This is a genomic window from Exiguobacterium artemiae 255-15 (assembly GCF_000019905.1).
Lineage (GTDB): Bacteria > Bacillota > Bacilli > Exiguobacteriales > Exiguobacteriaceae > Exiguobacterium_A > Exiguobacterium_A artemiae.
In genome coordinates this window covers 669044-726714 of record NC_010556.1, presented here as the reverse complement: position 1 = coordinate 726714, position 57671 = coordinate 669044, and the positions used below count along the sequence as shown (strand labels likewise).

The following is a 57671-nucleotide window of genomic DNA, read 5'->3' as shown; positions in this document are numbered from 1 at the left end:
ACGGTTTTAACACGGTCGCGGACATTCAACAATCACCAATCGCCGAACTGCGGGGACTGCTCGGCCGGGACCGGGGAACCGAGCTGTATACGATGGCACACGGTGAGGATGAACGAATGGTCCGCCCGCACCGGGAACGAAAATCCATCGGCTCCGAAAGTACATTCGAAGAAGACACAGAAGATATCGATACCATTTTCGAAACGCTGAAACGGGAAGCGCTGTCCGTCGTCAAGACACTGAACCAAAAAGAACTGGTTTGCCGAACCGTTACGATTAAATGGAAGACGGAAGATTTCCAGTCCCGTTCTAAACGGTATACCTTTTTAGAAGAAACCGCTGATGAGGACACGTTGCTCCGGGTTACAACTAAGCTGTTTAATGAAATTGAATTCTCAGGGCCGATCCGGTTAATCGGTATGAGCGTCAGCCACCTTGAGGCCCCTCCCCTTTCCAAACAATTGACGTGGCAGGACATCGATTCTTACTTGTAAAATGAATGACTATTCATTACACTTAAGTTAGTCATTTCGGACAAGGAGGAATCAGCCATGCTTTATACGATTACTGCATTTTCAGATCGGGGAGAAACATTACTTGATGATACATTTGACGCTTCATCTGATGCGGAGGCACGCCAGGAAGGCATTCGCCGTTTGAAAGAAGCTGATTTGGAACACCGCGGGGCACGTGTGACCCGTTCCGGACAGTTGATCCATTTTGAACGGGCTTACCTTCCCCGTCTTGTTCCAACAGAAAAAACATCATGAAAAAAAGCCTCGGTCCAATGAACTGGCGCCGAGGCTTTATACATGATTTTACTGAACGTCGTCTTGATTTTGTTCCATCATCGGTGCGTACAGCTCTTCAAGCGGTTTCATGATGATTTGTGTCACTTCCGTCAACATCGTGTGCATACGTTGTTCTTCCTGCATCAGTTGACCAATCAACGGATTGTTTTGGACTTCCAGCATCTTCGCTTGTGCCGATGCCATATCTTCAGGTGTGATTTCTTCACCTTGCATTTGTTTTTGTTGTAATTCGAGCTGTACGTTGCGGAATGAAGCGAATAATTCGTTTGACATTGGATCCGCATTGACTTGCGCATATAAATCCTTCAGTGTCGTGTACTCTGACGTTTCGCGAAGCGCACGCTCGAGTGTGTAGGCATGATCGTATAAGTTAGTTTCAGACATGTGTAAACCCTCCAATTTAGTTAAACGATAAGAAGTATCGCTTGTATCATCCCAATTAAACCACCTAATAACCCTCCAAGCCAAGTAATAGCCCGGAATTCCCGTCTTGAAATCGATAAAACGATTTCTTCCAGATAAGCGGTATCGAGTAAATCGACTTCTTCCCGGACAATCGTTTCGAGATCGAGTGTCGCCATTATTTGCTCGACCTGCTCGATCAGACGATTCACCATTTGTTTAGAAAGCATCGGGACCATTTCTTGACTGATCCGGACTTCAAGCGGTTCTAGAAATTCATGTAATGGCGTATCCAGTAATGCTGCCAGTGGAATACGCGTTACGATCTCCGATTTCATCCGTTCGATGATTTGCCGTTCCGCCTCCGGCTCAAGCAGCGACCCCACCGTCCGTTCCAGTAAGGTATGGACTTCCTGTTCGACCATTTCACTGATGAACTGATGTGTCGACTTTCCTTGTATTACCCGTTTGAGTTCCGGTTGAATCATTTCGACGATATTGACATTGGCAAGTAGCATTCCGAACATGCCTCCGCCTAATTTACTTTGAATGAACTGGGCGACCGTTTCTTCGAGTTTCATTTTACCGGCAGGACTGTCAAAATACTGTTCGGTTTGATGAAGTAATACTTCGACCATTCCGGGAATCGCCGTCTTAATTTTTGTTGTTCCGCCCTCACCGAGGACTTCTGTTAACCGTGCCGTTTTGATCGCAACTGCCATCGATTCCAGTTCCTGATCGATTCGTTGTTCGATTTGTTGTTGTAATTTCCCTTCCGGATTCGCAACAAACCGTTCGGCAATTTCACGAATCGTTTTCGTCGATCGCGTCCATTTCTGTACCTCCTGCTGAATCATCCGCGTAATGGCTTGATAAACAATCGGTTGCTGAAGCCGTTTGCTGATCCCTTCCGGAGTCAATAAATGTTTAACAACCGTTCGTCCGAGATTTGCCGCTAATTCGTCACGCCGTTTGGGAATTAATCCCGGTGTAAACGGAATTCGGTACTTGCCGATATACTTCGCTTCGAGCGGACGAAACAGCATCCGGATTGCGAGATGATTGGTGACTGCCCCAATCAAGGCTCCAATGACAATCATCCCGATCATCTTTATGACTAAATCAACTTCCACTTGCATAGATCCTCGTTCCTTCCGATTTTGGTATTGTGGTAAAGTCTTAGTAGGACTTTTTAGGGAGGCGCCTTGTATGTTACATCAATTAACCGTCTTATTTAAGGATCATCTCTCCACCGATCCTACCGTGTACTGTACCGATAAGTATACCGTATATCAGTTAGCCGATGGACTTCGTTTCGGGATTGAAAATACGATTCTCACCCCCCGCGAACTGGACTTGCTCAACCTGCTTGTCGAACGGGTCGTCACCTCGGAGTCGGATCAGATCGTCACGTGGCGCCGCCGGCTGGAACAACCGTCCAGCGAGGAAGCCCATCCGTTTCGGATGATTCATTTTTTATTTGAACAACTCGATGTACGGACCGGTGAAGATTTACAACAACTGCTGACATCTTTTTTTCATCCGTCGAGTTGGATTATTCCGTTGACGTCCAATCGTCTTGTCGTCATTGAACGGGAAGACTCTGTCTCAGAAAATGATTTACACGATTTTTTCACAGCTCTCCAGTCTGATTTTCTGATGGACGGCAAAGTACTGATCGGACAACAGCGCCAATCCGGAGATTTGGCAGCACAGTTTCGATTGGAACAAGCTGCCTTGCGTGAACTTCCCTTATTACACATCGAACGGTTTCTGCCTGCCTTGATGCGTTTGACGTTACTGTCAAACGAAGTTCGTGACGATTTGATTGAACGGTTCATCACACCGCTCGAACGCGAATCACGCGAGACGATTGATGCTTTTTGCCGCGCCAACTTAAATGTTTCCTTGACGGCTAAACATCTCTTTTTACATCGAAACAGTCTGCAGTACCGACTCGATCGACTGACGGAACAGACGGAAATCGATATCAGGTCATTTGAAGGAGCCATGTTCCTTTATACGTTGCTTCTCGTAGCATAGTGACCAAATGATAACGGTTACATTCAGTCATGTTGTCCATATGATTTTCATCCTGTATCTCCTATACTGAATCTTGTAAGCGTTATATTAACCGATTACTTAATTTACAGGAGGATGTACACATGGCAGATATTCGTCTTGAGCATATTGATAAAGTTTATTCAGGAACAGCAAAAGCAGTGGATGATTTTAACCTTCATATTAAAGATAAAGAATTCATCGTCTTCGTCGGCCCATCAGGTTGCGGTAAATCGACGACATTACGAATGATCGCCGGTCTTGAAGAAATTTCGGGCGGAGATTTTGTCATCGACGGAAAACGCATGAACGACGTAGCGCCTAAAGATCGTGATATCGCGATGGTCTTCCAAAACTACGCCCTCTATCCACATATGAACGTCTTTGATAACATGGCATTTGGTCTGAAACTTCGGAAGTTCCCGAAAGATGAAATCAAACAACGTGTCGACAATGCAGCACGTATTCTCGGACTCGAAGAATATTTGGAGCGTAAACCGAAAGCCCTCTCTGGTGGACAACGCCAGCGTGTCGCGATCGGCCGTGCCATCGTTCGTGATGCAAAAGTCTTCTTGATGGATGAGCCGCTCTCAAACTTGGATGCAAAACTCCGTGTTCAAATGCGTAAGGAAATCATTCAGTTGCACAAACGTCTTGAAACGACGACGATCTATGTGACCCACGACCAAACGGAAGCGATGACACTTGCGACTCGAATCGTCATCATGAAAGCCGGTCTGATTCAGCAAGTCGGAACTCCAAAAGAAGTATACGATCACCCGGATAACATGTTCGTTGCCGGTTTCATCGGTTCTCCGTCAATGAACTTCCTGACAGGTAAACTCGCGGAAGACGGTCTCTTCCACGTCACGGGCACAGAAGAGAAATTCGAAGTTCCTGAAGGTAAAATGAAAGTTCTCCGCGAACGCGGTTACACAAGTAAAGATCTTGTTCTCGGAATCCGTCCGGAAGATATTCATGCTGAATTGATCTATCAAGATACAAAAACAGCACACCGTTTCCCGGCCCATATCGAAGTATCCGAGCTCATGGGAGCCGAGTCTTACCTCTACTCGAAAGTCGGCAATCAAGCGTTCACAGCACGTGTCGATTCGCGTTCACACGTCGAGATGGGTTCAGATTTAGACCTCTTCTTCGATATGACAAAAGCACATTTCTTCGATGCGGCAACAGAAGCAACAATCCGTTAATTTTTAAACGTTCAGTAACTGCAGTCAGGCTGTCCATTTATGGGCAGTCTTTTTTATTGACAGACGTTCCTGTAACTTTGTATGATACTGCTTGTAGTCTTAAATTAATCCTATTCGAAAACTAGGAATTGAAATCATTTTATTTATTTAAAGGAGAGAGCGCTATGAAACACGGACTAAAGCTAGCAGTAGCAGCACTATCAACAGCGGGGGTGTTAGCGGCGTGCGGCGCTTCTAACGAAGAAGCAAACAAAGATGAAAAAGTCGTAACGGTCGGAACAGAAGCAACTTACCCACCATTTACGTATAAAGAAAAAGGTAAATTAACAGGTTATGATATCGATGTCATGAACGAAGTCGCAAAACGTGCCGGCTATAAAGTCGAGTACAAAGCGATGGACTTCAAAGGTTTGATTCCAGCACTCGATTCAAAACGAATTGACGTCATCGCAAACCAGATGGGTATCACAGATGAGCGGAAAGAAAAATATGCGTTCTCTGATGCCTACACAGTTTCCGGTTCAACAATCATCGTCAATAACAAAACAAATGACATCAAGACGCTTGAAGACTTAAAAGGAAAAACTGTCGGTTCGACACAAGGTTCGCTCTACGCGAAAACAGCAGAAGAAGCCGGTGCGAAAGTCAAGTACTACAAAGGCGCAAACCAAGTCTTGAAAGATCTTGAAGCAGGTCGTGTCGACGCTGCCATGAACGATCGTCTGTTTGTCCTGACAGAACTTAAAAAAGCAGGATACAAAGTAAAAGCTGTCGGTGAGACGTTTGATAAAAACGAATCAGGTCTGATGATGGCAAAAAACAGCAAGTATGCTGAAGACTTCAACAAAGCACTCGCAGAGATGCAAAAAGACGGTACACTCGCAGATCTCGGAAAAAAATACTTTAACGAGGACATCAGCAAGTGATGGATTTGTTTACAATCGTCCGCGATAATGCGGACGTTTACGGAAAGGCGATTGGCACTACACTTCTTGCAAGTGGATTTGCCATCGTCTTTGCGCTTTTTCTCGGTCTGATTCTTGCCGTCATGCGGGATAGCCGTTTTGCCGTCTTAAGCGGTTTCGCACGATTGTATGTTTCTTTTTTCCGGGGAACTCCACTGTTGCTGCAAATTCTGATTTTATATAATGGTTTGGTCGTCCTGCAATTGACGGGCTTCCAGGCGTTGGCATTCGGTCTGTCGCTTCACTTCTCCGCCTATATCTCGGAATCCTTCCGGGCAGCGATTTCGTCTGTCGATCGCGGACAATGGGAAGCAGCAGACTCACTCGGCATCCCGCGTCGGAAGACGTTTAAGGATGTCATCCTTCCACAAGCTCTTTCACGTGCCATTCCTCCCCTGTCGAACTCGGTCATCGATATCATCAAATCGACTTCGCTCGGGACAATCGTTGCCGTTGAAGAACTGACGTATGTGTCCGATCAAATTTCGGCGACGACGTATCTCGTCATGCCGTTACTGCTGTTCTCAGCTGCGATCTATTGGATTATGTCGACCTTGATTCAAGGGGTTCAGCATCGTCTCGAAGCACGATTCAGTATTCCGGAATAAAATTAAGAACACTTGGAATGATGACACATTCCAAGTGTTTTTTTAATCTTTTTCAGGTTTAATACTAGCCAGCACGGGAATAATCAAGTATACTAATAAAAATCAGAATTATCTGATAACTTCAAAAGGAGCGTGGCCGAGATGAAACAAGTAATTGAAGCTTTCCGTAGACAAGATGCAGAGCAGCGGATTCCAGTGCTACGCCTCGAAATCGATTATGAGCTCAGTACGCTCTTCGATGCTATCCAAGTCCATGATCAAGCAGCTGTCACTGCCAGTAAAGAACGCTTAGATAAATATCGTCAGGAAATGCTTCGTCTCGAAGCATGACCCCATAGATACTCCCATCTCAACTCCCCCTTGAGATGGGAATTTTTTTGTAAAAAAAATAGACCGAAGGCTATTTTTCAATCGACGTCCCGTCCACGGGAAGCTTTTAAAATTTCAAACCATTGCTCACGTGACAGTTCAAGACGCGTCGACCGGACAGCTGATTCGATGCGATCAATTTTTCCGGAACCCACGATCGGCATGATACGCGCCGGATGTTTCAATAACCAGGCATAGGCTACTTCATCGATAGCTTCTGCACCGATATCACGTCCGATTTCCTCGAGCTTTTCACGAAGCGGTGCAAACTCCTCGTCTTTGAACAATCGCCCTCCGGCAAGCGGACTCCACGCCATGAGCGGCATTTCATTTTCGTGGCACAGATCAACAGAACCATCTTCGAAGTGCTTCAGTTCGGCGACAGACAGTTCGAGCTGGTTGGTGACGAGCATGAACGGCAGTCGTGATTGGATGAGGCTTTGCTGAGCCGGTGTATGGTTTGACAGACCAAACGTCCGGACTTTACCAGACTCCTTCAGTTCAACGAATGCTTCTGCAATTTCGTTAGGGTCCATCAATGGATCCGGACGATGAATCAATAACGTATCAATGTAGTCGACACCCAGTTCCTTTAATGAACGTGTCGCATGTTCGATGATATGTTCTTTTGTCGTATCGTAAAATGACAGTTTTTGATCAGAGAAATGGTTTCCCTTCATCTTGATGCCTGTCTTCGTAACGATTTCCATCCGTTCGCGCAGCTCCGGTTTTAATGCCAGTGCTTCGCCGAACAATCCTTCATTCGTGTAGTCGCCGTAAATATCAGCATGATCAAACGTCGTAATGCCTAGTGCTAAACATTGCTCAATTAACTCCAGTCGCTCTTCAACCGTCATGTTCCATTCGTTTAGCCGCCACAGACCGTGTATGACTCTTGAAAATGAAAGATCTTCCGTTAAGTGTATGCGTTCCATCATTACTCATCTCCCTATCTCTGTATGGTGCTTCAACGTTCACTTTACATGAATTTGGTAACGGTTGCACGATTTACGTCTTTCTTCCTGACGGGTACTAAAAAAACGGCAGAGCATCAATCATGCTCTACCGTTTTCCCACTTTCAGTTTTAATGCTTATTGAATTTGTTCGACTTCTTGCATTACTTCATCTTCAATCATCTGACGTTTACGTGTTGTTTCTGCAGCGTCAGGTGATGTCACGCTGAAATAGAATTTGATTTTCGGTTCAGTCCCTGATGGGCGGAGGCAGAACCACGAACCGTCTTCTAACGTGAATTTCAAGACATTAGATTTCGGCAGATTGATCGGTGACGGCTGATGCTTCACCAAATCATGCGAAATGCTTGCATCGTAGTCTTCAAATAAGATGACTTTTTCACCCGCTACTTGTTTTGGCGGATGCTCGCGGAACGTATCCATGATCCGGCCGATCTGCGCGACACCGTCTTTCCCTTTGAGCGTCAACGAACGGAGTGATTCTTCAAAGTAACCGAACTGCTCATAGATGGCTTGTAATGCCTCGTACAGCGTCCGTCCTTCTTTCTTGTGATACGCTGTCATCTCGGCAGCAAGCAGGCAGGCTTGGACGGCATCCTTGTCACGGCAGAAGTCGCCGATCAAGTAACCGTAACTTTCTTCATAACCAAACAGATATTCATATTCACCAGATTCATTATATTGCTTGATTTTTTCACCGATGAATTTAAATCCTGTTAATGTATTTTCAACGTGTAAGTCATAATGTCTTGCAATCAAGGCTCCGAGTTCCGATGTAACAATCGTTTTTGCTACAAAACCGTTTTTCGGCAATGTGCCTTGAGCCGCTTTTTGTGACAAGATGTAGTCGAGCAGTAACGCGCCGGTCTGGTTCCCTGTAAGAACGACCCACTCTCCGTCCGCATCACGTGTCGCAACACCGACACGGTCGGCATCCGGATCCGTCGCGAGTAACACATCTGCATCGACACGGTCTCCGTATTCGATGGCTAACTTAAATGCTGCATGTTCTTCCGGATTCGGAGAAGAAACCGTTGGGAACGCGCCATCCGGCTTCGCTTGTTCTTCGACGACCGTCACGTGTTCAAACCCGTAACTCTTCAATCCGACTGTGACCGGTACAAGCCCTGTCCCGTGAAGCGGAGTAAAGACGATTTTTAAAGGATCCGCCAACTCGTCTTGAATCGTCGGTAAGACACGAATCGTTTTCAATTGTTCCTGATAGGCGTCATCCAGCTGTTCGCCGACACGAACGATCAATCCGTTTGCACGCAAGACTTCTTCTGCTTCCAGTTCAATTGAAAGTTCATCTGCCACTTGATCGACATAAGAGACGAGGTCGTCCGCTTCTTTCGGCGGTAATTGGCCGCCGTCATTCCCATAGACTTTATAGCCGTTATATTCCGGTGGATTATGGCTCGCCGTAATGACGATTCCCCCTGCTGCCCGAAGTTCACGCACGGCAAATGACAGTTCTGGTGTTGGACGAAGTCCGTCGAACAAATAAGCTTTGATTCCATTACTGGCAAGCGTCTTCGCTGCTTCTAATGCAAACTCCGGAGAGTAGTGACGGGAGTCATGGGCGATGACAATCCCTTGCGCGACCGCTTCATCGCCTTCCGCCTTGATGAAGTCAGCAAACCCTTGTGAGGCTTTACGTACCGTGTAGACATTCATCCGGTTCGTTCCGACACCGATTTCCCCACGCATACCGCCTGTCCCGAATTCCAACTCTTTGTAAAAGGCTTCCTCGGCTGCTTTATCGTCGTTCGCGAGTGCCGTCAACTCTTCTTTTAGTTCCGTTTCCAGGCCTGCAAACTGATTCCATTTTTGATAGGTCTCTTTCCATGACATATAGTGTCCACTCCTTTAAGTTTGTCTGCATGAGATATTTGTTACGACTTGCGATAAAACGGTACCTTTCATATGATTACCTTAGAAAGGGTCAAGGTGATGTTCATGTTTCCAACCATTCAAATGACTGACTTGCAGCAACTTGTCCATACGGATCAGATTCGCTGGTTTGATTGTCGCTATGATTTGCAACATCCCGATTATGGTCGTGACGCGTTTAAGGAAAGCCATGTCGCGGGCGCACAGTATTTAGATTTATCAACTGATTTATCCGGACCGCGTTCTAAAACAGGCGGACGTCATCCACTCCCGTCCAAGGAGCAGTGGATCGGCACATTAGAGTCGCTCGGGGTCGAACGTGATGATTTTATCGTCCTGTATGATGACGGCTTCCCTTACGCCGCTCGTGCCTGGTGGCTCTTTAAATGGGCCGGACACGAACGTGTCGTTGTTCTCGAGGGCGGACTGTCGTCTTATCTCGCGTTCGACTTCCCCATGAGTACGGAATCAACGGTGTTTGAAAAGTCCACTTATCAAGCCGACTTTAAAGATGACATGCTCGTTCAGTATGAAGAAGTTAAAAATCGATCGGCAGAAACGTATCTCGTCGATTCCCGCTCACCCGACCGGTTCCAAGGTCAAAACGAAACGATTGATCCGGTTGCCGGTCATATCCCGGGTGCCGTGAACTGTTTCTTTGAAAATGCGATTTCACCAGACCGCCGCTTAAAAGATGCGGAAGATTTGAAAGAACTGTACGCTGATCTGCTCGAAGCGGATTCACCGATTCTTTATTGCGGCAGCGGTGTGACGGCTTGCGTCAATGTCTTAGCCCTGCACGCTTTAGGTAAAACCGATGTCCGGCTCTATGCGGGTTCTTACAGCGACTGGATCAGTCAAACCGATGAGGTCGCACGATAACGTACACGAAAGTCCGATTCTCATCGGGCTTTTTTTTAGATTTGGACCGGTTTAATGTTCCAAATCGCATTCGCGTACTCTTTAATGGTCCGGTCGCTCGAGAAGACACCGGATTTCCCGATATTCATGATGACCATCTTGTACCATTTTTCAGGATCCTGGTAAGCCCGTCCGATTCTTTCCTGTGCTTGTTGGTAAGACAAGAAGTCTTTTAAAATCAGATATTCATCATTGTACGTCAACAGAGAATCATAGATGGCCTGGAACTCGCCTGTCGGGAAGAGCGAACCGTCCACCAGTCCGTCAATGACGCGACGCAGTTCAGGCTGTGCGCTGTATTGATCGTACGCACTGTATCCGCCGTATTTTTTATAGTTCATGACTTCTTGCGGTGTCAGACCGAAAATGAAGATGTTCGGGTCTTCGACTTCATCCCGAATCTCGATGTTCGCACCGTCCAGCGTGCCGACCGTCAATGCCCCGTTCATCATGAATTTCATGTTACCGGTTCCTGACGCTTCATAACTTGCTGTCGAAATCTGTTCACTGACATCACTGGCAGGGAAGATTTTTTCTGCAAGCGACACACGGTAGTTCTCAAGGAAAACGACTTTCATGTAAGGACTGACATCCGGATCCGAATTAATCAGATTCGCGAGAGCATTGATATAACGGATGACCTCTTTTGCATAATGATAACCAGGAGCCGCTTTCGCACCGAAAATAAACGTCCGCGGTGTCATCTGGAACGATTGATCTTCTTTTAGACGGTAGTACAAAGAATGAATATGAAGCGCGTTAAGTAATTGTCGTTTATATGCATGAAGCCGTTTGACTTGGACATCGAAAATCGAATGCGGATCCACAACGATTCCCGTCTCGTTCTCAATCAACTCTGCCAATTCCTTTTTACTCGCCAGCTTAATCGCCTGGATGTCCTGCTGAAGCGTACGATCCTCTGCGAATTTCGTCAGCTTTTGTAAATCGGACGGATGATTGATCCAGCTGTCTCCGATTGCTTCCGTCACACGGTTGGCAAGTGCCGGATTCGATAACAGGAACCAGCGGCGGTGTGTAATCCCGTTCGTTTTATTGTTAAAGCGAAGCGGGAACATCTCGTAAAACAACCGCATTTCGCGTTGCTTGAGAATTTCCGTATGGATTTGAGCTACACCGTTCGTTGAATGGGTACCGACGACAGCCAAATTCGCCATGTTGATCATCCCGTCTGCGATGATGGCGATTTCGCGCATGTTCGCTTCCAGATGCGGATAGTTATCAAGGACATCCTTACAGAACCGACGGTTGATTTCTTCGACGATCAGGTAAATACGCGGCAATAGATTGCGGAACAGATCAACCGGCCAGCGTTCCAATGCTTCCGAAAGCAACGTATGGTTCGTAAAGGACATGACACTTTTCGTGATCCGCCATGATTCTTCCCATGAATATTCTTCTTCATCAATCAATATCCGCATCAATTCAGGAATCGCAACGACAGGATGTGTATCGTTGATATGAATCGCGATTTGATTTCCCAGATGTTTCAGCGACGTATTTCGTTTTTTATGTGACAACAGGATACTCCGGAGTCCTGCCGAGACGAAAAAGTATTGTTGTTTCAGACGTAAGACTTTCCCCTCATATGTCGTATCATCCGGATATAAGAATTCGGAAATCGTCTGGATTGCCTGTTTATGGCTCAGCAGGTCTTTATAGTTACCTCGGTGTTGGCTTAACAGTTCATCATCGTCATACGGTGATTCAGCACTCCACAGACGCAAGTTATTGACGATCCCGTTCTGATAACCGACGATCGGCATATCATACGGGACAGCACGAACGATTTCTGCCGGTTCATGATGGACACGATACTTACCGCTTTCGACTTCCTCAAGCCAGACGTTTCCGCCAAACGGAATGTCGACCGCTTTGTCCGAACGGCGGATTTCCCACATGTTGCCGTTCTTCAGCCAGTTATCCGGAAGTTCGACTTGGTAACCGTCGATGATTTTTTGTTTAAACAGACCATACTGATAACGGATACCGTTTCCGTGCCCCGGCAAGCCGAGTGCAGCGAGTGAATCGAGGAAACAGGCTGCTAAACGGCCCAGCCCTCCATTCCCAAGACCCGGTTCCGGCTCTTCCTCCGTCAAATCAGCCAAATCATAGCCGAGTTCCGTAAGACCGCTTCGCACTTCTTCCAACACATCGAGACTCAACAGGTTATTGTAGAGGAATCGACCGAGTAAAAATTCAAGTGAAAAATAATAGACTTGTTTACTTTTTTTGTGGATGTAGGTTTCTTTCGTCCGCATCCAGTCCGTCGTGACGTATTCCCGCACCATATAGGCCAATGTTTGGTACACATCATTTTCCGTCGCATCTTCAAGTGCCTTGCCATGCATGGAAATAAACCGTTCATTAAACCTCTTCTTGAACTTCTCTTTGTCTTTAAACATCCCAAAACCCCATTTCCCGTAATCTCCTTCAGTCAGCAGACGGTGCGATTAAACGATAGAGCGCCAAATATTCATCAGCGGATCGAATCCAGCTAAAGTCTTCTTGCATTGCTGTCTCAATCAGATGCTTGAATACAGGTTTATCATGATACGTCTCAATCGTCCGTTTAATGGCATCAAGGAACTCTTGCGCATTATAATTCGAGAACGAGAAGCCGTTTCCCTCTAAAGTGAACTGATTAAATGGTTGAACCGTATCACGCAAGCCGCCGGTTTCGCGGACGATCGGCAATGAACCGTACTTCATCGAGATCAATTGACTGAGACCACACGGTTCGAAACGTGACGGCATCAAGAAGGCGTCACTTCCGGCGTAAATCCGTTGAGCGAGTCCGACATCAAAACCGATGTAGGAAGCTACCTTATCCGGACGAATTGTTGAAGCATGCTGGAACAACCCTTCGTACTCCGCCTCTCCCGAACCCAAAATGATGAACTGGGCATCGAGTTCAAACAGATCCGGCAAGATATGGGCGAGTAAATCGATCCCTTTTTGGTCGACAAGGCGCGAGACAAAGCCGAATAACGGAACATCCGGATTGACCGGTAAGCCAAGTTCCTGTTGTAAGGCTGCCTTATTGGCTGCTTTTCCTTCTTCAACCGTCTTCACATCATAGTTCTCTACCAGATGTTCATCCGTCTCCGGACTGAACTGCCGGTAATCGATGCCGTTCAAAATCCCCCGGACATCGACGGCACGGTGTTGCAAGACGGGTTCGAGTGTTTCGCCGTAGTATGGATCCATGATTTCATCGCGGTAAGACGGACTGACGGTCGTAATTTGGTTGGCATGGACAAGTCCTGCCTTCATGTAGTTAACGAGTCCGTTATGGGCGATACCTTCTGCCGTAAAGTGTTCATGGCTGAGCCCGAGCAGGTCGCCAAGTACTTCTTCCGGGAACACCCCCTGATATTGCAGGTTATGGATCGTAAAGACCGTTTTGATTTCCTGATACCGGTTGAGGTGCTGGTAATGAATCCGCAGGAAGGCCGGCAGGACACCTGTCTGCCAATCGTGACAGTGAATGACATCCGGGACTTCTTCTGCGTCGACACGCTGAATCATTTCAAGGACGGCTCTTGAGAAATAGGCAAAACGCTCCGCATCGTCATAATGTCCGTAAATGACCCCATCACGCTTGAAGTAATATTCATTGTCGATGAAATAAAACGTGACGCCATCTTGTTTTAGACGCAAGACTGCTCCAAACTGCTGACGCCATCCGACCGGAACGATGAAATCAAATAAAAATTCCATTTCCAGTTTGTATTGTTCTTTAATTTGACCGTAGTTTGGTAAAATGACCGAAACTTCCGCACCCTCTTCAGCAAGCGCTAAAGGGAGCGAGCCGACGACGTCAGCTAGCCCCCCTGTCTTGATGAATGGTGTCGCTTCTGTGGCAGCAAACCATACCTTCATGATGACATCCCCTTTAAACGATTGTTTGTTTTTTAATGACAATCGGTTCTTCCGCAGTTCCGCGGATGACTTGTCCGCGCTTCACTGTTACCTCTTTGTCAAGGATCGCGTATTCAACGACTGCGCCTTCTTCGATGACTGATTTTTGCATAATGATCGAGTTTTTGATCCGCGCATGTTTCCCGACTTTGACGCCACGGAAAAGAATACTGTCCGTTGCTGTTCCTTCTAGCTTACATCCGTTTGCGACAAGCGAATTCTTGATGGTCGATCCCGGTAAATAACGTGTCGGCGGTTCGTGTTTGATTTTCGTATAGACGTGTTGGAAGTCATTGATGGCTCCCCACTGCTCAAGCAACAGCATGCTTTCACGGTAATACGAGCGAAGGGAATGAATCACCTGTGATGTCCCTGTGTATTCATAACCGTGAACATGAAGTCGGTTTAACTGGGAACGGATGATGCTTTGCAGCAAATCATATTCCCCGCGGCCGATTGCTTCGTCAACGAGACGGACAAACAAGTTTTTCGACAGGACAACCGTTTCCATGTAAAATGTCTCGTCCGATGGTTCGTATCCGCGTGAACCGATTGCCGTCACGCGATTTTGATCACTGAACCGAATCGGACGGCAGTAGTTACACGGCAAGTCACGTTTCGTATAAACAACCGTAATATCAGCGTTTGAGGCTTTATGTTCACGCAAGACATCGCGGTAATCGACCGCAGATAAAATGTTTGATCCCGAAATCACGACGTAGTTCTCTTTACTGCGCAAGAAGAAGTCGCGGTGCAAATGGAAGTTTGATAAATCACCACGGAATTCATGGGCATCTTGTGATAAAGCCGGCGGGAAAATATAAAGTCCGCCGTTTGACCGGTCCAAGTCCCACTCTTTGCCGGATCCTAAGTGATCCATCATGGCGCGGTATTTTTCAAGTGTAAAGACACCGATATTCGCAATCTCATTTTGAACCATGTTCGTTAATGTGAAATCGATGAGCCGATATCGACCCGCGAATGGTACGGCAGCTAAGTTGCGGTGTTCCGTCAATTCTTTAAAGAACCCTTCTTCACCGCTCAGATTGATGACTCCTAGTAAATCTGCTTTCATCGGTACTTCCCCCTTATTGGATCGCTTCTTTGACGACTTCATTTTTTGGAATGACACTGTTTGCTTCGATGACGAAGACTTCACCATTCGGTGTTCCGATTGTTGCTCCGTCTTCTACAACGACACCGTCTGCAAGGATTGCCCGGTGAATCGTGACATCTTTACCAATCTTAACGTTCGGGAAGATGACCGAATCTTTTACAAGCGAACCTTCTGCAACATCAACGCCGTAAAAGAGAACCGAATGATTGATTTCGCCTTCAATATGGCATCCTTCGTTGATAATCGAAGTCTCAATGGAAGCATTGTTCCCGATGTATTGCGGTTGTTGGTTCGGGTTGACGGAATGTACTTTCCAAGACGGTTCGTAGAGATCAAACTCCGGATCCGCTTCAAGTAAGTCCATGTTGGCTTCCCAAAGTGATTGGATTGTTCCGACGTCTTTCCAGTATCCTTTAAATTTATAGGCGCGAATATTTAAGTTTTCGTATAACATGTTCGGAATAATGTTTTTCCCGAAGTCAAAGCTTGACTCGGCATCCCCGGCATCTTGAATCAGGTGACGTTTTAAGACATCCCAGTTAAAGACGTAAATCCCCATTGAAGCCAGGTTCGATTTTGGATTTTCCGGTTTTTCTTCAAACTCATTGATTCGAAGATCTTCGTCCGTATTCAAAATTCCGAAGCGCGGTGCTTCTTCCCAAGGAACTTCACGAACAGAAATCGTAACGTCTGCTCCCCCTTGACGATGTTCCTCAATCATTTTTTCGTAATCCATCTTGTAAATGTGATCCCCTGACAAGACAAGCACATAATCTGGATCGTATTGGTTGATGTAACTCATGTTACGGTAGATGGCATTCGCCGTTCCTTCATACCAATTTTTCCCGTTTTGGGCTTGGTAAGGAGGCAGGATCGTTAAGCCACCGTTCCGGCGGTCAAGATCCCAGGCACTTCCGATTCCGAGATAGCGGTTCAGTTCAAGTGGTTCGTATTGCGTTAAGACTCCTACTGTGTCGATTCCTGAGTTCGTACAGTTGGATAACGGGAAATCGATGATTCGATATTTCCCTCCAAACGCGACCGCTGGTTTTGCTGTGTGTTTCGTAAGTGCTCCTAGACGTTTTCCTTCTCCGCCAGCAAGCAACATCGCGACGACATTCTTTTTAGCCATTTCGTCCCCTCCAGTTTGTGCTCTTTTTTTACATCAATCATGTGCTCTAATTTATACAGATACTCTTATATACCCACCTTTTCTCTTTTTAATATAACATTCCTGCAAAATAGGTTTATTAAAATACAAATTTCTTAAATTTTTCTACTGTTTTCTCCAAAAAAGACCGATAATAGGAATGAAATGCCGTTTGAAAGGAGTTTTCATGAGAATCACGACAGGATATGCCCTAGTGTTGGCTTTAGCTTTTAGTTTAGTACTAACACTTTTTTCAGTGCGTAATCAGTTGGATCTTGCACAGGATTTGTTCAGTTGGGCTGATCAAAAAACGACTGAACGCCCTCTTGCTTCCTATCAACCGATTACTGTCACGTATCAAAAAGAGCGCCTCGAACTCTATGACGGACTTCGCCGGAACGATTTAAAGGCAAGTGCTCTGCCGCCAAAGGTAGCACAGGCTTTCATCGCGATTGAAGACCAGCGATTTTATCAGCATGACGGTTATGATATCACCGGTATTTTGCGAGCGTTTACAGAAAATCAGTCCGGTGATAACAAAGGTCAAGGCGGAAGTACGATCACCCAACAATTGGCACGGATGACTTATCTTTCCACCGAGAAAACCTATACTAGAAAAATAAAAGAAATCTTAATTGCAATGGAACTTGAGCAAAAATATTCTAAAAAAGAGCTTTTAACCGCATACGTCAATCAAGCGTATTTCGCGAATAATATTTACGGTATCGAGCTCGCAGCCACATCGTATCTCGGAAAACATGCGGAAGATTTGAGTTGGGCTGAAGTCAGTTATTTGGCTGCGATTCCAAATAATCCGTCTCTTTACAATCCATTGCGGTTTCCAAAAAACACGGGCAAACGTCAACAGCGTATCTTAAAAGCGTTGCAACAGACACAGGACATTCCAAATAAAGTCCGAAAACAGTCCATCAACGTTTCGTTCAATAAGCCGATCATCCGTTATCCTGATTACATCGATGCCAGTGTATCGGAAGCAATCCGCCAGACAGCTGACTTAAAAAATTTGAACATGTCACAGGCTGAGCAGTATTTACATCAACACGGTGCCGTCATCCAGACATATCTTGATCCTACAGAGCAGACGCGGGCCAAACAAGCGATTCAACGACTCCCTCATCCGATTGAAGGTGCTTACGTCGGAATCGACGGGGATACACGCGGTGTGACGGCACTGGTCGGTAATAAATCCAATGTACCGGGTCAGCTCAATCGGGCGGTTCAATCTTATCGTCAGCCCGGCTCCACCTTAAAGCCGTTGCTTGTTTATGGTCCTTACCTCGAAAAGACCAAAAAAACGTTAACGAGTCGACTAGATGGAAGTCCTGTTTGTTTTGACGGATACTGTCCGCAAAACAGCAGCAACCGGATTCTTGGCAGCGTGACGATTGCCGATGCGATTGCATACTCCTACAATACACCGGCCTTACGTGCTTTTTCTGTTTCGTTCAACGAGGGATTAAAGACCATCCGACCGTTTCGATTCAGTCAGTGGACCGAAGAAGATAATTCATACAACAGTGCGCTCGGCGGGCTAAAATACGGTGTCAGTCCACTTGAACTCACCAATGCCTACACCACCCTTGTCAATGATGGACTGTACAGTCCCTCCTCGATGATCCGCACCATCACGACGGATCAGGGAACCCTTTACCGTCATGTGATGTCAACGGACCGGATTTGGTCGAGTCGAACAAACCAGTTACTGCGTAAAGGGCTCCATAACGTCATGACATACGGTACAGGGCGGTTGGGTTACGATCACGCCCCGGCTTATATCGGAGGCAAGACAGGTACGACGAACGACAATAAGGACATGTGGTTTGTCGGTATGAAAAATCAACATGTCGGCGGAATCTGGATTGGGGCGGACATCCCCCGTGCCTTCCCGAGTGAAGCCAACAGTACGTTACAAGTCAGGACATGGGCTTCGATCGTCCAGTGACTTATTTCGGGAAAAGAACAGCCTGTCCAAGCGAATTAAACAGGCTTAGTCCGACCCATGCCAGTCCGGCAAGTAACATGCCCCATGCCAGGAAAAGAAAGACGACTAATCCGATGGCCCCTGCAGAGGAAGTCATTTTACTGATTTGAAACACGTAAAAGAAAAAATAGATTAAAAAAGAACCGGCCAGTACGAGACAGACTAACGGAAAAGATGTCATGAACGCAAAACTAATGCATCCTCCAACCAACAGGAGAATACTGCCGGGACGTAACATACTCAACGTCGTTCCGACCTGTTCTTTAATGAAAAACGCAAACCCAAGCTGATTAATCGTGTCTGAAATCAGTTTCAAGGAACTGAAAATCATAAAATAAATGATTAAAAAGCCGAGCCATACGAGTAACTTCGTGTTACGTGCACTGAGTATTTGCAGTAACTCGTCGTAGACCCCGACGTTGTTCAGCCATGTCAGTGCAAGCTCTGACGTAGCAATCGCAAGAGACGTACTAAACAGCAGGATGCTGATCAGCGGGGCATAACTCAATAAGTAGACGTTCGTCCGCATTTCGAATCTCCATTCATAGAAATTTCATATGTAGCACACAATTACACTAGCAAGTATACTATAATAGATTATATCGGTTATTGAGACTAAAGGGGGAAGCAAAAATGGCATTTATTTTAATGGTAGGCGTTAGTCTCGCTTTCTTGACAGCGATTTTCACTGCAGGCTACAATAAAAAACCTGAAGGTAACGAATAAAACAAATCCCCCTGCCCGGTCATTCGGGTCAGGGGGATTTGTTGTTTTACAATAGATTGGCATATCCTTGTTGTCGGAGCGCTTCATACACGATGATTGCGGCCGTGTTCGAGACATTAAGCGAACGTACAAGATTCGATTGCGGAAGACGGATGCATCGTTCCAGATTCTCATCGATGACGTTTAACGGCAATCCTTTTGTTTCCCGTCCGAAAACGAAAAAGTAGTCTTCTTCAACGTTCGACAAATCGACTTGGCTTGGATATTTCTCTCCATACTTCGTAATATAGTAGAACGTCCCATCCGGATGTTTATCCCATAATTCTTCCAACGAATCATGATACCTGACATCAACAAACTCCCAATAATCAAGACCTGCCCGTTTCAACTGTTTATCATCCGTTGAAAATCCAAGCGGTCGGATTAAATGCAAGACGGAATGCGTTGCTGCGCATGTCCGTGAAATGTTACCTGTATTTTGCGGAATTTCTGGTTGATACATAACGACGTGAATAGCCATATTAATTCTTCTCTCCTAACTCATGCGCAAGCAGCGCTTCTTTATGGGCAATACCGCTGGCAAACCCCGTCATTTTACCGGATGCCCCAATAATCCGGTGACACGGATAAATCAAAGCAATCGGATTCCGGTTCAAGGCCCCACCGACGGCACGGGCCACCTTGTCGGAACCAATCATTCGTGCAAGTTGTCCGTAACTGGCTGTCTGTCCGAACGGAATCGATCGTAAAGCCTCCAAAACACGGTGCTGAAAAGCAGTCACTTCCAGGCGACAAGAGATGGTATTCAATGCTTCCGGCTGTCCCTGTTCATAGGCATCCAGTGCGTCGGCCAGAAAATCAGGCAACGATGCCTCATAGTAAGCAGCCGGATCAAGATACTTCTTCAGACGAGCCATATCATGTCCAAAATCAAGATAGACGACTTCCTCTTCTTCCCAACCGATGACCAACTCACCAAACGTATATGACATCTTTTTATATGGCATGTCCGTTCCCCCATTCCTCAAGCAAACGGTTCCCTTCCACTTGAACATCTTCAGCAGAATCCGTCAACAGTCGTTTTTGAATGTAGTCTTCCGCTTCTTGACCGGCAATCCGACCGACAGCCCAAATCGCAAGCGCCCGCATATCTTCGCGCTGATCGGTTTCGGCCATCAACCGTAAAGCATCAAGTGCCGTCCGGTCCTGGTAATGAACGAGCGCACAGACGGCATTCCGTTGAATCGGTTTTTTTCCGCGCCATGCGCCCGACAATGAACCGAACCGTGATTTAAATTCGCGATTACTGAGTGAAAGCAACGGAATCAATAACGGTTTGACCTGTTCCGGATCGGGTTGCAGTTCGCTGTGCTGTGTCGCATTTTTCTTGCGGTTATAGGGACAGACTTGCTGACACGTGTCGCATCCGTATAGACGATTCCCTAAAGCATATCGGAAATGCTCGGGAATGAGTGTCTTCGTTTGTGTAATAAAGGAGATACACCGTTTTGCATCGATGACACCCGGTTCAATCAGTGCATCCGTCGGACAGGCATCAAGACATTTATTACACGAACCGCACAGTTCTTCCACAGATTCATCCGGCGGCAGATATTGATCTGTAATCAGTTCCCCGAGATACAGATAAGAACCATGCTCCTCACTGATGATGGAACAGTTTTTCCCGCTGAAGCCGATACCGGCCCGTTCTGCGACTGCCCGGTCCACCAGTTCCCCCGTATCGACCATCGAACGGGACCGGGCTCCGGGTGACAGCTCCTGAATTTTTTCTTCGAGCAGCGTCAAACGCTGTTTTAAAGCTTGATGATAGTCAAGCCCCCAGGAAGAGCGTCCGAAGATCCCACGCCGTTCTCCTTCTTTTCCGCGTGGTGCGTCTTTTAGTTTACTGGGATAAGCAACAGCAATCGCAATGATGGAGACAGCATCTTCAAGCAATAATGCAGGTGTCGTCCGACGTTCGAGATCCGGTTCTTCAAACCCGGAAGCATATCCTTTTTCTTGCTGTTCCATGAGCCGTTGCTTCATAACTAAAAATGGATCGGCTGTCGTCACTCGAAACTCATCAATTCCGATTTCTTTTGCATACGCTTGTAACTCTCTTTTTAACATGTCTCCACGCATCTGATCTCTCCTTTCCCTTATTGCTTTGAATAATATAATGGCTAAACAAAAAGAGCAAAGTGTCAATTAAAACGACACTTTGCTCTTTTCAGGTAAGCGGGTGAAGAGAATCGAACTCTCATCATCAGCTTGGAAGGCTGAGGTTTTACCACTAAACTACACCCGCATAATCAGATAATTCTTGAATGAGATTGTAAAAAGGTAAAAGCGGGTGAAGGGAATCGAACCCTCATCATCAGCTTGGAAGGCTGAGGTTTTACCACTAAACTACACCCGCAAGATACCGGTGGTCGGAATCGAACCGACACTCCAAAGGAACACGATTTTGAGTCGTGCGCGTCTACCAGTTCCGCCACACCGGCACAATCTCTTGCAAAACTATTTAATTAAAAATGATTGGAGGCGCCAGTCAGAATCGAACTGACGATAGAGGAGTTGCAGTCCTCTGCCTTACCACTTGGCTATGGCGCCATTTATTGGAGCGGAAGACGGGATTCGAACCCGCGACCCCGACCTTGGCAAGGTCGTATTCTACCACTGAACTACTTCCGCACAAAAAGCTGGGCTGGAAGGGATCGAACCTTCGCATGCTGGAATCAAAATCCAGTGCCTTACCACTTGGCCACAGCCCAATAATAAAAGGGCGACTGATGGGAATTGAACCCACGAATGCCGGAATCACAATCCGGTGCGTTAACCACTTCGCCACAATCGCCATAATAAAACAGGGGCAGCAGGAATCGAACCCGCGCTGACGGTTTTGGAGACCGTAGTTCTACCGCTAAACTATGCCCCTAAAGTGGTGGGGGGGGGCGGATTCGAACCGCCGAACCCGAGGGAGCGGATTTACAGTCCGCCGCGTTTAGCCACTTCGCTACCCCCCCACAAATGGGAAAACATTTAAAAATCATATGGTGGCTTTGGACGGAATCGAACCGCCGACACGAGGATTTTCAGTCCTCTGCTCTACCGACTGAGCTACAAAGCCTTAACAATGGCGGTCCTGACGGGATTCGAACCCGCGATCTCCTGCGTGACAGGCAGGCATGTTAACCGCTACACCACAGGACCGTATGTAATAATTGCGGGGGCCGGATTTGAACCGACGACCTTTGGGTTATGAGCCCAACGAGCTACCAGACTGCTCCACCCCGCGATGATAAAAAATGGTGACCCGTACGGGAATCGAACCCGTGTTACCGCCGTGAAAGGGCGGTGTCTTAACCGCTTGACCAACGGGCCATCTCAATAATTAAAAATGATATGGCGGAGAGCAAGGGATTCGAACCCTTGAGACGCTTATGACGCCTACACGATTTCCAATCGTGCTCCTTCGGCCACTCGGACAGCTCTCCATTGCATGTGGTGAAGAAGTAATTAATGGCTCCGCAAGTAGGATTTGAACCTACGACCTACCGGTTAACAGCCGGTTGCTCTACCACTGAGCTATTGCGGAACGATCGCCTGGCAGCGTCCTATCCTCACAGGGGGAAGCCCCCAACTACTTTCGGCGTTCAAGTGCTTAACTTCCGTGTTCGGCATGGGAACGGGTGTGACCACTTGGCTATCGCCACCAGACATCTATTATCTTAACATTATGTTTCCATAACGTCAAGCATTTTTTTGAAAGGCTCGCGCCCTCAAAACTGAAGTCATCAACAATGCATCTGCTAGAACAAGGCCTCGACCGATTAGTATCACTCAGCTCCGCATGTCGCCATGCTTCCACCCGTGACCTATCTACCTCATCGTCTCTGAGGGGTCTTTCTTGATTACTCAAAGGGAAATCTCATCTTGGAGGGGGCTTCATGCTTAGATGCTTTCAGCATTTATCCCGTCCGCACGTAGCTACCCAGCGATGCTCCTGGCGGAACAACTGGTACACCAGCGGTGCGTCCATCCCGGTCCTCTCGTACTAAGGACAGCTCTCCTCAAATTTCCTGCGCCCACGACGGATAGGGACCGAACTGTCTCACGACGTTCTGAACCCAGCTCGCGTACCGCTTTAATGGGCGAACAGCCCAACCCTTGGGACCTACTCCAGCCCCAGGATGCGATGAGCCGACATCGAGGTGCCAAACCTCCCCGTCGATGTGGACTCTTGGGGGAGATCAGCCTGTTATCCCCAGGGTAGCTTTTATCCGTTGAGCGATGGCCCTTCCATGCGGAACCACCGGATCACTAAGCCCGACTTTCGTCCCTGCTCGACTTGTAGGTCTCGCAGTCAAGCTCCCTTCTGCCTTTGCGCTCTACGAATGATTTCCAACCATTCTGAGGGAACCTTTGGGCGCCTCCGTTACTGTTTAGGAGGCGACCGCCCCAGTCAAACTACCCGCCTGACACGGTCCTCCAGCCGGATGACGGCTGCGAGTTAGAGACTCTATGCATGAAGGGCGGTATCCCAAGGGTGACTCCTCCGAAGCTGGCGCTCCGGTCTCGACGTCTCCCGCCTATCCTGTACATCATGCACAAAGCCTCAATATCAGGCTGTAGTAAAGCTCCATGGGGTCTTTCCGTCCTGTCGCGGGTAACCTGCATCTTCACAGGTACTATGATTTCACCGGGTCTCTCGTTGAGACAGTGCCCAAATCGTTACGCCTTTCGTGCGGGTCGGAACTTACCCGACAAGGAATTTCGCTACCTTAGGACCGTTATAGTTACGGCCGCCGTTTACTGGGGCTTCGGTTCAAAGCTTCGCTTGCGCTAACCCATCCCCTTAACCTTCCAGCACCGGGCAGGCGTCAGCCCCTATACGTCATCTTGCGATTTAGCAGAGACCTGTGTTTTTGCTAAACAGTCGTTTGGGCCTATTCACTGCGGCTCTACTCATGTAGAGCGTCCCTTCTCCCGAAGTTACGGGACCATTTTGCCGAGTTCCTTAACGAGAGTTATCCCGCGCGTCTTAGAATTCTCATCCCGCCTACCTGTGTCGGTTTACGGTACTGGCACCTTCCACCTCACTAGAGGCTTTTCTTGGCAGTGTGAAATCGTGACCTTCGTCCCTACGGGACTCCGCATCGTTCCTCGACTTTGATGCCTGACGGATTTGCCAATCAGACGGTCTCGAAACTTACACATGCACTTCCATCCGCATGCGTCACTATCCTCCTGCGTCCCCCCATTGTTCAAACGGTGGATCGGTGGTACAGGAATATCAACCTGTTATCCATCGCCTACGCCTTTCGGCCTCGGCTTAGGTCCAGACTAACCCTGAGCGGACGAGCCTTCCTCAGGAAACCTTGGGCTTTCGACGGAGGGGATTCTCACCCCTCTTTTCGCTACTCACACCGGCATTCTCACTTCCAAACGCTCCACTGCTCCTTCCGGTACAGCTTCACAGCGGTTTGGAACGCTCCCCTACCATTCCTTACGGAATCCGCAGCTTCGGTGGTATGTTTAGCCCCGTTACATTTTCGGCGCGGCGCCACTCGACTAGTGAGCTATTACGCACTCTTTGAATGGTGGCTGCTTCTAAGCCAACATCCTAGCTGTCTAGGCAGCGCCACATCCTTTTCCACTTAACATACACTTTGGGACCTTAGCTGGCGGTCTGGGCTGTTTCCCTCTTGACTACGGATCTTATCACTCGCAGTCTGACTCCCGAGTATAAGTTGCCGGCATTCGGAGTTTAACTGAATTCGGTAACCCTGTGGGGGCCCCTAGTCCAATCAGTGCTCTACCTCCGGAACTCTCAACCTCGAGGCTAGCCCTAAAGCTATTTCGGGGAGAACCAGCTATCTCCAGGTTCGATTGGCATTTCACCGCTACCCACACCTCATCCCCGCACTTTTCAACGTGCGTGGGTTCGGACCTCCAGTCAGTGTTACCTGACCTTCATCCTGGACATGGGTAGATCACCTGGTTTCGGGTCTACGACAACGCACTATGGCGCCCTATTCAGACTCGCTTTCGCTACGGCTCCGCCTCATCAGCTTAACCTCGCGCGCTATCGTAACTCGCCGGTTCATTCTACAAAAGGCACGCCATCACCCGTTAACGGGCTCTGACTACTTGTAGGCATACGGTTTCAGGATCTATTTCACTCCCCTTCCGGGGTGCTTTTCACCTTTCCCTCACGGTACTGGTTCACTATCGGTCACTAGGGAGTATTTAGCCTTGGGAGATGGTCCTCCCGGATTCCGACGGGGTTTCACGTGTCCCGCCGTACTCAGGATCCACTCTGGAGGGAAAACAGTTTCAGCTACAGGGCTGTCACCTTCTTCGGCCGACCTTTCCAGATCGTTCACCTACTGTCTTCCTTTTTGACTCCGTATAGAGTGTCCTACAACCCCGGAGAGCATGCTCTCCGGTTTGGGCTGTTCCCGTTTCGCTCGCCGCTACTCAGGGAATCGCATTTGCTTTCTCTTCCTCCGGGTACTTAGATGTTTCAGTTCCCCGGGTCTGCCTCACGCTACACTATGTATTCATGTAACATGTCCCATCCCATTACGGATGGTGGGTTCCCCCATTCGGAAATCCTCGGATCAAAGCATACTTACTGCTCCCCGAAGCATATCGCTGTTCGTCGCGTCCTTCATCGGCTCCTAGTGCCAAGGCATCCACCGTACGCCCTTCATACCTTGATCTAGCATTTTGGTATTCTAAGAACACACGTCTAATGACATGGTTATAAAAAGTTTGATGTCTTGTTGATGTCTTCAGTTTTCAAGGTGCGAGTGTCTCTATCGAGACGTTGAGAGACGAGCTCTCAAAACTGAACGATGGGCATGTCCCGTACGGGACGTTTTCCTTAGAAAGGAGGTGATCCAGCCGCACCTTCCGATACGGCTACCTTGTTACGACTTCACCCCAATCATCTACCCCACCTTCGACGGCTGGCTCCTTGCGGTTACCTCACCGGCTTCGGGTGTTGCAAACTCTCGTGGTGTGACGGGCGGTGTGTACAAGACCCGGGAACGTATTCACCGCAGTATGCTGACCTGCGATTACTAGCGATTCCGACTTCATGCAGGCGAGTTGCAGCCTGCAATCCGAACTGGGAACGGCTTTCTGGGATTGGCTCCACCTCGCGGTCTCGCTGCCCTTTGTACCGTCCATTGTAGCACGTGTGTAGCCCAACTCATAAGGGGCATGATGATTTGACGTCATCCCCACCTTCCTCCGGTTTGTCACCGGCAGTCTCCCTAGAGTGCCCAACTAAATGCTGGCAACTAAGGATAGGGGTTGCGCTCGTTGCGGGACTTAACCCAACATCTCACGACACGAGCTGACGACAACCATGCACCACCTGTCACCCTTGTCCCCGAAGGGAAAACTTGATCTCTCAAGCGGTCAAGGGGATGTCAAGAGTTGGTAAGGTTCTTCGCGTTGCTTCGAATTAAACCACATGCTCCACCGCTTGTGCGGGTCCCCGTCAATTCCTTTGAGTTTCAGCCTTGCGGCCGTACTCCCCAGGCGGAGTGCTTAATGCGTTAGCTTCAGCACTGAGGGGCGGAAACCCCCCAACACCTAGCACTCATCGTTTACGGCGTGGACTACCAGGGTATCTAATCCTGTTTGCTCCCCACGCTTTCGCGCCTCAGCGTCAGTTACAGACCAAAGAGTCGCCTTCGCCACTGGTGTTCCTCCACATCTCTACGCATTTCACCGCTACACATGGAATTCCACTCTTCTCTTCTGTACTCAAGCCTTCCAGTTTCCAATGACCCTCCCCGGTTGAGCCGGGGGCTTTCACATCAGACTTAAAAGGCCGCCTGCGCGCGCTTTACGCCCAATAATTCCGGACAACGCTTGCCACCTACGTATTACCGCGGCTGCTGGCACGTAGTTAGCCGTGGCTTTCTCGCAAGGTACCGTCAAGGTACGAGCATTCCCTCTCGTACTTGTTCTTCCCTTACAACAGAGTTTTACGATCCGAAAACCTTCATCACTCACGCGGCGTTGCTCCATCAGACTTTCGTCCATTGTGGAAGATTCCCTACTGCTGCCTCCCGTAGGAGTCTGGGCCGTGTCTCAGTCCCAGTGTGGCCGATCACCCTCTCAGGTCGGCTATGCATCGTCGCCTTGGTGGGCCATTACCCCACCAACTAGCTAATGCACCGCAAGGCCATCCCAAGGTGACGCCGAAGCGCCTTTCATCATCAGACCATGCGGTCTGAAGAACTATTCGGTATTAGCTCCGATTTCTCGGAGTTATCCCAATCCTTGGGGCAGGTTCCTTACGTGTTACTCACCCGTCCGCCGCTCATTCCCTTCACTTCCCTCCGAAGAGTTCCGTGAGCTTCCTGCGCTCGACTTGCATGTATTAGGCACGCCGCCAGCGTTCGTCCTGAGCCAGGATCAAACTCTCCATAAAGTGTTTGACTTGCTCGTTTTTGTGACCGGAGTCACGTTGACGAAGCTTGCGCTTCATTCATTGTTTGTATCCGAAGATACGTTTTTTGCCTCATCGTTCAGTTTTCAAAGTTCGTCGTGTCGTTTTCAGCGACTTTAATAAGATATCACGGAATAACTTATGCGTCAACCGTTTTTTTCTTGTTTTTTTCATTGCGTCAATGGCGTGTGCCTGTCGACATGTATTAATATACTATCTCGAGATAATAACGTCAATGCTTTTTCTTAATTTTTCTTTTCGTTATTTTTTTCTTCTATATATGCTGGTTCTATATTTATTAAAAAAAACAAAAAACCGGTCTATCACACGACCGGTTCGTATGTCACGAGTTCCACACCAAGTCCTTTTGTCCGTTGATACGAAATTCGGATCAATCCTTTCCGAATGAAAAAATCAACTAGGCTCCCTAAATCAACCTTCAATTCTGTCAGACGACTTTCTTCCATCAATTCATGCATCGTCCAAGGACGATCCCGCTCTCGCATGACTTCAAATAAGTATTTACCACCGGACAAGACTTTTGACTGCAACAGATGTTCTAATCCGATTAACGCCAAGTGAATCCGTTGTTCCAGTGTTTCTTCACTCAACAGAAGTTGTTCATATAACTTATAGACATCCGGATCGTCCAACCGGGCCTGTTCCCAAACGACGACTTCCGGATGCGCTCCCTTTTCGAGAACGGAAAGCCGGGCCAGATGATGCAATGCATGATGGACATGCGTATAAGCATCATAATAATTACCGCGGCTGAATAGATTCCGTCCATCCTGAAAACGACGCAGTAATTTAGCGAATGACAACGACATCTGTAAGCAGCGTTCCGTCTCCGGGAAGTTGCGTAATTGTTTTTTCAAATCCGTTAAGTAGTCATTCCGTTCAAAAATGATGGTTCCTTCCGACACCCAATGGACGGCCCGGCGATTTGCATTTAAGATTAACCAACGGGAGAGGACTTGTTCATGCACAAGATGTAATGAAACCCGCAATGTATTCAATCGATAATGCTTAACGGTCCACTCGACGGAAGGATCTCGTGTAATGACTAACAGTAAAACATCAAATTGATCGGTTAAAGAGTCTCTCGGTTGTCTTTTCTCAACGGCGATGATTCCCTGTGTCTCCGGATAAGCCGCATATTCTGAATAAATTGTTCGTGTTGCCTGTTCCATTTCCTTCTCACCCTTCTCTACTCCGTACTCGTTACTCTGATCATTCGTCCGTTACCATTTTCGACAAAAAATCAATCGTTCCTGCTTCTGACTCGATCCCACAATATGCTAGACTGGCTACAGGGGGAATTCATGTGAAAAAACAACGTAAGAATAAAATAAACCGGGCCCGTAACTTGGCAATGTTCCTCGTATTCGGCGGAATGCTTGTCATGTATGGCGGTCTTTTGTTAAAACAATTCGAAATCATCATGGTCATCCTAATGCTTGTCGGGTTTGTCATGGTCCTTGCCAGCACAGCGCTCTATTTCCTGATCGGACTTACTTCGACGAAAGCTGCCGTCGTCACCTGCCCGAATTGCGGTAAAGAAACGAAAGTCCTCGGACGCGTTGATTTATGTATGCACTGCGACGAACCTCTGACGATGGATCGTAACCTTGAAGGAAAAGAATTCGATGAAAAGTACAACAAACACAGTAAACGAGCTCCCCGTTAAAAGGAAGCTCGTTTTTTTAATGCACGTTCGATTGGCAATCCGGGCAAGTCCCGTAAACCTCAAGACGGTGGCGGTCTACTTTAAAGCCTGTTAAATGCGCCGCAACAGTCTCGACGTCATCCAGGACAGGGTAATTGAAGTCGACGATTTTTCCGCATCCTTCGCAAATCATATGGTAATGACGCGTCGTGACGAAGTCAAAACGACTGGAAGCATCTCCATAATTCATCTCTTCTACGATTCCTTTTTCACGGAAGACCCGTAGATTATTATAAACTGTCGCCACACTCATATTTGGAAAACGATGTTCGAGCGCACGATAAATTTCATCTGCCGTCGGATGTGTATGTCCCGTCGTTAAATATTCCAAAATCGCATGACGTTGTGGTGTCATCCGAACGCCTGATTCACGTAAAGAGCGTACTGCATCATCTAGCATCTCGTTCGCCACGTCATCCCCTCATTTCTATCTTTCATTGATTATTAGATTGTAATCTTTATAATTAGTCTACCTACATTCTTCCTTTCCGTCAACGGCTCTGCTCTACGTTTGACGGACATGATACAATCATATCGTGATATTTTTCACGTATCAATGATTGGAGGAATCATCATGTCAACTCATACAAAACGTCCTACTTCGGAATCCTTATATGAAGTGGCCCAAAAATGTATCGTCGGAGGTGTGAACAGCCCATCTCGCTCGTATAAAGCAGTCGGAGGCGGTGCGCCCGTCTATATGGAACGAGGAGAAGGAGCTTACTTCTATGATGTCGACGGCAACCGTTACATCGATTACTTAGCAGCTTACGGTCCGATCATTACCGGTCACGGGCATCCACATATTACGGAAGCGATCACGAATGCTTCACGTAACGGGTTATTATACGGAACACCCCATCGTCTGGAAATCGACTTTGCCCATAAACTGCAACAGGCGATTCCTTCTTTAGAGAAGGTCCGGTTCACAAACTCGGGGACGGAAGCCGTCATGACGACGATCCGTGTCGCCCGCGCCTATACAGGACGTGAACTCGTCGTGAAATTCAGCGGCTGTTATCACGGACATTCCGACTTGATGCTGATTGCAGCAGGAAGCGGTCCGGCAACACTCGGTTCACCGGATTCGGCCGGTGTGACGAAGGCAACAGCAAAAGAGGTCATTACGACCCCCTTCAATGATATCGAATCTTATCGTCAAATCATGGCAGAATGGGGCGATCAGGTCGCCTGCGTTCTCGTCGAACCGATTGTCGGGAACTTCGGCATCGTCGAACCGCAACCCGGATTCCTCGAGGCTATCAACGAAATTACGCATGAACACGGCGCACTCGTCATCTATGATGAAGTCATCACAGCTTTCCGCTTCACGTACGGCAGTGCCCAAGAACTTCTGAACATCCGTCCGGACATGACGGCACTCGGAAAAATCATCGGCGGCGGTCTCCCGATCGGTGCCTACGGCGGACGCCAGGATATCATGGAACACGTCGCTCCGCTTGGTCCGGCGTATCAAGCAGGTACGATGGCCGGAAATCCGGCTTCGATGGCAGCCGGTATCGCCTGCCTCGAATTACTCGAACAGCCGGGCGTGTATGAAGAGTTCGACCGCCTCGGTGCAAAACTCGAACAAGGCATTCTAGAAGCTGCCGACACACATGGCGTTACGATCACAATCAACCGTCTCAAAGGTGCATTGACGGTCTACTTCACGGACGAAACGGTCGTTGACTATTTGGGCGCCGAACGTGCCGACAGTGAAATGTTCGGTCGGTTCTTCAAATTAATGCTCGAACAAGGCGTCAACCTTGCTCCTTCGAAATACGAAGCCTGGTTCTTGACGACAGCACATACTGAAACAGACATCGACGAAACCATCGCTGCTGTCAATCGTGCGTTTGCCCAACTGTAAAACAATCATTCCTACAAAAAAGGCTGTTCCGATTTTTTCGGAACAGCCTTTTTTTATTCAACCAGCTCTAAATTTTGAATCGCATACAGTTCAAAGTAAGCGCCGCGTTTTCGCATCAGTTCTTCATGACGTCCCATTTCCGTAATCTGACCATTTTCAATGACGACAATTTTATCGGCATCTGTGATCGTCGAAAGACGGTGGGCGACGGTAAACGTCGTCCGCCCTTTCGCGAGACGCGCAAGTGAGTCCTGAATCATGGATTCACTTTCCAAATCCAGGGCACTCGTCGCTTCATCCAAAATCAAAATCGGCGGATTTTTAAGGAAGACCCGGGCAATCGCCAGACGTTGTTTTTGGCCGCCTGACAATTTGACACCCCGTTCGCCGACCGGTGTTTTATAACCGTCCGGCAAACGTTCGATGAATTCATGGGCATTGGCCGCCTTCGCTGCCGCGATGACCTCTTCATCCGTTGCCTCGGGATTCCCCATCTTAATGTTCATTTCGACCGATTCACTGAACAGAATCGATTCCTGCATGACCATCCCGATTTGATCACGTAAACCACGCAACTTCAAATCGCGAATATCGACCCCGTCAAGCGTGATCCGTCCGGACGAGACATCGTAAAATCTAGGAATCAGACTGACGAGCGTTGATTTCCCGCCACCCGACATCCCGACGAAGGCAATCCGTTCTCCCGCCTGAACATCAAGTGTCAACCGGTCAATCGCCCGTTCGCCACCTTCTTCGTACGAGAAGCTGATATTTTCAAACTGGACGTTCCCTTTGACATGAACCGGATTTCTCGCATTGGCTTTTTCCGTAATATCATATGGCTCATCGAGGAATTCAAACATCCGGTCCATCGAGGCAATCGACTGCGTCAATGTCGTCGACGAGTTGACAAGACGACCGAGCGGTGCGTACAGACGATCGATATAAGCGATGAAGGCGACCATCGTCCCGAGTGATTCCTGACCGTTCAGCACAAGGAAAGCCGCTGCGCCGAAAATCAGAATCGGGGCAAAATCGGTAATCGTCGAGACGACGACGTACGTCCGGGCATTCCAGTTCGTTTGACGTAATGCTGCCGTCAAGAAGCCATCGTTTTGTTTCTTGAACGCCTGATTTTCATGGGGTTCAAGCGCAAAACTGCGAATGACCGCCATTCCGTTGACCCGCTCCGTCAAGTGCCCCTGCAGCTCAGCAAGTGCCGCCGAACGGTCACGTGTCAGACTGCGGAGTCGTCCATAAAAGAACTTGACCGCGAGTGCATAAAACGGCAACGGAATGATCGCAACGAGCGTCAGCTTCGGATCGATTGTCCACATGATAGCAATCGCTATCAAAATCGTAATCATGTCGAGCCATAAGTTCATCAACCCGGTAACAACAAAATCCTTTGTCTGTTCGACATCGTTGATGATCCGGGAGATGACTTCCCCGGTCTTCGTGTTCGAATAAAAGCGGAGTGACAGCTTCTGGACATGATCAAACAGCCGGTTCCGGACATCAAACAAAATTTTTGATGCCGACCACTGGGCCAAATACTGCCGGATGTATTCAAGCGGCGGTTTGATGACGAGAAAAACGAAGAATCCGGCGCCGATCAAATAGGCAAGTTCTTTACTGCGTTCCGCGAGCGGAACCGTTTGATTATCGAGCAGATTGTCGATGATGTACTTGTAGAGAAGCGGCAATCCGAGCGGAATCGAAAACTTGATGATCCCGACGAATACCGTCAAAAGAATTTGTTTTTTATACGGTTTGACGAATTCCATGTACCGTCTGATGGAACCCTTCTTTTTTAACTGTTTTTGCTTTGCTTTACCCATGTGTTCCCCTTCTTTCCACTAAAAAAAGACGATGGCGAACCATCATCTCCGATACCTTGTTTCGTATTCACGATACCACGTTTCAACGAATGCCGGGTTAAACGGACCCTTGCGACTGCGGATCCATTGAATCAAAATCTGAACGTTGTCTTTCAGAATACGATCAATCGCTTTCGGATAGTTCATCTCCCGGCGATGTTTCTCGTACTCATCCTCATCCAAAATCATGTAAGACATGTCCGGATAGACTTTGATATCTAAATCATAATCAATGTACTTGACTGCTCGATCCTTTTCATCAAACGTCGAAGGTGAACCCAAGTTGCAGTAATAGTAGATACCGTCTTCACGAATCATACAGATTACATTAAACCAAAGTTCTGTCGAAAAATAACAAATCGCGGGTTCTCGTGTTCGCCACTGACGACCATCCGATTCACTGACCATGATCCGGTCATTGAATCCAATCAATTCTTCTTCCGTCGATTTAAGCACGAGCGTTTCTTCCCAAACTCTGTGTAAGCTGCCGTTATGTTTGAAACTTTGAATCTCAATCTTGCTACTTTCTTTTGGGAATCGACTCATGTGCTACTCCTTTCTGAAGCTTTTTATTCAGTTTTTTCAATACTCTCGTGCTTATTATACCCATTTTCAGAACACATGAAAAACGAAAGGCTACTTTTTCAGAAAAATGACTGGTATTTAACTTGAAAAATGATGTAAAATCGCCTGTTTCCGTTGCTGAAACATCGGTTTCAAAATAAATAAATCCACCAGTACTTTCGGTAAATACGATTTATAAATTAAGTCATCAATCATATAGACACCGTCCGGGCGCTCTTCGACACGGTGTGTATGACACCACGCAGAGAAAGGAAACGGTACCTTCACTCCGACGTCAACAAATGCATCTTTGCCGACCATCGGGATGATCGAATCCCATTTTACAAAAAACGGTGGAACACCGACCTTCAGCTGAATTGTATTGCCGGCATATGTCCGGGTGTCCCCGATGGTCTGCACTTTCGGAAACGTCGTCATTCCCGTCAAGGCTTTGGCATCACTTAAAAAGAACCAGGCTTGGTCTTTTGTCGCCGGCACTTTCGTTTCTGAATAAAAACGATTCATCAGAGTTCCTCCTTTAATAGGCGATCAATCTTCATTTGGGCGACCGAAATCGGTTGCTTGTCATATGTCTGTTCATCCATCAGAACGGTTCCTTCCGGTTGTGTCGCAACACGATAAACCGTAATATCCCATATCCGGTGCGAAAAGATGTGTTTTACACTGCCGATTTGCATTCCGGGTTGCTCTTCCGTCGATTCCACTAACGGATACTGCCACATGCCGGCCAACAGTCCCGTTTCCGGACGTTGCATGACGGCGACTTGTCCGTTTTCTTCATAGACCAATGCATCGTACCGGATCGTCTGTGTTTTACCTTTTTTTGTTTTGACAGGCAATTCCGCCTGAACCGAGCGGTCGTAAGCAAAACAGACATCATTGACCGGACACAGTCCGCACATCGGTGATTTCGGTGTACAGACCATTGCACCGAGTTCCATCAACCCTTGATTGAAGCTTGACGGATCCGCATGATCAATCAATTCATGAACGGCCGCTTCAAAGACTTTTCGTGTTTTCGGTGCGGCAATGTCGTCATAAATTCCGAGGACACGCGATAAGACACGCATGACGTTCCCGTCGACGGCAGGCTCCGGGTGGCCGTAGGCAATTGAGAGAACCGCACCGGTCGTATAGGGACCGACTCCCCGTAAACTTTCAAACCGTTCTTTTTCATCCGGTACGATCCCGTCATATTTTTCAACAACTTCCTGAACTGCGATTTGAAGGTTCTTAACCCGGGAATAGTACCCTAAGCCTTCCCAATATTTTAAGACTTCACTTTGGTCGGCCGACGCCAAATCGTGGGGTGTCGGAAACCGTTCCGTAAACCGCTGGTAATATGGAATCACTGTATCGACCCGTGTTTGTTGCAGCATGATTTCACTGATCCAGATATGATAAGGATTTTTGGTTTCACGCCACGGTAACTGTCGTTGTTCCCGCAAGAACCACTGCACCAATTCCGTCGTAAAATGCTGTTTATTAAAGTTTCTGAAATATTCTGTGACAAGAGTCAAAATATTACCTCTTTTCTGTTTGATACGTTATAGTAAGTTCAATTAACCTTAAAAATTAAAATCAATTTACGTTTATTATGATTTCGAATACTTTGATAGAGGAGCGAATTTGCATTGGATACTGGGACGCATATCGGAATGGGACTTTGCCTCGCCGCCATTTCCACACTTGAACCGGATATCGCAGCAAGCGCTACGCTGTTTGCGGCTGTTACGACTACGGCGTTGGTCGGTTCCCATGCTCCAGACTTTGATACTGTATTTAAATTTAAAGGCAACAGTGCCTACCTGAGACAGCACCGTGGTAAATCCCACGGTCTGATCGCCTTGATTGCCTGGCCGTTGTTACTGTCGATCGTCATCGGCGCCCTGTTCGGCGTTCCGCCTACTTCATTATGGCTGATGGCACAGATTGCTGTCGCCCTTCATGTCTTCGTCGATCTGTTTAATGCTTACGGCACGCAGGCGCTTCATCCCTTTAAGAAAACCTGGATTGGTTGGGGCGTCATCAATACATTTGACCCTTACCTGTTCACGATGTATTACGGGGCGTTCGGCATTTGGCTGTTGACCCGTGCCACGATCGTCATTTTCCCGATTTTGATTGCGATCGTCATCATCTATTATGCGGTTCAATTTAAGTTGCGTAACGATGCTTTGGCGACGGCCGCTCGTTATTACGGCGGAGCACACAAGCTGTTCATTTCTCCCGGCATGAAATGGGATGAGTGGCATGTCGCAGCACGTCTTCGAAATGAATATGCGGTCGTCAAGATTAATTCCGGAACAGTCGTCGAGTGCGGTAATTTCCGGATCAAAAATGAACCGCATGGGGATGAATTGTATGACATCGTCAAGGAGAACGCGGATCTACAGGCGTTCCTTGAATTTTCAAAAATTCATACGTATACGGTTTCCCGAAAAGACGGAATCGTCGAATACCGGTTCACGAACTTACGTTATTTCACGAAAGAAGTCTATCCGTTCGTCGCTGTCGTCCGGATTGATGCAACGTCACGCCAAATTGTCAGTTCCTATACAGGATGGGTTTTCAGCGAACGGACGTTGCAAAAAAAATTGTTTGTACCTGCATTATAAAAAAAGGACTCGCCATGTTCGGAAAATTTTCTTTTCCGAACCGCGAGTTCTTTTTTAATTGATTGACTGATCGTCGCGCCCAATCATCAAATGCTTGAACTTCTCGTTTGTTGTATTAAAACGGTGAAGCATCGGACCATGTTGCTTGATTTGTTGCTGAACGAAACGAACGGCAACTGCCTCACCCTGATATTTTTCTCCCGCCTTTGCAAGCGTCGCTTCGAAATCTTCCCATAAGACTTCGACCCACGTCAAGGCTTCAAGCGGTGTCAAGGTCTCGTTGACTCCTTGTAATTCTTCCGCCAATTCGTTTAATGCTTCCGTACGATTTTGATCCATCGTCATTCCTCCTCTTCCTGAATCAACGCAAGTGGAATCGCCACTTCGTTGACTGTCCCTTCAAAATGTCCCCAGCCCATTACACCGTTGACGAAATGCAGTTCAAATCGTGTCTCTTCTCCATCAATCTGGTAAAAGCGACCCGTCTCGAACCGGCTTGTGTCGACGAGATAACTTTGGGCAATCGCAATCTTGCGGATGATCACCTCGACTTCACTCATGTTACCGTGTTGCTCCGCTTTACGTTTTTGCTCATTCAATTTCGTCACGAGCATCTCTAATTCATATTTTGATAACTGACTCATTCGTGTCTCCATAAAAAAACTCCCCCTCTTCGTCATTAGTATATACGAAAAGGAGAAGAAAAATGATGGAGTTAGCTTGATTTCAATTCGAGATTGCGTTTACTTTGCAACGCATACATTTTGGCATAGATTTTTTGTTTTGCGAGTAACTCTTCATGCGTTCCGCGTTCGGATATCCGTCCATGGTCGAGGACGATGATTTCGTCAGCGTCTTTGATCGTCGACAAACGGTGGGCAATGATGAAGGTCGTGCGCCCTTTCGTCAACGTCAATAAGGCGTCCTGAATCATCGCTTCCGTTTCCGAATCGACGCTTGCCGTCGCTTCATCGAGAACTAAAATGGCCGGATCAAACGCCAAAGCCCGGGCAAAACTGATCAACTGCCGTTCGCCGGCAGATAAGGTCGCGCCTTTTTCGATGACGGGTTCATCAAGACCTTTAGGAAGACGGTCGATGAACCGGTCTGCCCCAACGGCGACGATCGCTTCCCGAATCCGTTCCTCGGAAATCATCGGATTGCCGAGCGTGATGTTCGAACGGATTGTTCCCGTGAACAAAAACGGATCCTGCAGGACGATGCCCATATGATCGCGGACCGCCTGTTTCGGCAGTGACGTGACATCCTGTCCATCAATCAGCAATTGACCGGACGATGGATCATAAAAACGCATCAGCAGATTCATGATTGAACTTTTCCCGCTACCCGTATGTCCGACGAGAGCGATTGTCGCTCCGGGACGGGCATCAATTTCGATGTCCTGTAAGACAGGATGACCCGGATCATAGCTGAAACCGACCTGCTTGAACTCCACACGTCCGGCGAAACGGGGTAAACGTCCCTTTCCGACGTCTTCTCCCTTTTCGTCGAGCAGTTGGAACATCCGGTCTGCTGAAACGAGTGCTTGTTGCAACGGCGACAACTGATTCATGATTTGTGTGACCGGTTCAAAGAGACGCGAGACATAGTCGATGTAGGCATATAAAATCCCGAGCGATAAAAAGGTTCCGTCGGTCAGACTTTTACCCGCCACGACCCAGATCAATAAGGCCAGCGTCAGGTTTTTCAGGAAATACGATAAGTTATGCGACATTAAGGCATCAAGCCGCAACAACTTCGAACGGGTTTGATAATTCTCTTCATTTTTTTGTTCAAATTCCGCCAACACTTCTTTTTCCCGCGCATACGCTTGAATGATCGGCATCGTTTGAATGTTCTCGTTTAACTGACCATTCATATCTGCGACAAGCGACCGGACCTTGAAGTTATTTTCCGTTGCAAGTTTCTGGAACAGCTGAATCCAGAAGTAGACGATCGGAATAATCAACAGCGAAACGAGTCCGAGACGGACATCGAGGAAAAACATCGCCACTAAAATTCCGGCCATCGTAATCAATCCCGAAAAGACGCGTGCGAGCACACCCAAGTACAAATCGCGGATTGTTTCCGTATCGTTCGTGACACGACTGACAATCTTTCCGATCGGTGTCTGGTCAAAATAGCGGACCGGTAACCGTTGTAAATGTGTAAAGACATCGAGCCGCATCCATTTGACGATTTTATGCGCCGACCGCTGAAGCAGGATTTGTTGGACCCAGTTCAAACCGGCCGCGATTAACAGCAGGACGATATACAGCAAAGACAGCCAGCCGACCGCTTTTAAGTCAGAGGCATAAAAATCATACACCTGTCCTTGCGTCAGCTTCTTGACGCCCGAATAACGAAACGTTTCTTCCCCACGCGTGACGGTTAACGTTCCACCGGTCACGTTGCGTTCTCCTCCGCTGACGACTTGTTCGGGCACAAAATAATAACCGCTCTTCGATTGAACAACTGAAATCGCTTGAATGACATCGGAAGACGGCACATCCTGCTTCTTCGCAAACTGGCGCCCGTCATACTCGACCCTTCCTCCGTCCTTCACTTCAACCCAATCCTTTTCAATCGCAACAATATGTTCATCGATGATGACTTTCGCAATATATGGTCCGGTCAATTCTGCTCCGACTGCCAGAATCAAGAGAAATAATCCGAGGAAAATTGCTTGTTTTTCATACATCGCATAACGAACAAGTGATCGAATCGTCGTTTTCCGACGAACGGGATCTAATAGATATAATTCTTCTTCCTTCACGTTCGACACCTCCTACCTTACGTTTCTTCACTTTGCCGTTCGAATTGTTCGGCGTACCACCCTTTATGATCCATCAACTGTTCGTGCGTACCCCGTTCTGTCACTTGACCGTCCTGCAAGACAAGAATTTCGTCCGCATGGGCAACGGCAGACAGACGGTGTGCGACAATCAATGTCGTCGCCTGCTCCCGATTGGTTCGAATCGCTTCAATGATATGCGACTCGGTTTTTGCATCGACCGCAGACAACGAATCGTCGAGCAATAATAATTTCGGTTTTTTCAACATCGCCCGGGCAATCGACAGCCGTTGCTTCTGACCGCCGGATAACGTGACACCACGTTCACCGACCAACGTCTCAAGACCTTGATCGAGCATGGTAATGTCCGTTGTGAATGACGCCAGACGAATTGCTTCCTGCAGTTCGGCTTCCGTTGCCGTTCCGGCGCCAAAGAGGATGTTATCCCGCACTGTTTTCGAGAACAAAAGGTGTTCCTGCGAAACATAACCCGTCCATCCCCGGACCGTTTCCAAAGCGACGTCTTCATAGGGAACACCGTTGACTTGCAGCATATGACGGTCAAGTGGATATTCGCGTAAAAATTGGCGAAGCAACGTCGTTTTCCCGGCACCGGTCGGACCGACAATCCCGATTGTCTTTCCTTGTTCGATCGTCACGTTGATTCCGCGCAATGCGGGCTGTTTCGTTCCCGGGTACGTAAACGTCAAATCCGATAAAACAATCGTTTCAGGAGTAGTAATCTCTACGACCGGAGTCGATGAAATCAACGGTTTGACCCGCATCGTCGCCTGAAGACGATCGAGACTCGCTGTTCCGCGCTGGATGACGTTGATCAGCTCTCCGAACGCATACATCGGCCAAATCAACATTCCGAGATAAATATTGAAGGCGACGAGTTGTCCAAGCGTAATATCGTTCGTAAAGACGAGGTACGTCCCGAACGATAGACCGATCAAATAACTGATTCCGACGAGTAATTTAATAATCGGCTCGAACAAGACATCAATTTTTGCGACATGCATGTTTTTATCAAATACATCCGTCGTGACATCATCAAATTTTTTAACATCGATGTCTTCCTGAACGAATGAACGAATGACCCGCAGTCCGGAAATCGACTCCACGACTTGATCATTCATCGTGCCAAAGGCATCCTGTGCTGTCATGAAGCGGCCGTGGATCTGACTGCCGAGTTTATTCATCGCGTACGCAAGAATGGGCATCGGCAATAAGGCGGCAAGCGTCAGTTTCCAATCGATCGCTACTCCCATGACGACAAGTGTAATCGCCGTCATATTCAGCGAGTCAACGAGCGTCAGGACACCAAAACCGGCTGTCCGTTCGACCGCTTTCAAATCATTGGTCGCAAGCGCCATTAAATCCCCTGTGCGGTTACGTTGATAAAAGGTCGGGGTTAACTTTAATAAATGCGTAAAAAATTGACTTCGTAATGTCCGTTCGAGTAAAAAGGCTGTTCCGAATAATTTCGCAAGCCATAAATACGTCAGAATAAAGGACATAATGGAAATAACGGTCAGCCCGACCACATACTGAATCAATGTCGTCCGATCCATGGATCCGGAACGCAGTCCGTCAATCACCTTTCCGATCAACCATGGTGGTGTCAAGTCGATGAAGCCGGTCACAATCAGCAATAACACGGCAATCAAATATGATTTTTTATGTTCCTTCAGAAACCAGCTGAGTTGGCGAAACAATCGCACGATGGTTCCCCCCTTTGTCGTTCATAATGGTGTTACGTTGTTTCCAAGCACGCAAAAAAGGCAGACGGATTTCCGGAGCAGTCCGAGAATCCATCTGCCTTTCTAAAGACGATGTGAATCGACGATATGGTCTGCGTGCTCGGGGAACGGATTCCCTGTCAATCGCACACTGAAAATAGTGTTTATACGAGTTCGAGAGTCTCCGCCATATTCAGCTGTTTGATAAGTGCGTTTACAATTGGCTGTTTCATTTGACGGTTCCTCCTTTTCTTAATCTGAGCGTAGAATAGCATAATTATCGAACAATTGTCAATTTTGTGTCTAAACTTTTAAAATGAAGCCGAAACTTATATTCCGTCCGCTTCTTCCTGCTTGACCTGTTCGATCACTTCCGACACGAGTGCATACGGAAATCCTTTTCGAACCAACGCCTGTTGCGTTTTCTGCACCCGGGCGAACGGTTCCAGATTCCGGTACTTCGAATAGTATTTCCGCGCTTGGTATAAAGCAGCCGATTCTTCCGTCTCTGCTTCGATCTCTTCAAATACGAGTTGAATCCCCTGTTTTGAAACCTCTGATGAGAATCCGCGTTGCATCAATGTTTGTTGCAGTTTTTGTTTCAGTTCCCGAACCGACCGGCGGGCAAGTTCTTTTTGTTTTTGCTGGAGAAATTTCAATACCTTTTCTAGTTCCTCTTCTTCCGTAAATGATTCCAGCGCTTGATCAATGTACGTTTTGTTCACTTTCAGCGCTTCTAAATCACGCCGGATTTTTCCGGGTCCCTGCGGTGTCGTTGCTTTTTTTGTCGCTGTATACGCCTCGGCAAACTGTTGATCGTTTAAATATTTTTGGTCGGTCAATCGTTTGATGGCATGTTTGACGGCATGTTCCGGGGTCTCTTTTTCCATCAAGTAAGCTTCGACTTCGCTCGTCGCCCGCATTCGGTATGACAAATGATTGAGTGATAAACGGTATGCTTTTTGCTGTTCTTCCGCTGTCAGTACTTCTTTGACGAAATCATCGTCAAGCTCCTTGTCCCGTTGCAGGTTATACTTGATCAAGATATCGGCATCGACGGCAAAGGCATATTCTTCCTTACCTTCACGTTCAATATAGATATTGAAGCGCTCCGTATTTTTCTTTTGGGTCGAAATCCGTGTGATTTTCAAGTCGGTTCCTCCTTTTTTTATCTTCTCTTGCAACGATAACATGTTGAATCAGGTTTGAGTGAAACAGAGAAACGGGAACATATGTACAAGTATTACTACAGACAGGACGAGAGGATGATTCACGCCATGAAAATCGCGATTACAGGCGGAACCGGAATGATTGGACAGGCACTAACGAAACGATTACTTAACGAAGGCCATCAAATTGTTATTTTAACCCGTTCACCGAAAGCTGCGGCGGGAGCCGTCAGCTACGTTGAATGGTTGACGGATAAAGCAACACCGGAGCAAGAACTGAATGATGTGGATGCCTTCATCCACCTGGCAGGTGCTTCAATCAATGAAGGACGCTGGACAGAAGAGCGTAAACGCGTCATCTTGGAAAGCCGCATCGACTCGACGAAAGAACTCGTCCGGATTGTCAGAGCACTTGATTCCAAACCTGACGTCGTCTTATCAGCTTCTGCCGTTGGAATTTACGGTCAGGACCGCCATCAAACCTTTACGGAAGAAACGGCACTGCCTCCGACTGCCGACTTCCTCAGCCATGTCTGTGTCGCTTGGGAAGAGCTTGCTCAACCGATTGCCGAAAGCGGTGTCCGGCTCGTTCATCCGCGGATTGGGGTCGTCCTCAGTACAGAAGGCGGTGCCTATCCATTAATGCGTTTGCCTTATCAATTATTTGGCGGCGGGACAATGGGCGACGGGAAGCAATGGGTTTCCTGGGTTCATATCGATGACCTCGTCGAAATGTTCCTGTTCGCACTGACGACCGCTTCTGTAGAAGGTCCTCTCAATATTACAGCCCCTCATCCGGAAACGATGCGACGGTTCGGTCAAACGATCGGAAAAGTGTTGCACCGTCCGCACTGGTTACCGGCTCCACGCTTCGCTCTCGAGCTGGCTCTCGGAGAAAAAAGTGTCATCGTTCTCGAAGGCGCCCGTGTTATTCCGAAAAAAGCTCTCGAAAACGGCTACAAGTTTCGGTATGCTGAACTAAAGGATGCACTGCAGAATCTCGAGCACACAAACTAATACAGGGGTTGAAAAATGTTGGATGTTTTAATACGAAATGCACATATCTTTCCCATCACATCAGATAATTTTTATGGCGATATCCGGATCAAAGACGGAAAGATCCATGAAATCAATGAGTTGCTGGATGCCGAGGAGCACGAACGGGTCATCGAAGCAGAAGGACGTTTCTTGCTTCCCGGCTTCATCGATGCTCATACGCACCTTGGACTGTACGATGAAGGAACCGGAACGGTCGGAAACGATGCCAACGAAACCATTTTCGCGATGACGCCCCACTTGCGGGCCATCGACGGCGTCTATCCGCTTGATGAAGGATTCAAGGAAGCCATCGAACACGGTGTCACGACGGTCCAAGTCATGCCGGGCAGCATGAATATCATCGGCGGTGTCACGAGTGTCATTAAAACACACGGCCGTTTTATCGATGACATGATTTTACGGAAATATGCCGGATTAAAAATTGCGCTTGGAGAAAACCCGAAACGTGTCCATAGTGCCGGTCGTGCCGGTGAACTGACACGAATGGGCATCATGGGAATGCTGCGGGAAGCATTTCTTGAAGTCAAGATGCAACGGACAGCTGATACCTTTGCCCACCGGATGATTGAACGGGTTCTCAAAAAAGAGATGCCGCTTCGTGTCCACGCGCACCGGGCCGATGACATTTTATCGGCGATTCGTTTTGCCGAAGAGTTTGAGCTGGATGTCCGGATCGAACATTGTACAGAAGGTCATCTCGTGGCGAAAGAATTGCAACAATTACCGATTGAACACGTTACAGTCGGTCCGACCTTTACACGAAAGTCAAAAATCGAACTGAAGAACAAGACCTGGGAAACATATCGTATTCTTCATGAGCACGGTCTTGAAGTGTCGATTACGACCGATCATCCGTATACACCTGTTCAATATTTAAATTTATGTGCCGGTCTTGCTGCACGTGAAGGACTGCCGGTCGACATCGCGCTTCGCGCGATTACGATTAATCCGGCCCGTTCGATCGGCGTCGCAGACCGTGTCGGCTCGATTGAAGTCGGCAAAGATGCCGACCTCGTTCTTTGGAGTCACTTCCCGCTCGATTATCTCGCGAAGCCTTTGATGACGATGATTGATGGAAAAGTGATTTTTGAACATACTCATCTGACATCCATGTCTTAAAAAAAAACCTATGATTTTAACGGAAAATCGTTGAAAATCATAGGCTTTTTTTATTATGAAAATGAGGCTTTTTCATTTGCAAGAAATGCCTTATTTTCGTATGTTTTTTCACAAAAATTATTTACTTGCTTTTTTAAAAAAAGAAGGTAATATTATCTTATCCGACAACTGAAGAAGGCATACCATGCGCGGTTCAAACGAGTCAGACAGGTAGCTTTCGACAATCATTCTAGCGGTCTTAAGAAGGAGGAATGGAAGTATGCTCAAGCAACGGGAGCTGAGCGACTGCGCTGATTTGTTCGAACTGATGCAGCATCAAGACGTATATCCGTACGTCCGCCAAAAAACACGGTACTTTGATGAATTTCTGTTTACTACAAAGCAGGCAATCGAAGAGGAAGAACGCGGTGAGCTCGTCTCACGCACGATCCTAGACGAATTTGACCAACCAATCGGTACAATCAGTTTACTCGATATCGAAGGACAGTATGGGTTTCTCGGTACATGGTTAGGTAAACCGTATCATGGGAAAGGTTATAACAATCTTGCAAAAGAAGCATTTTTTGCAGAACTATTTTTTGACCTTGATTTCGAAAGTGTCTTCATGAAGATCCGCAAGACTAACATCCGTTCACAAAAAGCAGCGGAAAAACTGCCTTATGCTTTTTGCGCCGATGCATTACGACCGGCATTACTGGAACAGCTGAATACCGGAGAAACTCAATTTACACTCTACGAAGTCTCCAAATCAAGTTTTCAAATGTATATCCACGGCCGCGAATTCGAAACGGTCTACGAACAACAACTCGAAGCATGAGAGGCACCTGCCTCTTGTGCTTTTTTGTTCGTACTTTTGATGCGGATCGAAAGCTTCAAATGGTATGATAATAAGGAAAATTCACCTGTCGGAAGAAGCCATCTCTTCTTCCCATATGAAATGGAGTGATCAACTGATGCCAGAACAATCCTTTAAAATACTTGTCGTAGATGACGAAGCACAAATGCGTGATCTGCTTGTCTCAAATCTTCAAAAAGAAAACTATCAGACGACGACGGCTTCGAACGGTCAAGAAGCACTTGATTTAATGCAACGTGATGCCTTCCATCTCGTTTTGCTGGATGTCATGATGCCGGAAATGGACGGTTTGACGGCTTGCATGCGAATCCGTGAATTCTCGAACGTCCCGATCATCATGCTAACGGCCCGTTCGGACGAACTCGACCGGATTCACGGTCTGAAAATTGGGGCCGATGACTACATCACGAAACCGTTCAGCCCTCGTGAACTGTTGGCCCGCATCGAAGCGACGTTGCGACGTTCCCATCGTTTTACAGTCGATCAATCGGCGACGTTGACGATCGGCAAACTGGAGCTTGATACAGAAAGCCGCAGTGTCCACGTCAGCGGAAAACCAATCAGTTTAACGCGGAAGGAATTTGACTTACTCCATTTGTTTGTCCAAAACAACGATAAAGTCTTTTCACGCGAACAGTTGCTCGATCAAATTTGGGGCGCCGACTACATCGGAAATCTGCGGACTGTCGATACCCACATCAAAACACTTCGTCTGAAACTCGGTGAAGCCGGCGGCTCGATCCAAACGGTCTGGGGCATCGGATATAAATTCGAGGAAGTATGATTAAGCGGTATACCATTCGCCGCCGGATTTGGATTACGATTTGGTTCACAAGCGTTTTTTCTGCCGTTTTGTTCGTATTATTGACATTTTATCTGTACGATCGGTTTTACCTTCAAACGCAGGAAGATTTATTGCTCAATCGGGGCGAAAAATTGATTAACATTTATGAATCAGAAGGACTATCCGGTGCGTTTTATGACGGGATGACGTATACGAATGAATTAACGGAATCCAAAGTCTTTTTCATCGACTTTCTGAAGAAAAATCCGGCCGGACTCCGGTTCTTGACGAATGCGGATATTGAACAGTTACGCAATGGTGAAACCGTCGTTTCCAGTCGAACACATCCGATTGAAGGAACGGACATCCTGATGACCGGTTTTCCCATCATTGAAAACAACCGGCTCGTCGGGACGTTGATTCTCTATTTGGAGCTCGGTCAAATCAGTGAACCGTTCCGACCGCTTCGCCTGATGATTTTCTTCATGATTGGTCTGATTGTGTTGAATCTCGTCATTTTCGGTCGGCAGATCATTGATACGATCATCCGTCCGCTGATTGACATGAAACGGGCCTCAACCGTCTACGCCCAAGGAGATTTTGCCTATCGAATTCCGATTCAATCCGATGATGAAATCGGCGAACTGGCAGAAACCCTGAATAAGATGGCAGAATCCCTCGGTGAAGTGGATGAACAACGTAAGGAATTTTTGGCGAACGTCAGTCACGAATTGCGGACGCCCCTGTCCTATATCCGGGGATATACGGAAATGATGCAGGATAAAGCACTCGATGAAAAAACACGCGATCAATATTACCAAATCATCGAACGCGAAACGGAACGGTTGCAACGTCTCGTCAACGATCTGCTCGACCTTGCCCAGTTGGAACGGGATTCGTACCCGATGACAAAACAACCGCTTGTCTTCAGTCAGGTTTTAGAAGATGTCGTCTACCGGATGGAACCGATTGCGAAGGCGAAAGGTGTCTCCATCATCACCGACTTCGATCCAAGTCAAATCGTCCTCGGTGACAATGACCGGCTTGAGCAAGTCATCGGAAATCTGCTGGACAATGCCTTACGTTACACGCCTGCTTCAAAACATATCTATCTGTCGACAAAAACAGACGGCGAACAGACGATTTGTTCGATTCGGGACGAAGGAGAAGGCATTCCACCAGAACATTTGGAGCGTTTAACGAAACGGTTTTACCGTGTTGATAAATCCCGGACACGAAAGGACGGCGGAACGGGTCTCGGTCTTGCCATCACAAAACACATCATCGACCGGCACGACGGAACGATCTCCTTCGAGTCCGTGCTCGGACAAGGAACAACTGTCTTGATTACGTTACCGTTGTTGCCGGACGAAGACGACGGATTTTCCTAATAACATTTCGTAAGTCCAAAAACGATGTTGACTTGATGTGTTAAAGGTTGAAAGGAAGTCTTACTATCGAAGCCACACTCCTTGATTGGTTGCAACGGGCAGAAATGTTTGCTGTACCGATCAGTCTTTTAGTCAGTATAGTCATCAGCTTGTTCGGTGTTTTGCCAAGCGCTTTCGTCACGGCAGCCAATCTACTGTATTTCGGTTTTTGGCAAGGCTTGTTGCTGTCGTTTCTCGGCGAAGCCCTCGGTGCCGGCATTGCCTTTTACGTCTATCGTTACGGTGTCCGGCGCGTCGAACCATTGATTCAATCCCCGTTCGTCTTGAAGTGGCTCGGAAAACTGACGGCGCAAACCGGTTGGGATGCCTTTTGGACCATCATCTTTTTGCGGCTGTTGCCGTTCGCCCCTTCCGGAGTCGTCACGTTTCTAAGTGCGACAAGCGGCGTCTCACCGGTGATTTTTTTAACCGCCAGCACCATCGGGAAAGTACCGGCACTTGTCATCGAAGCTTTTGCCGTCAATGAATTGATTGAACGGGATTCCATGCTTCCTTGGTTGATCGTCGGACTGTTTGCGGTGTTTTACCTGATGTATCTTTATAAAAAACGGTTGCATCGATCGAGGGATATCGATTGATGCAACCGTTTTCTTCGTATACTGTTAGAGAAGTAATTAAAGGAGGAAACAGCATGGAATTACGTTCATTCGGCAATACGGATATCCAAGTCTCCCCTCTTGGATTTGGCGCCGGTCATATCGGTTCCGATGACTTATCCGATCAGGAAGCAAGTTATATTCTCCATCAGGCATTGGATACAGGCATTCGTTTGTTTGATACCGCCCGCGGCTACGGCTTATCCGAAAAGCGGCTCGGGCAATTTTTAAAACAGCGTCGTCACGATGTCGTCCTGTCGACAAAAGTCGGGTATGATGTCCCGCGCACGGAGGATTGGACGTTCCAAGCTGTCGCCGGCGGGATTGACCAGGCTCTTTTGACGATGCAGACAGACTTTATTGATATCGTTCATCTACATTCCTGCAGTAAGGAAATACTGGCTCAAGATGACGTCATCGAGGCACTCGAACGGGCAAAACAGGCCGGAAAAGTCCGCCTGATCGCGTATTCCGGTGACCGGGAAGACTTAGACTACGCCATCACGACAGGACGATTCGACAGTTTTCAAACGTCTGTTAATTTGTACGATCAACGGGCATTGATGGATTCGGTCCCGCTGATTCATCAGCAACAAAAAGGTATCATCGCCAAACGTCCGATTGCCAATGCACCATGGCGGTTTGCGTCCCGGCCGGTCGGGCAATATGTCGAACCTTATTGGGAACGGGCACAGCAACTCGATTTCCCGCTTGAAGAAGCTTCTTGGCTTGAAACCGCACTCCGGTTTACCGTTTTTGAACCCGGTGTCACAAGTGCCATCATCGGAACAGCAAATCCGGAGCATCTGGTCCAAAATATCCGCTTGTTGGAAAAAGGAGCTTTACCGGCAGAACGGGTCGCTGATCTTAAACGACGTTTTCAGGAACAGGATGAAAATTGGCTACAACAAACTTAAAAAGATCGCGAGACAAAACAAAAAGGAAAACGGCGACTCAGCCGTTTTCCTTTTTGTCATAGAGATCGGTTCTCCTAACCGTTCGATCCGTTTAAAACTTTTTCTTTTTCTTTTTTTCCAATACGACGATGGCTTCGACATGTGCCGTTTGAGGGAACATATCGTACGGCTGGATATAGCTGACTTTGTAGCCAGCTTTCATCAGATGATCGCAGTCACGTGCCAAAGTTTGCGGATTACATGAAACGTAAATGATTTTTTTCGCTTTTGACGAAATCATTGCGTTTAATAGTTGTGTATCACACCCTGAACGAGGTGGGTCGACGATGAAGACGTCCGGAATCCAGCCTTCTTTCACCCAACGCGGAATCCAGGTTTCTGCTTTTCCGACCACGTACTGGGCATGGTTAAATCCGTATTGCTTCATGTGTGCCGTTGCATCTTCGACGGCTTCCTCGACGATTTCCATGCCGCGGACTTCTTTTGCACCGTTTGCAATCCAAAGACCAATCGATCCGACACCTGCATAAGCATCGACAACACGTTCTTCGCCCGTCAAGGCTGCCGCTTTGACGATTTCACCGTACATCCGCTCGGCTTGTTCCGGATTTAACTGGAAGAAGGCACGCGGTGACAATTGATACGTGAACTCGCCCATTTTTTCTTCGATCCGTTCTACGCCACGTAAAATTTCCGTTTGTTCTCCAAAAACGCGTGATGTCATCTTATCGTTAATATTGAGTGCAACGGAAATGACGCCGGGAATATCATAAATATCGCGTGATAAGCCTTCGAGATCCTTAAAACCGTCTTTAAATGCAACCAGGACGACTTGAATTTCGCCCGTCTTGATGCCGGTCCGAACGACGATATTCCGGATGACACCGTCTTGTTTTGCTGAATTATAGACCGGTACATTGTAGTCATTTAAAATCTTCGTCACGGCTTTATTGACGCGTAACGTCTCTTTGTTCTGGACGATACACTCGTCGATCGCCACCAGACGGTTCGAGTTCGCTGAATACAATCCGCTGACGATTTGTGTTCCTTCTTTTCCAACGGCAAATTGTGACTTATTCCGATATTCCCATTCCGTCGTGCCAATCGTCGGACGGATATCTGATTTCTCGACATTCAACTTCGTTGATTTTGTAAACGCATTTCGGACCATATCTTCCTTATAACGGAGTTGTCCTTCATAACTCATATGTTGCAACTGGCATCCGCCGCATTGGCTGTAGATCGGGCATAACGGCGTCACACGGTCCGGTGAACGGACATCACGTTTTAAGATTTTTGCATTCGCAAAATTATTATGGATTTCCGTAATCTCAATTTGAGCCGTTTCTCCGACCAGCAAACCTGGAATGAAGACGATTTGTCGTTCGAGTGTCGCGATTCCTTCTCCATTGATTCCCATACGTAGGCAGGTTACGGAGCGAACTTCGCCTACCTGTAATTTAATTTTAGTTGTCATCTGATTCATCCTTTCCATGATCCAAATCAAAAAGCGGTCATTTCGAACCGCTTTCTGATTCCTCATGTTCCTTCATATCTTTTGCATAACGAAGCACCTTGGCTTTCAACTGATCCAAGGAGACGGCTAAACGTTCCAAATCCTCAATATCTGATGTTTCATCCAATGAATCGATCGTATGGCATAAAAGCTGCATTCTTGATTTTAGCACATTCATCTGTCCAAGTTTATCAGTTCTTGCTTTTCCCATTATTCTGACTTCCTTTCTTGTTCTTTATTCCTGTATACATTTAGCATACGATACGTAGTGGAGCCTAAAAAGGAGGAAAATGTATCATGTCATTAAAATCACCCATCACCATCAAAAATGATCCGTGGGAAGCGTACCGTGATATCGAACAGTATGGACAAGCCCGACTGACGAACATCGAAGTCACGACGACAACCCTTTGTAACATGCGCTGTGAACATTGTGCCGTCGGCTATATGTTGTCGAACAGCGAAACACCCACGATTCCGGTCGAACTGCTTATCAAACGACTGGATGAGATTGAACATCTGCGTGCCTTTTCGATTACAGGCGGCGAACCGATGCTGTCGATGAAATCGGTCCGGGAATATGTTGTGCCTTTACTTAAGTATGCCCACGAACGGGGAGCTAAAACCCAAATCAATTCAAATTTAACACTTCCCCTTTCCCGGTATGAGCTGATCATCCCGTATCTTGACGTCTTACATATTTCTCATAACTGGGGAACCGCAGACGATTTCATTGATGGCGGATTTGCAATGATGGAACGGAAACCGTCGCGCGAAGCACGGACAAAACTGTTTGAACAGATGAAGGAAAATGCCCGGATTCTGAATGCACGCGGGGTCCTTGTTTCTGCCGAGACGATGATTAACAAACGAACACTGCCTCACCTCGAAGCCATCCACCAGGAAATCGTCGAAATGGGATGCGTCAGGCATGAAGTGCATCCTATGTACCCCGCCGATTTCGCCTCGATGATTGAAGCCGCGAGTCTGGATGAAATCCGTGACGGCATCCATCGTCTGCTTGATGTCCGGGATCCGGACGTCTGGATGCTGTTCGGGACACTGCCGTTTTATGCCTGCTCGATGAAAGAAGAAGATTTAGCGCTCCACCGCCGCCTCCGCCGGGAACCAAATGTTTCCGTCCGAAATGATCCTGACGGTCGTTCACGTCTGAACGTCAATATCTTTGACGGTGAAATCATCGTGACGGATTTCGGCGACGAACTCGCTTCACTCGGAACGATTCATGACACATCATTTAACGAAGCTTATGCGATGTGGCAACAAACAGAACTCAATCAGAGGTTATCCTGTCACTGTCCTGCCGTTCAGTGCCTCGGTCCAAATGCACTCGTCAAAAATGCCTATTATCCGGAAGTCGATTTCCTGAAACAATCCAGTCGCCTGTAAGCAGGTTTGAGTCTCTTTTAAAACGGGAAAAGTTTGTCACAAACTCGCCACACTTTCCTTGTTCGAAGGGGGTTTCAAAATGGAATGGCTTGTTGGAATCGTTGCAATTATCGGGATGTTCAGTATGGTACTTGGAATCATGATGATCGGGATTCGGGCGTCTCACAGTATCGAACACGACGAAGTGTTTGACCAAACGGACTGGGACGAGCACCTTTTACACATGCCCCGCCCGACACGCTTTGAACAAAATAAACCATAACACTGTGACATGCCCCGGTGTACAATCGTACAGCCGGGGCATGTTATGCTTAAACAAAAAAAGGAAAGGCAGTTGTTTGTTTTGTCACGTCGTTTTGCTCTGATTCTTTCGATTGTATTTATTTCTGGTTTTACTCAAGGGTTACTCATCCCTCTTCTTTCCATTTTGCTTGAACGTCAGGGAACACCTGCTTACATAAACGGACTGAGTGCTGCTGTACTGTATGTCGGTGTCATCGTCGCAGCGCCTTTAATGGAAAAGCCGTTACGCCGCCACGGGTATGTTCCTGTCATCTCGTTCGGGCTTATCTTAGTGGCTGTTGCCGTCTTTGCTTTTCCGCTCATCCCAAGCGTTCTCGCTTGGATGGTGTTACGATTTGCAGTCGGCTTCGGGGATCAAACCCTCCATTACGGTTCTCAAGTATGGGTCACATCGATTACACCCAATCATAAACTCGGCCGGACGATGTCTCTGTACGGTATGGCCTTTGGTCTCGGTTTCGCTCTTGGTCCACTCGCAGCGCCGCTTGTCGACTGGATCAGTTGGCTGCCGTTCGTTCTGACGGGAACATTAACCGTTCTCGTTTTGATTGCTTTAAGACGGTTACCGAATGAAAAACCTTCTGATATCATGCCAGAAGAACTTCAGTCCGCCGCTTCCCGTTACCGTCTTGTCCTGACGAGCGCTTGGTTTACATTGTTGCCCGGCTTCACCTATGGTTTTTTGGAAGCAACATTAAATGCCAGCTTCCCGGTCTTCGCAACACGAAACGGTTATGAATTATCTCAGACAAGCAGTCTAATTACGACATTTGTCGTCAGCTCTTTATTGATGCAATTACCCCTCGGACGTCTCGCTGATCATTTCGGAAAACGACGGACGCTGATTACCGTCCTCAGTATCGGAGCGTTTGCGTTTTTGGCAGCCTGTTTTTTCTTTCAAAGTTACGGAGCATTATTTATGATTTTTGCTGTCAGCGGTATGGCACTCGGCTCGACTTATTCGCTCGGCGTCGCTTACATGACGGAACAGTTACCCAGTCATCTGTTGCCGACCGGTAACCTGCTTGCCGGGATTTCCTTTAGTCTCGGTTCGATTCTCGGACCGATTTCCGGTAGTTTGTTCGTCATGTTACCGCCGGGATTCTACTTTATTTTGTTCGTCCTCGTTCTCGCGACACTCGCCTATCTTCTTTTTCAGTCAAAGACTCCCCGCTCGTCGTAAACAAACAAAGACGATCGTCCCATGCGGAACGACCGTCTTTTTATTTCACGATTCCTTCTTGCCGAAAACTGAGCCAGAGCTTATCGTCGATTGCATACGGTTGTTCTTTTGCCCGTTTCAATTCTTCCGTTTCCAGCAAGACGACGACCTCTCGACCGTTGATTGACCAAACGGAGTCGTATCCTCTTTCCGCCTCAACGATTTCCACACCGACATCTCCATGCGTCTCCTTTAATTGTTGACTGACACAAGTGACGACAAACCGGGCAAACTCATCCCGCGGACGACGGTTGGCAATGATCTTTCGAACGATCTCATTCCGTTCCACTTCTCTCATCTCCTCTCGTTTTTTAGTTGCACTAGCCTTTGCAGCAAGGCCGAATCGGTGGTTTTATGACCGTACAGAAAAAGCCGAACGAGTCGGCTTAGCAACGAACGATTAAAAATAACAGATTGATTGAGACTATTTTTGCACGATTCAGAATCTTCGTCAACTACGCTTTTGAAACCAAATCGGTAGATAGGTCGAGACCAAAATACCGGCGACCACAAATACTAATCCAAGGAATGCCTGGGGTGGAATCGATTCACCGAGAATGAGTGCGGATAACGTCACACCATAAATCGGTACAAAAAACATGAACAATGACACCCGGCTGACCGGATTGTATTTCATCAAGAGATTCCACAATGTAAATCCCGTCGCTGACAAGAATGCTAAATAGATCAGCATCCAGACGGTCGTACTGGTAAAGTTAAACGGGAACCAGTCTCCATTCAGGACCGCTCCGACGGTGAATAAGCCGATTGATCCAATGACCATGGCCCAACCTGTCATCGGTGCGACCGGATAACTGGCTGAATATTCCTTGGCGATCAAATTTCCAAATGCCCCGGAAATCATCGCTAAAATCAACAGGATTTCTCCGGCACCAAACGAGACACCGGCAGACCCTTGCGGCCAGTTCGCTAAAATAACGCCTGTAAATCCTAAAAATAAAGCGAGTCCCTTGAATCGATTTAACCGGTCGTCTTCATACCGGAAATGAGCGAGCAACATTTGAAAGAAGGAAGTCGATCCGGCAATGATTGATCCTTGCACGCCTGTTGATAAGGAGAGCCCGATGTAAAAAAACACATACTGGAGAAACGTCAAGAAGAAACCAAGCCGGCTATAAGCGAGTGTCCGCTTTTTCAACGTAATCGGCTGTTTAAATATCAGGACGCTGACAATTAATAATAAGACACCGGCGAGGAAAAAACGGTAACTGGCAAACAACAGCTGTTCTCCATATTCGGTTGAGGTGATGGAAAGTAAAGCATAACTTTTTTTAATGAAGGGAAATGCACTTCCCCAAAGGAATGTCGTCACTAAAGCGAGCACAACCATACCAAATCGATCGGTCAATATTTTTTTCATTTTTACTGATTCCTTTCCTGTTCCTTTTGACATAGACATGGTATAGTAGTTTTACAGATAATAATTATTATAATCTAGCGACAATGAAACTCATTATCATTGATGAGAAAACGTTGGTAATTAACATTCTCATTGTTTTAACATAATGATTTCTTTTCTCATTTAGACTTGAAAGGAGTTTTCCCATATGACTACCTCTACTACTACTGATGTCCATCAGCGTTCCGCTCTCCGCCATGCTTGGGAGGAACATCACGAATTGATTTTAGCACTCTTTAGTGGAATATTGATTTTAATTGCCTACACACTCGAGAAGCTCAACATTCCGGCTACCGGTTATGTCACGCTTTATCTCTCCGCTTATTTGATCGGCGGTTATGCGAAAGCAAAAGAAGGTTTAACCGAAACGTATCATGATAAAACCTTAAACGTAGAATTGTTGATGATCTTGGCTGCCATCGGTGCAGCGGCGATCGGTTACTGGATGGAAGGTGCTATCTTGATTTTCATCTTCGCTTTATCCGGTGCCCTTGAAACCTATACGATGAATAAAAACGAACGGGCATTACAAAGTTTGATGTCCCTGCAACCGGAAGAAGCTACTCGTTTAAACGCTGACGGTAAGCTTGAAGTTGTCGGCCTTGAGCAATTGATTGTCGGCGAACTGGTCTATGTCCGACCGGGCGAACGCATCCCTGTCGATGGAACGATCATCCGCGGTCAAGCCGCCATTGAGGAAGCCTCGATTACAGGCGAATCGATTCCTGTCGAGAAACATGTCGGGGATACCGTCTACAATTCAACCGTCAATATGAACGGTGTTTTGACGATTGAGATGACAAAAGCTGCAGACGAGTCGTTGTTCCAAAAAATCATTCATATGGTTCAAAACGCTCAAAGTGAGCAATCACCCTCTGCACAATTCATTGAACGGTTCGAAAGCCGTTATGTCAAAATCGTCTTACTCGTCGTTGCTTTGATGATGGTCGTTCCCCACTACTTAATTGGTTGGACATTTGAAACGAGCATTTACCGGGCTATGATTTTGCTTGTCGTCGCTTCTCCTTGTGCTTTGGTCGCTTCGATTACACCAGCTGCTTTGGCAGCAATCGCTGCCTCTGCCCGAAACGGTGTTTTATTTAAAGGTGGTGCACACATCGAGACACTCGGACAAGTCGATACGATCGTCTTTGATAAAACCGGAACATTAACGACCGGAAAACCTGTCGTCACGGAAAGCCATTATGCTGACGGAGTGGATGCATTCGCCGTCAAACAAGCGGTCGCGTCCATCGAAGCACAATCGAATCATCCGCTCGCACAAGCGATTGTCACGCATTTGAAAACGGATATCATCGACCCATCCACTTTTAAGGATGTGACCGGCTACGGAATCGAAGCCACGGTTTCCGGTCAGACATACCGGATCGGAAAATATGCGTTCCACGAAGGATTAATTGATCCTTTCCTATCGATGGAGCAAACCTTAAAAGAACAAGGAAATACGATGGTTTATGTCAGCAACGGACAATCAATCATTGCGCTTTACGCATTACGGGACACGATTCGTCCTGAAGCCAAAACAGCCATCACCTCTTTAAATGCTCTCGGCATCACAACGATCATGTTGACCGGGGATAACCCGGTGACTGCCGCTGCGATTGCGAAAGAAGCAGGTCTGACAGATTATGTAGCGGAATGTCTTCCTGAAGACAAAGTCCGTTATATTAAGCAGTATCAGACTGAAGGAAAAACCGTTGCGATGGTCGGAGACGGAATTAACGATGCTCCCGCCCTTGCCTTGGCTCACGTCGGGATTGCAATGGGTGAAGGAACCGATGCTGCTCTTGAGACAGCCGATGTCGTTTTGATGAAAAACGATTTAGGACGCCTCGCTTACGCTGTCAACAAAGCGCGTAAAATGAATCGTGTCGTCAAACAAAATATCACGCTCGCCATCGGCGTCATCCTGTTGTTAATCATTTCGAACTTGTCACAGTTCCTGATCATGCCGTTTGCAGTAGTCGGTCATGAAGGTTCTACAATCCTCGTCATTTTGAACGGATTACGCCTGCTCCAAAAAGATACGCCGTCTCAGAAAATTCACGCTCCGCTTTCAAAACAAGCGGCAGCTTAATCCAATCAAAAAGCATCTACCGTCGGATTATCGACAGTAGATGCTTTTTTGGTACGGTCGCTCAAAATACGGGACGATTAAAATCAGCCAAACGTATTGGTCGGAATCGAGTCCAGATCCGCCTGTTCTTTTAATCGTTTTTCTTCCATTTTTTGCGGATCTGCTTTTTTCATGAACCGTTCCCACGAGGCGTTCAGTTCAGATCCGAGTAAAATGATGAGTCCTGTAAAATACAACCACAACAGTACAATGACGACACTTCCGAGTGAACCGTACGTTTGGTTATAGTTCGAAAAATTCGAGACATAAAATCCGAATCCAACCGATAACAGTTGCCACACGATGACACCAAAGACAGCTCCCGGAATGGCTTCCTTAAATGTAATGGGACGTTTCGGCGCAACACGGTAGAAAATCGACAAAATCAGAATCAACAGTACAGTGGAAATGGCATACCGCAATACCGTCAGGAGAATTTTTTGTCCCATATCAATCGGAATGACAAAGTTGGCTAAGTAGCTGATAATCGGACCGCCCAAAACGTTCAAGACGATCAACAGCAACATGCCGATACCGAGAACAATCGTTAAAATCAAGGCGATTCCACGGGCTGCGACGAATCCGCGCGGCGAGAAATCTCCGTACGCATGGTTCGCGGTCGTAATCAGACGATCGACACCTTTTGACGCCGACCAGATGGCAAGAATCGCACCGACGGACAGGAGACCGCCCTGTGGTTCTTTAATGGCCTGGAAAATGACATCAGTAAACGTATTCACCGACCCACCCGGCGCTAAATCACGAATTTGGGATTCAAGCGTCTGTTGATCAATGTCAAAGAATGATAATACTGAAATAACAAAAATGATACCTGGAAAAATGGATAAAAACCAATAA

51 protein-coding genes, 15 tRNA genes and 3 rRNA genes (2 of these 69 running past the window's edge) are annotated in these 57671 nt (G+C 47.3%); 23 read left to right on the top strand and 46 right to left on the bottom strand.

Features of this window, described 5'->3' with window-relative positions:
• Both dinB and EXIG_RS03740 read left to right on the top strand, forming a co-directional pair.
• Window positions 1–494, top strand: partial view of a DNA polymerase IV gene (gene dinB, locus EXIG_RS03745; RefSeq protein WP_012369588.1) — the final stretch only. It extends 589 nt beyond the left edge of the window; the window shows 494 of its 1083 coding nt (coding positions 590–1083); the start codon falls outside the window, past its left edge; it ends in the stop codon at window positions 492–494.
• A gap of 57 nt (window positions 495–551) precedes the next feature.
• The gene (locus EXIG_RS03740; RefSeq protein WP_012369587.1) at window positions 552–770 is read left to right on the top strand and encodes a YhzD family protein; all 219 of its coding nucleotides are present in this window, start codon (window positions 552–554) and stop codon (window positions 768–770) included.
• 48 nt (window positions 771–818) lie between these two features.
• Here EXIG_RS03740 and EXIG_RS03735 read toward each other — a convergent pair whose 3' ends face one another.
• Both EXIG_RS03735 and EXIG_RS03730 read right to left on the bottom strand, forming a co-directional pair.
• Window positions 819–1196, bottom strand: coding sequence for a YlbF/YmcA family competence regulator (locus EXIG_RS03735; protein ID WP_012369586.1), 378 nt, complete (start codon window positions 1194–1196; stop codon window positions 819–821).
• Between the two features lie 20 nt (window positions 1197–1216).
• Window positions 1217–2353 carry a DUF445 domain-containing protein gene (locus EXIG_RS03730; protein WP_012369585.1) on the bottom strand — a complete coding sequence of 379 codons (1137 nt, stop codon included), beginning with the start codon at window positions 2351–2353 and terminating at the stop codon, window positions 1217–1219.
• A gap of 70 nt (window positions 2354–2423) precedes the next feature.
• Here EXIG_RS03730 and EXIG_RS03725 point away from each other — a divergent pair, with 70 nt between their 5' ends.
• The 5 genes from EXIG_RS03725 (at window position 2424) to EXIG_RS03705 (ending at window position 6389) form a co-directional block, all read left to right on the top strand.
• Complete coding sequence (locus EXIG_RS03725) at window positions 2424–3257, top strand: PucR family transcriptional regulator (protein ID WP_012369584.1); 834 nt, start codon at window positions 2424–2426, stop codon at window positions 3255–3257.
• Between the two features lie 122 nt (window positions 3258–3379).
• On the top strand, window positions 3380–4486 hold the full coding sequence (locus tag EXIG_RS03720) for an oligosaccharide ABC transporter ATP-binding protein MsmX (RefSeq protein WP_012369583.1): 1107 nt from the start codon (window positions 3380–3382) through the stop codon (window positions 4484–4486).
• Between the two features lie 164 nt (window positions 4487–4650).
• Window positions 4651–5412: a transporter substrate-binding domain-containing protein gene (locus tag EXIG_RS03715; RefSeq protein WP_012369582.1), complete on the top strand. Its 762-nt coding sequence runs from the start codon at window positions 4651–4653 to the stop codon at window positions 5410–5412.
• A complete protein-coding gene (locus tag EXIG_RS03710; protein ID WP_012369581.1) occupies window positions 5412–6059 on the top strand; it encodes an amino acid ABC transporter permease in 648 nt (215 codons plus the stop codon). Before EXIG_RS03715 ends, EXIG_RS03710 begins: the two co-directional genes overlap by 1 nt.
• 141 nt (window positions 6060–6200) lie before the next feature.
• Complete coding sequence (locus EXIG_RS03705) at window positions 6201–6389, top strand: YkzI domain-containing protein (RefSeq protein ID WP_012369580.1); 189 nt, start codon at window positions 6201–6203, stop codon at window positions 6387–6389.
• 77 nt (window positions 6390–6466) lie between these two features.
• Here EXIG_RS03705 and EXIG_RS03700 read toward each other — a convergent pair whose 3' ends face one another.
• Window positions 6467–7363, bottom strand: a complete 897-nt coding sequence (locus EXIG_RS03700; protein WP_041261828.1) for an aldo/keto reductase — start codon at window positions 7361–7363, stop codon at window positions 6467–6469.
• Window positions 7364–7520: 157 nt separating this feature from the next.
• The gene (locus EXIG_RS03695; RefSeq protein WP_012369578.1) at window positions 7521–9257 is read right to left on the bottom strand and encodes a phospho-sugar mutase; all 1737 of its coding nucleotides are present in this window, start codon (window positions 9255–9257) and stop codon (window positions 7521–7523) included.
• Between the two features lie 105 nt (window positions 9258–9362).
• Here EXIG_RS03695 and EXIG_RS03690 point away from each other — a divergent pair, with 105 nt between their 5' ends.
• Complete coding sequence (locus EXIG_RS03690; protein WP_041261825.1) at window positions 9363–10178, top strand: sulfurtransferase; 816 nt, start codon at window positions 9363–9365, stop codon at window positions 10176–10178.
• 35 nt (window positions 10179–10213) lie between these two features.
• Here the strand turns inward: EXIG_RS03690 and EXIG_RS03685 are convergent, their stop codons facing one another.
• From EXIG_RS03685 to EXIG_RS03670, 4 genes are read right to left on the bottom strand one after another with little or no spacing between them, the layout of a single operon-like run.
• On the bottom strand, window positions 10214–12640 hold the full coding sequence (locus EXIG_RS03685; protein WP_012369576.1) for a glycogen/starch/alpha-glucan phosphorylase: 2427 nt from the start codon (window positions 12638–12640) through the stop codon (window positions 10214–10216).
• A gap of 28 nt (window positions 12641–12668) precedes the next feature.
• A complete protein-coding gene (gene glgA, locus EXIG_RS03680) occupies window positions 12669–14120 on the bottom strand; it encodes a glycogen synthase GlgA (protein ID WP_012369575.1) in 1452 nt (483 codons plus the stop codon).
• Between the two features lie 13 nt (window positions 14121–14133).
• Window positions 14134–15234 (bottom strand): glucose-1-phosphate adenylyltransferase subunit GlgD, encoded by a 1101-nt coding sequence (glgD, locus tag EXIG_RS03675; protein WP_012369574.1) that lies wholly within the window; start codon window positions 15232–15234, stop codon window positions 14134–14136.
• 13 nt (window positions 15235–15247) lie between these two features.
• Entirely contained in the window at window positions 15248–16408 is a 1161-nt protein-coding gene (locus tag EXIG_RS03670) for a glucose-1-phosphate adenylyltransferase (RefSeq protein WP_012369573.1), read from the bottom strand.
• A 205-nt stretch (window positions 16409–16613) separates the two neighbouring features.
• Here EXIG_RS03670 and EXIG_RS03665 point away from each other — a divergent pair, with 205 nt between their 5' ends.
• Complete coding sequence (locus EXIG_RS03665) at window positions 16614–18389, top strand: transglycosylase domain-containing protein (protein ID WP_012369572.1); 1776 nt, start codon at window positions 16614–16616, stop codon at window positions 18387–18389.
• 1 nt (window position 18390) lies between these two features.
• Here the strand turns inward: EXIG_RS03665 and EXIG_RS03660 are convergent, their stop codons facing one another.
• From EXIG_RS03660 to EXIG_RS03550, 23 genes are all read right to left on the bottom strand, one after another.
• Window positions 18391–18957, bottom strand: a complete 567-nt coding sequence (locus EXIG_RS03660; protein ID WP_012369571.1) for a DUF5366 family protein — start codon at window positions 18955–18957, stop codon at window positions 18391–18393.
• Window positions 18958–19200: 243 nt separating this feature from the next.
• Entirely contained in the window at window positions 19201–19674 is a 474-nt protein-coding gene (gene trmL / locus EXIG_RS03655; protein ID WP_012369569.1) for a tRNA (uridine(34)/cytosine(34)/5-carboxymethylaminomethyluridine(34)-2'-O)-methyltransferase TrmL, read from the bottom strand.
• 1 nt (window position 19675) lies between these two features.
• The gene (locus EXIG_RS03650; RefSeq protein ID WP_012369568.1) at window positions 19676–20161 is read right to left on the bottom strand and encodes a methylated-DNA--[protein]-cysteine S-methyltransferase; all 486 of its coding nucleotides are present in this window, start codon (window positions 20159–20161) and stop codon (window positions 19676–19678) included.
• The gene (gene queG / locus EXIG_RS03645) at window positions 20151–21296 is read right to left on the bottom strand and encodes a tRNA epoxyqueuosine(34) reductase QueG (protein ID WP_012369567.1); all 1146 of its coding nucleotides are present in this window, start codon (window positions 21294–21296) and stop codon (window positions 20151–20153) included. The genes EXIG_RS03650 and queG overlap by 11 nt, the downstream gene beginning before the upstream one ends.
• A gap of 95 nt (window positions 21297–21391) precedes the next feature.
• Window positions 21392–21462: transfer RNA gene (locus EXIG_RS03640), tRNA-Gly, on the bottom strand.
• Window positions 21463–21502: 40 nt separating this feature from the next.
• Window positions 21503–21573: transfer RNA gene (locus EXIG_RS03635), tRNA-Gly, on the bottom strand.
• Between the two features lie 4 nt (window positions 21574–21577).
• Window positions 21578–21658, bottom strand: a tRNA-Leu gene (locus EXIG_RS03630).
• Between the two features lie 35 nt (window positions 21659–21693).
• Window positions 21694–21767, bottom strand: a tRNA-Cys gene (locus EXIG_RS03625).
• Between the two features lie 6 nt (window positions 21768–21773).
• Window positions 21774–21848: transfer RNA gene (locus tag EXIG_RS03620), tRNA-Gly, on the bottom strand.
• 8 nt (window positions 21849–21856) lie between these two features.
• Window positions 21857–21928, bottom strand: a tRNA-Gln gene (locus EXIG_RS03615).
• A 10-nt stretch (window positions 21929–21938) separates the two neighbouring features.
• Window positions 21939–22011 (bottom strand) — tRNA-His (locus EXIG_RS03610).
• Window positions 22012–22021: 10 nt separating this feature from the next.
• Window positions 22022–22092 (bottom strand) — tRNA-Trp (locus tag EXIG_RS03605).
• Between the two features lie 4 nt (window positions 22093–22096).
• Window positions 22097–22180: transfer RNA gene (locus tag EXIG_RS03600), tRNA-Tyr, on the bottom strand.
• Window positions 22181–22208: 28 nt separating this feature from the next.
• Window positions 22209–22284, bottom strand: a tRNA-Phe gene (locus EXIG_RS03595).
• Window positions 22285–22291: 7 nt separating this feature from the next.
• Window positions 22292–22367, bottom strand: a tRNA-Asp gene (locus tag EXIG_RS03590).
• Window positions 22368–22378: 11 nt separating this feature from the next.
• A tRNA-Met gene (locus EXIG_RS03585) sits at window positions 22379–22452 on the bottom strand.
• Window positions 22453–22463: 11 nt separating this feature from the next.
• Window positions 22464–22538 (bottom strand) — tRNA-Glu (locus tag EXIG_RS03580).
• Between the two features lie 22 nt (window positions 22539–22560).
• Window positions 22561–22651 (bottom strand) — tRNA-Ser (locus EXIG_RS03575).
• A gap of 26 nt (window positions 22652–22677) precedes the next feature.
• A tRNA-Asn gene (locus tag EXIG_RS03570) sits at window positions 22678–22752 on the bottom strand.
• A 6-nt stretch (window positions 22753–22758) separates the two neighbouring features.
• A 5S ribosomal RNA gene (gene rrf, locus EXIG_RS03565) occupies window positions 22759–22874 on the bottom strand.
• Window positions 22875–22967: 93 nt separating this feature from the next.
• Window positions 22968–25882, bottom strand: a 23S ribosomal RNA gene (locus EXIG_RS03560).
• Between the two features lie 168 nt (window positions 25883–26050).
• Window positions 26051–27612 (bottom strand): 16S ribosomal RNA (locus EXIG_RS03555).
• The 16S, 23S and 5S rRNA genes sit together here with 15 tRNA genes alongside, the layout of an rRNA operon.
• 341 nt (window positions 27613–27953) lie before the next feature.
• A complete protein-coding gene (locus tag EXIG_RS03550; RefSeq protein ID WP_012369566.1) occupies window positions 27954–28823 on the bottom strand; it encodes a nucleotidyltransferase-like protein in 870 nt (289 codons plus the stop codon).
• Between the two features lie 134 nt (window positions 28824–28957).
• On the opposite strand from EXIG_RS03550, the gene EXIG_RS03545 reads away from it, so the two are divergent.
• Entirely contained in the window at window positions 28958–29320 is a 363-nt protein-coding gene (locus tag EXIG_RS03545; protein ID WP_012369565.1) for a DUF2614 family zinc ribbon-containing protein, read from the top strand.
• Window positions 29321–29336: 16 nt separating this feature from the next.
• Here EXIG_RS03545 and perR read toward each other — a convergent pair whose 3' ends face one another.
• Window positions 29337–29759, bottom strand: a complete 423-nt coding sequence (gene perR / locus EXIG_RS03540; protein ID WP_251027441.1) for a peroxide-responsive transcriptional repressor PerR — start codon at window positions 29757–29759, stop codon at window positions 29337–29339.
• A 174-nt stretch (window positions 29760–29933) separates the two neighbouring features.
• Between perR and EXIG_RS03535 the strand changes: the two genes are divergently transcribed.
• Window positions 29934–31232, top strand: coding sequence for a glutamate-1-semialdehyde 2,1-aminomutase (locus EXIG_RS03535; protein ID WP_012369563.1), 1299 nt, complete (start codon window positions 29934–29936; stop codon window positions 31230–31232).
• Window positions 31233–31285: 53 nt separating this feature from the next.
• On the opposite strand, the gene EXIG_RS03530 is transcribed toward EXIG_RS03535, so the two are convergent.
• The 4 genes from EXIG_RS03530 to mutY all read right to left on the bottom strand — a co-directional run bounded on the left by EXIG_RS03530 (window position 31286) and on the right by mutY (window position 35217).
• Window positions 31286–33073, bottom strand: coding sequence for an ABC transporter ATP-binding protein (locus tag EXIG_RS03530; RefSeq protein WP_012369562.1), 1788 nt, complete (start codon window positions 33071–33073; stop codon window positions 31286–31288).
• Window positions 33074–33115: 42 nt separating this feature from the next.
• Window positions 33116–33658 (bottom strand): nucleoside tri-diphosphate phosphatase, encoded by a 543-nt coding sequence (gene ntdP / locus EXIG_RS03525; protein ID WP_012369561.1) that lies wholly within the window; start codon window positions 33656–33658, stop codon window positions 33116–33118.
• A 117-nt stretch (window positions 33659–33775) separates the two neighbouring features.
• On the bottom strand, window positions 33776–34201 hold the full coding sequence (locus tag EXIG_RS03520) for an SRPBCC family protein (protein WP_012369560.1): 426 nt from the start codon (window positions 34199–34201) through the stop codon (window positions 33776–33778).
• Window positions 34201–35217 (bottom strand): A/G-specific adenine glycosylase, encoded by a 1017-nt coding sequence (mutY, locus tag EXIG_RS03515; RefSeq protein WP_012369559.1) that lies wholly within the window; start codon window positions 35215–35217, stop codon window positions 34201–34203. Before mutY ends, EXIG_RS03520 begins: the two co-directional genes overlap by 1 nt.
• A gap of 114 nt (window positions 35218–35331) precedes the next feature.
• Here mutY and EXIG_RS03510 point away from each other — a divergent pair, with 114 nt between their 5' ends.
• Window positions 35332–36315, top strand: coding sequence for a metal-dependent hydrolase (locus EXIG_RS03510; RefSeq protein WP_012369558.1), 984 nt, complete (start codon window positions 35332–35334; stop codon window positions 36313–36315).
• Window positions 36316–36369: 54 nt separating this feature from the next.
• Here the strand turns inward: EXIG_RS03510 and EXIG_RS03505 are convergent, their stop codons facing one another.
• The 5 genes from EXIG_RS03505 to EXIG_RS03485 form a co-directional block, all read right to left on the bottom strand.
• Window positions 36370–36654, bottom strand: coding sequence for a YfhJ family protein (locus tag EXIG_RS03505; protein ID WP_012369557.1), 285 nt, complete (start codon window positions 36652–36654; stop codon window positions 36370–36372).
• A 2-nt stretch (window positions 36655–36656) separates the two neighbouring features.
• Window positions 36657–36971 carry a DUF1811 family protein gene (locus tag EXIG_RS03500; protein WP_012369556.1) on the bottom strand — a complete coding sequence of 105 codons (315 nt, stop codon included), beginning with the start codon at window positions 36969–36971 and terminating at the stop codon, window positions 36657–36659.
• Between the two features lie 59 nt (window positions 36972–37030).
• Window positions 37031–39091 carry an ABC transporter ATP-binding protein gene (locus EXIG_RS03495; RefSeq protein WP_012369555.1) on the bottom strand — a complete coding sequence of 687 codons (2061 nt, stop codon included), beginning with the start codon at window positions 39089–39091 and terminating at the stop codon, window positions 37031–37033.
• Window positions 39092–39108: 17 nt separating this feature from the next.
• Window positions 39109–40836 carry an ABC transporter ATP-binding protein gene (locus EXIG_RS03490; RefSeq protein ID WP_012369554.1) on the bottom strand — a complete coding sequence of 576 codons (1728 nt, stop codon included), beginning with the start codon at window positions 40834–40836 and terminating at the stop codon, window positions 39109–39111.
• Between the two features lie 347 nt (window positions 40837–41183).
• Window positions 41184–42005, bottom strand: a complete 822-nt coding sequence (locus EXIG_RS03485; protein ID WP_012369553.1) for a RecX family transcriptional regulator — start codon at window positions 42003–42005, stop codon at window positions 41184–41186.
• Between the two features lie 126 nt (window positions 42006–42131).
• Here EXIG_RS03485 and EXIG_RS03480 point away from each other — a divergent pair, with 126 nt between their 5' ends.
• The 7 genes from EXIG_RS03480 to EXIG_RS03450 all read left to right on the top strand — a co-directional run bounded on the left by EXIG_RS03480 (window position 42132) and on the right by EXIG_RS03450 (window position 48805).
• A complete protein-coding gene (locus tag EXIG_RS03480; protein ID WP_041261483.1) occupies window positions 42132–43040 on the top strand; it encodes a TIGR01777 family oxidoreductase in 909 nt (302 codons plus the stop codon).
• 15 nt (window positions 43041–43055) lie between these two features.
• Window positions 43056–44201: an amidohydrolase gene (locus EXIG_RS03475; RefSeq protein ID WP_012369551.1), complete on the top strand. Its 1146-nt coding sequence runs from the start codon at window positions 43056–43058 to the stop codon at window positions 44199–44201.
• A gap of 259 nt (window positions 44202–44460) precedes the next feature.
• Window positions 44461–45018, top strand: a complete 558-nt coding sequence (locus EXIG_RS03470) for a GNAT family N-acetyltransferase (RefSeq protein ID WP_012369550.1) — start codon at window positions 44461–44463, stop codon at window positions 45016–45018.
• A 136-nt stretch (window positions 45019–45154) separates the two neighbouring features.
• The gene (locus EXIG_RS03465; RefSeq protein WP_012369549.1) at window positions 45155–45841 is read left to right on the top strand and encodes a response regulator transcription factor; all 687 of its coding nucleotides are present in this window, start codon (window positions 45155–45157) and stop codon (window positions 45839–45841) included.
• Window positions 45838–47232 carry a sensor histidine kinase gene (locus tag EXIG_RS03460; RefSeq protein WP_012369548.1) on the top strand — a complete coding sequence of 465 codons (1395 nt, stop codon included), beginning with the start codon at window positions 45838–45840 and terminating at the stop codon, window positions 47230–47232. The genes EXIG_RS03465 and EXIG_RS03460 overlap by 4 nt, the downstream gene beginning before the upstream one ends.
• An 89-nt stretch (window positions 47233–47321) precedes the next feature.
• On the top strand, window positions 47322–47870 hold the full coding sequence (locus tag EXIG_RS03455; RefSeq protein WP_041261481.1) for a TVP38/TMEM64 family protein: 549 nt from the start codon (window positions 47322–47324) through the stop codon (window positions 47868–47870).
• Window positions 47871–47923: 53 nt separating this feature from the next.
• Window positions 47924–48805 carry an aldo/keto reductase gene (locus tag EXIG_RS03450; protein ID WP_012369546.1) on the top strand — a complete coding sequence of 294 codons (882 nt, stop codon included), beginning with the start codon at window positions 47924–47926 and terminating at the stop codon, window positions 48803–48805.
• A gap of 91 nt (window positions 48806–48896) precedes the next feature.
• Here the strand turns inward: EXIG_RS03450 and rlmD are convergent, their stop codons facing one another.
• Together rlmD and EXIG_RS03440 are read right to left on the bottom strand one after the other, a co-directional pair.
• A complete protein-coding gene (gene rlmD, locus EXIG_RS03445) occupies window positions 48897–50282 on the bottom strand; it encodes a 23S rRNA (uracil(1939)-C(5))-methyltransferase RlmD (RefSeq protein WP_012369545.1) in 1386 nt (461 codons plus the stop codon).
• Window positions 50283–50319: 37 nt separating this feature from the next.
• On the bottom strand, window positions 50320–50532 hold the full coding sequence (locus EXIG_RS03440) for an SE1561 family protein (protein ID WP_012369544.1): 213 nt from the start codon (window positions 50530–50532) through the stop codon (window positions 50320–50322).
• An 86-nt stretch (window positions 50533–50618) separates the two neighbouring features.
• Here EXIG_RS03440 and yfkAB point away from each other — a divergent pair, with 86 nt between their 5' ends.
• From yfkAB to EXIG_RS03425, 3 genes are all read left to right on the top strand, one after another.
• The gene (yfkAB, locus tag EXIG_RS03435; protein WP_012369543.1) at window positions 50619–51731 is read left to right on the top strand and encodes a radical SAM/CxCxxxxC motif protein YfkAB; all 1113 of its coding nucleotides are present in this window, start codon (window positions 50619–50621) and stop codon (window positions 51729–51731) included.
• A 79-nt stretch (window positions 51732–51810) separates the two neighbouring features.
• On the top strand, window positions 51811–51993 hold the full coding sequence (locus EXIG_RS03430) for a hypothetical protein (RefSeq protein ID WP_012369542.1): 183 nt from the start codon (window positions 51811–51813) through the stop codon (window positions 51991–51993).
• A 45-nt stretch (window positions 51994–52038) separates the two neighbouring features.
• A complete protein-coding gene (locus tag EXIG_RS03425; RefSeq protein WP_052294375.1) occupies window positions 52039–53217 on the top strand; it encodes an MFS transporter in 1179 nt (392 codons plus the stop codon).
• A gap of 40 nt (window positions 53218–53257) precedes the next feature.
• Here the strand turns inward: EXIG_RS03425 and EXIG_RS03420 are convergent, their stop codons facing one another.
• Both EXIG_RS03420 and EXIG_RS03415 read right to left on the bottom strand, forming a co-directional pair.
• Window positions 53258–53554 carry a hypothetical protein gene (locus EXIG_RS03420; protein WP_234944568.1) on the bottom strand — a complete coding sequence of 99 codons (297 nt, stop codon included), beginning with the start codon at window positions 53552–53554 and terminating at the stop codon, window positions 53258–53260.
• 153 nt (window positions 53555–53707) lie between these two features.
• Window positions 53708–54637, bottom strand: a complete 930-nt coding sequence (locus EXIG_RS03415) for a DMT family transporter (protein ID WP_012369539.1) — start codon at window positions 54635–54637, stop codon at window positions 53708–53710.
• Between the two features lie 187 nt (window positions 54638–54824).
• Here EXIG_RS03415 and EXIG_RS03410 point away from each other — a divergent pair, with 187 nt between their 5' ends.
• Entirely contained in the window at window positions 54825–56774 is a 1950-nt protein-coding gene (locus tag EXIG_RS03410; protein WP_012369538.1) for a heavy metal translocating P-type ATPase, read from the top strand.
• 83 nt (window positions 56775–56857) lie between these two features.
• On the opposite strand, the gene EXIG_RS03405 is transcribed toward EXIG_RS03410, so the two are convergent.
• A protein-coding gene (locus tag EXIG_RS03405; RefSeq protein WP_012369537.1) for a YihY/virulence factor BrkB family protein crosses the window boundary here: on the bottom strand, window positions 56858–57671 show its 3' portion. Its footprint extends 95 nt past the window's final position; only the last 814 of its 909 coding nucleotides appear in the window; its start codon lies beyond the right edge, outside the window — the gene reads right to left on this strand; it ends in the stop codon at window positions 56858–56860.

Excerpts from the sequence above, each read along its gene's own strand:
- EXIG_RS03740 (WP_012369587.1), top strand. The coding sequence starts at position 552 with ATGCTTTATACGATTACTGCATTTTCAGATCGGGGAGAAACATTACTT.
- EXIG_RS03735 (WP_012369586.1), bottom strand. The coding sequence starts at position 1,196 with ATGTCTGAAACTAACTTATACGATCATGCCTACACACTCGAGCGTGCG.
- EXIG_RS03730 (WP_012369585.1), bottom strand. The coding sequence starts at position 2,353 with ATGCAAGTGGAAGTTGATTTAGTCATAAAGATGATCGGGATGATTGTC.
- EXIG_RS03725 (WP_012369584.1), top strand. The coding sequence starts at position 2,424 with ATGTTACATCAATTAACCGTCTTATTTAAGGATCATCTCTCCACCGAT.
- EXIG_RS03720 (WP_012369583.1), top strand. The coding sequence starts at position 3,380 with ATGGCAGATATTCGTCTTGAGCATATTGATAAAGTTTATTCAGGAACA.
- EXIG_RS03715 (WP_012369582.1), top strand. The coding sequence starts at position 4,651 with ATGAAACACGGACTAAAGCTAGCAGTAGCAGCACTATCAACAGCGGGG.
- EXIG_RS03710 (WP_012369581.1), top strand. The coding sequence starts at position 5,412 with ATGGATTTGTTTACAATCGTCCGCGATAATGCGGACGTTTACGGAAAG.
- EXIG_RS03705 (WP_012369580.1), top strand. The coding sequence starts at position 6,201 with ATGAAACAAGTAATTGAAGCTTTCCGTAGACAAGATGCAGAGCAGCGG.
- EXIG_RS03700 (WP_041261828.1), bottom strand. The coding sequence starts at position 7,363 with ATGGAACGCATACACTTAACGGAAGATCTTTCATTTTCAAGAGTCATA.
- EXIG_RS03695 (WP_012369578.1), bottom strand. The coding sequence starts at position 9,257 with ATGTCATGGAAAGAGACCTATCAAAAATGGAATCAGTTTGCAGGCCTG.
- EXIG_RS03690 (WP_041261825.1), top strand. The coding sequence starts at position 9,363 with ATGTTTCCAACCATTCAAATGACTGACTTGCAGCAACTTGTCCATACG.
- EXIG_RS03685 (WP_012369576.1), bottom strand. The coding sequence starts at position 12,640 with ATGTTTAAAGACAAAGAGAAGTTCAAGAAGAGGTTTAATGAACGGTTT.
- glgA (WP_012369575.1), bottom strand. The coding sequence starts at position 14,120 with ATGAAGGTATGGTTTGCTGCCACAGAAGCGACACCATTCATCAAGACA.
- glgD (WP_012369574.1), bottom strand. The coding sequence starts at position 15,234 with ATGAAAGCAGATTTACTAGGAGTCATCAATCTGAGCGGTGAAGAAGGG.
- EXIG_RS03670 (WP_012369573.1), bottom strand. The coding sequence starts at position 16,408 with ATGGCTAAAAAGAATGTCGTCGCGATGTTGCTTGCTGGCGGAGAAGGA.
- EXIG_RS03665 (WP_012369572.1), top strand. The coding sequence starts at position 16,614 with ATGAGAATCACGACAGGATATGCCCTAGTGTTGGCTTTAGCTTTTAGT.
- EXIG_RS03660 (WP_012369571.1), bottom strand. The coding sequence starts at position 18,957 with ATGCGGACGAACGTCTACTTATTGAGTTATGCCCCGCTGATCAGCATC.
- trmL (WP_012369569.1), bottom strand. The coding sequence starts at position 19,674 with ATGGCTATTCACGTCGTTATGTATCAACCAGAAATTCCGCAAAATACA.
- EXIG_RS03650 (WP_012369568.1), bottom strand. The coding sequence starts at position 20,161 with ATGCCATATAAAAAGATGTCATATACGTTTGGTGAGTTGGTCATCGGT.
- queG (WP_012369567.1), bottom strand. The coding sequence starts at position 21,296 with ATGCGTGGAGACATGTTAAAAAGAGAGTTACAAGCGTATGCAAAAGAA.
- EXIG_RS03550 (WP_012369566.1), bottom strand. The coding sequence starts at position 28,823 with ATGGAACAGGCAACACGAACAATTTATTCAGAATATGCGGCTTATCCG.
- perR (WP_251027441.1), bottom strand. The coding sequence starts at position 29,759 with ATGCTAGATGATGCAGTACGCTCTTTACGTGAATCAGGCGTTCGGATG.
- EXIG_RS03535 (WP_012369563.1), top strand. The coding sequence starts at position 29,934 with ATGTCAACTCATACAAAACGTCCTACTTCGGAATCCTTATATGAAGTG.
- EXIG_RS03530 (WP_012369562.1), bottom strand. The coding sequence starts at position 33,073 with ATGGGTAAAGCAAAGCAAAAACAGTTAAAAAAGAAGGGTTCCATCAGA.
- ntdP (WP_012369561.1), bottom strand. The coding sequence starts at position 33,658 with ATGAGTCGATTCCCAAAAGAAAGTAGCAAGATTGAGATTCAAAGTTTC.
- EXIG_RS03520 (WP_012369560.1), bottom strand. The coding sequence starts at position 34,201 with ATGAATCGTTTTTATTCAGAAACGAAAGTGCCGGCGACAAAAGACCAA.
- EXIG_RS03505 (WP_012369557.1), bottom strand. The coding sequence starts at position 36,654 with ATGGATCAAAATCGTACGGAAGCATTAAACGAATTGGCGGAAGAATTA.
- EXIG_RS03500 (WP_012369556.1), bottom strand. The coding sequence starts at position 36,971 with ATGGAGACACGAATGAGTCAGTTATCAAAATATGAATTAGAGATGCTC.
- EXIG_RS03480 (WP_041261483.1), top strand. The coding sequence starts at position 42,132 with ATGAAAATCGCGATTACAGGCGGAACCGGAATGATTGGACAGGCACTA.
- EXIG_RS03475 (WP_012369551.1), top strand. The coding sequence starts at position 43,056 with ATGTTGGATGTTTTAATACGAAATGCACATATCTTTCCCATCACATCA.
- EXIG_RS03470 (WP_012369550.1), top strand. The coding sequence starts at position 44,461 with ATGCTCAAGCAACGGGAGCTGAGCGACTGCGCTGATTTGTTCGAACTG.
- EXIG_RS03465 (WP_012369549.1), top strand. The coding sequence starts at position 45,155 with ATGCCAGAACAATCCTTTAAAATACTTGTCGTAGATGACGAAGCACAA.
- EXIG_RS03460 (WP_012369548.1), top strand. The coding sequence starts at position 45,838 with ATGATTAAGCGGTATACCATTCGCCGCCGGATTTGGATTACGATTTGG.
- EXIG_RS03450 (WP_012369546.1), top strand. The coding sequence starts at position 47,924 with ATGGAATTACGTTCATTCGGCAATACGGATATCCAAGTCTCCCCTCTT.
- rlmD (WP_012369545.1), bottom strand. The coding sequence starts at position 50,282 with ATGACAACTAAAATTAAATTACAGGTAGGCGAAGTTCGCTCCGTAACC.
- EXIG_RS03440 (WP_012369544.1), bottom strand. The coding sequence starts at position 50,532 with ATGGGAAAAGCAAGAACTGATAAACTTGGACAGATGAATGTGCTAAAA.
- yfkAB (WP_012369543.1), top strand. The coding sequence starts at position 50,619 with ATGTCATTAAAATCACCCATCACCATCAAAAATGATCCGTGGGAAGCG.
- EXIG_RS03430 (WP_012369542.1), top strand. The coding sequence starts at position 51,811 with ATGGAATGGCTTGTTGGAATCGTTGCAATTATCGGGATGTTCAGTATG.
- EXIG_RS03425 (WP_052294375.1), top strand. The coding sequence starts at position 52,039 with ATGCTTAAACAAAAAAAGGAAAGGCAGTTGTTTGTTTTGTCACGTCGT.
- EXIG_RS03420 (WP_234944568.1), bottom strand. The coding sequence starts at position 53,554 with ATGAGAGAAGTGGAACGGAATGAGATCGTTCGAAAGATCATTGCCAAC.
- EXIG_RS03415 (WP_012369539.1), bottom strand. The coding sequence starts at position 54,637 with ATGAAAAAAATATTGACCGATCGATTTGGTATGGTTGTGCTCGCTTTA.
- EXIG_RS03410 (WP_012369538.1), top strand. The coding sequence starts at position 54,825 with ATGACTACCTCTACTACTACTGATGTCCATCAGCGTTCCGCTCTCCGC.